The sequence below is a fragment of the Sphingomonas cellulosilytica genome (assembly GCF_052321755.1).
Lineage (GTDB): Bacteria > Pseudomonadota > Alphaproteobacteria > Sphingomonadales > Sphingomonadaceae > Sphingomonas.
Genome location: NZ_JBQRTT010000004.1, coordinates 330094 through 387764, shown reverse-complemented (window position 1 = coordinate 387764; position 57671 = coordinate 330094). Strand labels below are relative to the sequence as shown.

The 57671-nt window shown below is 68.5% G+C and carries 47 protein-coding genes, 1 tRNA gene and 1 pseudogene (2 of these 49 only partly in view); 28 read left to right on the top strand and 21 right to left on the bottom strand.

The features are described from left to right. From rpoC to ACTZQ5_RS09290, 5 genes are all read left to right on the top strand, one after another. Positions 1-1446 carry the final stretch of a DNA-directed RNA polymerase subunit beta' gene (rpoC, locus tag ACTZQ5_RS09310; protein WP_443584891.1) on the top strand. 2844 nt of this gene lie to the left of the window's left edge, so 1446 of the gene's 4290 nt are visible here — the last part of the coding sequence; the start codon falls outside the window, past its left edge; it ends in the stop codon at positions 1444-1446. A gap of 328 nt (positions 1447-1774) precedes the next feature. Further along, complete coding sequence (locus ACTZQ5_RS09305) at positions 1775-2299, top strand: DUF2975 domain-containing protein (RefSeq protein WP_443584890.1); 525 nt, start codon at positions 1775-1777, stop codon at positions 2297-2299. Continuing rightward, positions 2299-2517 (top strand): helix-turn-helix domain-containing protein, encoded by a 219-nt coding sequence (locus ACTZQ5_RS09300; protein WP_443584889.1) that lies wholly within the window; start codon positions 2299-2301, stop codon positions 2515-2517. Before ACTZQ5_RS09305 ends, ACTZQ5_RS09300 begins: the two co-directional genes overlap by 1 nt. Beyond that, positions 2514-3281, top strand: coding sequence for a hypothetical protein (locus tag ACTZQ5_RS09295; protein WP_443584888.1), 768 nt, complete (start codon positions 2514-2516; stop codon positions 3279-3281). Before ACTZQ5_RS09300 ends, ACTZQ5_RS09295 begins: the two co-directional genes overlap by 4 nt. Positions 3282-3325: 44 nt before the next feature. Beyond that, complete coding sequence (locus ACTZQ5_RS09290) at positions 3326-3541, top strand: hypothetical protein (protein WP_443584887.1); 216 nt, start codon at positions 3326-3328, stop codon at positions 3539-3541. 21 nt (positions 3542-3562) lie between these two features. Here ACTZQ5_RS09290 and ACTZQ5_RS09285 read toward each other — a convergent pair whose 3' ends face one another. Further along, complete coding sequence (locus ACTZQ5_RS09285; RefSeq protein WP_443584886.1) at positions 3563-4183, bottom strand: response regulator transcription factor; 621 nt, start codon at positions 4181-4183, stop codon at positions 3563-3565. A gap of 129 nt (positions 4184-4312) precedes the next feature. Then, positions 4313-5092, bottom strand: coding sequence for a metallophosphoesterase family protein (locus tag ACTZQ5_RS09280; protein ID WP_443584885.1), 780 nt, complete (start codon positions 5090-5092; stop codon positions 4313-4315). 306 nt (positions 5093-5398) lie between these two features. Here ACTZQ5_RS09280 and ACTZQ5_RS09275 point away from each other — a divergent pair, with 306 nt between their 5' ends. After that, a complete protein-coding gene (locus ACTZQ5_RS09275) occupies positions 5399-7543 on the top strand; it encodes a histidine kinase dimerization/phosphoacceptor domain -containing protein (RefSeq protein ID WP_443584884.1) in 2145 nt (714 codons plus the stop codon). A 22-nt stretch (positions 7544-7565) separates the two neighbouring features. Here the strand turns inward: ACTZQ5_RS09275 and ACTZQ5_RS09270 are convergent, their stop codons facing one another. Then, on the bottom strand, positions 7566-8462 hold the full coding sequence (locus tag ACTZQ5_RS09270) for a hypothetical protein (RefSeq protein WP_443584883.1): 897 nt from the start codon (positions 8460-8462) through the stop codon (positions 7566-7568). 64 nt (positions 8463-8526) lie between these two features. Further along, the gene (locus tag ACTZQ5_RS09265; RefSeq protein ID WP_443584882.1) at positions 8527-9021 is read right to left on the bottom strand and encodes a biliverdin-producing heme oxygenase; all 495 of its coding nucleotides are present in this window, start codon (positions 9019-9021) and stop codon (positions 8527-8529) included. 327 nt (positions 9022-9348) lie between these two features. Here ACTZQ5_RS09265 and ACTZQ5_RS09260 point away from each other — a divergent pair. The 3 genes and pseudogenes from ACTZQ5_RS09260 to ACTZQ5_RS09250 all read left to right on the top strand — a co-directional run. Further along, positions 9349-10005: pseudogene (locus ACTZQ5_RS09260) on the top strand (DUF47 domain-containing protein); the annotation flags it as partial. A gap of 3 nt (positions 10006-10008) precedes the next feature. Next, complete coding sequence (locus ACTZQ5_RS09255; RefSeq protein WP_443584881.1) at positions 10009-11010, top strand: inorganic phosphate transporter; 1002 nt, start codon at positions 10009-10011, stop codon at positions 11008-11010. A gap of 66 nt (positions 11011-11076) precedes the next feature. Then, on the top strand, positions 11077-11466 hold the full coding sequence (locus ACTZQ5_RS09250; protein WP_443584880.1) for an MAPEG family protein: 390 nt from the start codon (positions 11077-11079) through the stop codon (positions 11464-11466). 5 nt (positions 11467-11471) lie between these two features. Here ACTZQ5_RS09250 and ACTZQ5_RS09245 read toward each other — a convergent pair whose 3' ends face one another. The 9 genes from ACTZQ5_RS09245 to ACTZQ5_RS09205 all read right to left on the bottom strand — a co-directional run bounded on the left by ACTZQ5_RS09245 (position 11472) and on the right by ACTZQ5_RS09205 (position 23041). Next, on the bottom strand, positions 11472-11702 hold the full coding sequence (locus ACTZQ5_RS09245) for a hypothetical protein (RefSeq protein WP_443584879.1): 231 nt from the start codon (positions 11700-11702) through the stop codon (positions 11472-11474). 94 nt (positions 11703-11796) lie between these two features. Continuing rightward, a tRNA-Gly gene (locus ACTZQ5_RS09240) sits at positions 11797-11870 on the bottom strand. A 63-nt stretch (positions 11871-11933) separates the two neighbouring features. After that, positions 11934-13664, bottom strand: a complete 1731-nt coding sequence (nagE, locus tag ACTZQ5_RS09235; protein WP_443584878.1) for an N-acetylglucosamine-specific PTS transporter subunit IIBC — start codon at positions 13662-13664, stop codon at positions 11934-11936. Beyond that, positions 13661-16177, bottom strand: coding sequence for a phosphoenolpyruvate--protein phosphotransferase (gene ptsP / locus ACTZQ5_RS09230; RefSeq protein ID WP_443584877.1), 2517 nt, complete (start codon positions 16175-16177; stop codon positions 13661-13663). The genes nagE and ptsP overlap by 4 nt, the downstream gene beginning before the upstream one ends. A 191-nt stretch (positions 16178-16368) precedes the next feature. After that, positions 16369-19266, bottom strand: coding sequence for a beta-galactosidase GalA (gene galA / locus ACTZQ5_RS09225; protein ID WP_443584876.1), 2898 nt, complete (start codon positions 19264-19266; stop codon positions 16369-16371). Further along, a complete protein-coding gene (nagA, locus tag ACTZQ5_RS09220; protein WP_443584875.1) occupies positions 19263-20399 on the bottom strand; it encodes an N-acetylglucosamine-6-phosphate deacetylase in 1137 nt (378 codons plus the stop codon). The genes galA and nagA overlap by 4 nt, the downstream gene beginning before the upstream one ends. After that, positions 20396-21400 (bottom strand): SIS domain-containing protein, encoded by a 1005-nt coding sequence (locus tag ACTZQ5_RS09215; protein ID WP_443584928.1) that lies wholly within the window; start codon positions 21398-21400, stop codon positions 20396-20398. Before ACTZQ5_RS09215 ends, nagA begins: the two co-directional genes overlap by 4 nt. Positions 21401-21449: 49 nt before the next feature. Next, positions 21450-22187 carry a GntR family transcriptional regulator gene (locus ACTZQ5_RS09210; RefSeq protein ID WP_443584874.1) on the bottom strand — a complete coding sequence of 246 codons (738 nt, stop codon included), beginning with the start codon at positions 22185-22187 and terminating at the stop codon, positions 21450-21452. 86 nt (positions 22188-22273) lie between these two features. Then, the gene (locus ACTZQ5_RS09205; protein WP_443584873.1) at positions 22274-23041 is read right to left on the bottom strand and encodes a copper homeostasis protein CutC; all 768 of its coding nucleotides are present in this window, start codon (positions 23039-23041) and stop codon (positions 22274-22276) included. A gap of 262 nt (positions 23042-23303) precedes the next feature. On the opposite strand from ACTZQ5_RS09205, the gene ACTZQ5_RS09200 reads away from it, so the two are divergent. The 7 genes from ACTZQ5_RS09200 (at position 23304) to ACTZQ5_RS09170 (ending at position 39353) form a co-directional block, all read left to right on the top strand. Further along, entirely contained in the window at positions 23304-26078 is a 2775-nt protein-coding gene (locus tag ACTZQ5_RS09200) for a TonB-dependent receptor (protein WP_443584872.1), read from the top strand. A 155-nt stretch (positions 26079-26233) separates the two neighbouring features. Further along, positions 26234-28540: a beta-N-acetylhexosaminidase gene (locus ACTZQ5_RS09195; protein WP_443584871.1), complete on the top strand. Its 2307-nt coding sequence runs from the start codon at positions 26234-26236 to the stop codon at positions 28538-28540. Next, positions 28537-31074 carry a beta-mannosidase gene (locus ACTZQ5_RS09190; RefSeq protein WP_443584870.1) on the top strand — a complete coding sequence of 846 codons (2538 nt, stop codon included), beginning with the start codon at positions 28537-28539 and terminating at the stop codon, positions 31072-31074. The genes ACTZQ5_RS09195 and ACTZQ5_RS09190 overlap by 4 nt, the downstream gene beginning before the upstream one ends. Next, positions 31071-33617, top strand: coding sequence for a glycoside hydrolase family 3 C-terminal domain-containing protein (locus ACTZQ5_RS09185; RefSeq protein ID WP_443584869.1), 2547 nt, complete (start codon positions 31071-31073; stop codon positions 33615-33617). Before ACTZQ5_RS09190 ends, ACTZQ5_RS09185 begins: the two co-directional genes overlap by 4 nt. Further along, entirely contained in the window at positions 33614-35050 is a 1437-nt protein-coding gene (locus ACTZQ5_RS09180) for a glycoside hydrolase family 125 protein (protein ID WP_443584868.1), read from the top strand. The genes ACTZQ5_RS09185 and ACTZQ5_RS09180 overlap by 4 nt, the downstream gene beginning before the upstream one ends. Further along, positions 35047-37356: a GH92 family glycosyl hydrolase gene (locus ACTZQ5_RS09175; RefSeq protein ID WP_443584867.1), complete on the top strand. Its 2310-nt coding sequence runs from the start codon at positions 35047-35049 to the stop codon at positions 37354-37356. Before ACTZQ5_RS09180 ends, ACTZQ5_RS09175 begins: the two co-directional genes overlap by 4 nt. Before the next feature lie 86 nt (positions 37357-37442). Beyond that, positions 37443-39353 (top strand): alpha-L-fucosidase, encoded by a 1911-nt coding sequence (locus ACTZQ5_RS09170; protein ID WP_443584866.1) that lies wholly within the window; start codon positions 37443-37445, stop codon positions 39351-39353. An 87-nt stretch (positions 39354-39440) separates the two neighbouring features. Here ACTZQ5_RS09170 and ACTZQ5_RS09165 read toward each other — a convergent pair whose 3' ends face one another. After that, the gene (locus ACTZQ5_RS09165) at positions 39441-40199 is read right to left on the bottom strand and encodes a competence/damage-inducible protein A (RefSeq protein ID WP_443584865.1); all 759 of its coding nucleotides are present in this window, start codon (positions 40197-40199) and stop codon (positions 39441-39443) included. A 51-nt stretch (positions 40200-40250) separates the two neighbouring features. Here ACTZQ5_RS09165 and map point away from each other — a divergent pair, with 51 nt between their 5' ends. After that, the gene (map, locus tag ACTZQ5_RS09160; protein ID WP_443584864.1) at positions 40251-41078 is read left to right on the top strand and encodes a type I methionyl aminopeptidase; all 828 of its coding nucleotides are present in this window, start codon (positions 40251-40253) and stop codon (positions 41076-41078) included. 30 nt (positions 41079-41108) lie between these two features. On the opposite strand, the gene ACTZQ5_RS09155 is transcribed toward map, so the two are convergent. Further along, entirely contained in the window at positions 41109-41546 is a 438-nt protein-coding gene (locus tag ACTZQ5_RS09155) for a hypothetical protein (RefSeq protein WP_443584863.1), read from the bottom strand. 307 nt (positions 41547-41853) lie between these two features. Here ACTZQ5_RS09155 and ACTZQ5_RS09150 point away from each other — a divergent pair, with 307 nt between their 5' ends. Both ACTZQ5_RS09150 and ACTZQ5_RS09145 read left to right on the top strand, forming a co-directional pair. After that, on the top strand, positions 41854-42264 hold the full coding sequence (locus tag ACTZQ5_RS09150) for a hypothetical protein (protein WP_443584862.1): 411 nt from the start codon (positions 41854-41856) through the stop codon (positions 42262-42264). Between the two features lie 111 nt (positions 42265-42375). Beyond that, on the top strand, positions 42376-42528 hold the full coding sequence (locus ACTZQ5_RS09145; RefSeq protein ID WP_443584861.1) for a hypothetical protein: 153 nt from the start codon (positions 42376-42378) through the stop codon (positions 42526-42528). A gap of 453 nt (positions 42529-42981) precedes the next feature. Here the strand turns inward: ACTZQ5_RS09145 and ACTZQ5_RS09140 are convergent, their stop codons facing one another. After that, positions 42982-43302: an FtsB family cell division protein gene (locus tag ACTZQ5_RS09140; protein ID WP_443584860.1), complete on the bottom strand. Its 321-nt coding sequence runs from the start codon at positions 43300-43302 to the stop codon at positions 42982-42984. Between the two features lie 31 nt (positions 43303-43333). After that, positions 43334-44611 (bottom strand): phosphopyruvate hydratase, encoded by a 1278-nt coding sequence (eno, locus tag ACTZQ5_RS09135; RefSeq protein WP_443584859.1) that lies wholly within the window; start codon positions 44609-44611, stop codon positions 43334-43336. A gap of 138 nt (positions 44612-44749) precedes the next feature. On the opposite strand from eno, the gene ACTZQ5_RS09130 reads away from it, so the two are divergent. The 5 genes from ACTZQ5_RS09130 to ACTZQ5_RS09110 all read left to right on the top strand — a co-directional run bounded on the left by ACTZQ5_RS09130 (position 44750) and on the right by ACTZQ5_RS09110 (position 46755). Beyond that, the gene (locus ACTZQ5_RS09130; protein WP_443584858.1) at positions 44750-45304 is read left to right on the top strand and encodes a hypothetical protein; all 555 of its coding nucleotides are present in this window, start codon (positions 44750-44752) and stop codon (positions 45302-45304) included. 8 nt (positions 45305-45312) lie between these two features. After that, positions 45313-45663 (top strand): phage holin family protein, encoded by a 351-nt coding sequence (locus ACTZQ5_RS09125; RefSeq protein ID WP_443584857.1) that lies wholly within the window; start codon positions 45313-45315, stop codon positions 45661-45663. After that, positions 45660-45995, top strand: coding sequence for a DUF3618 domain-containing protein (locus tag ACTZQ5_RS09120; protein WP_443584856.1), 336 nt, complete (start codon positions 45660-45662; stop codon positions 45993-45995). The genes ACTZQ5_RS09125 and ACTZQ5_RS09120 overlap by 4 nt, the downstream gene beginning before the upstream one ends. 21 nt (positions 45996-46016) lie before the next feature. After that, positions 46017-46412: a hypothetical protein gene (locus tag ACTZQ5_RS09115; RefSeq protein WP_443584855.1), complete on the top strand. Its 396-nt coding sequence runs from the start codon at positions 46017-46019 to the stop codon at positions 46410-46412. A 112-nt stretch (positions 46413-46524) separates the two neighbouring features. Further along, positions 46525-46755 (top strand): DUF4170 domain-containing protein, encoded by a 231-nt coding sequence (locus tag ACTZQ5_RS09110; RefSeq protein ID WP_443584854.1) that lies wholly within the window; start codon positions 46525-46527, stop codon positions 46753-46755. A 158-nt stretch (positions 46756-46913) separates the two neighbouring features. Here the strand turns inward: ACTZQ5_RS09110 and greA are convergent, their stop codons facing one another. The 4 genes from greA to carA all read right to left on the bottom strand — a co-directional run bounded on the left by greA (position 46914) and on the right by carA (position 52333). Then, positions 46914-47390, bottom strand: coding sequence for a transcription elongation factor GreA (gene greA / locus ACTZQ5_RS09105; RefSeq protein WP_443584853.1), 477 nt, complete (start codon positions 47388-47390; stop codon positions 46914-46916). Positions 47391-47472: 82 nt separating this feature from the next. After that, positions 47473-50796 carry a carbamoyl-phosphate synthase large subunit gene (carB, locus tag ACTZQ5_RS09100; protein WP_443584852.1) on the bottom strand — a complete coding sequence of 1108 codons (3324 nt, stop codon included), beginning with the start codon at positions 50794-50796 and terminating at the stop codon, positions 47473-47475. After that, a complete protein-coding gene (locus ACTZQ5_RS09095; protein WP_443584851.1) occupies positions 50796-51062 on the bottom strand; it encodes a hypothetical protein in 267 nt (88 codons plus the stop codon). Before ACTZQ5_RS09095 ends, carB begins: the two co-directional genes overlap by 1 nt. Further along, positions 51059-52333 carry a glutamine-hydrolyzing carbamoyl-phosphate synthase small subunit gene (carA, locus tag ACTZQ5_RS09090; protein WP_443584850.1) on the bottom strand — a complete coding sequence of 425 codons (1275 nt, stop codon included), beginning with the start codon at positions 52331-52333 and terminating at the stop codon, positions 51059-51061. Before carA ends, ACTZQ5_RS09095 begins: the two co-directional genes overlap by 4 nt. Positions 52334-52479: 146 nt before the next feature. Between carA and ACTZQ5_RS09085 the strand changes: the two genes are divergently transcribed. The 4 genes from ACTZQ5_RS09085 to ACTZQ5_RS09070 all read left to right on the top strand — a co-directional run. After that, positions 52480-52932, top strand: a complete 453-nt coding sequence (locus ACTZQ5_RS09085; RefSeq protein ID WP_443584849.1) for a GatB/YqeY domain-containing protein — start codon at positions 52480-52482, stop codon at positions 52930-52932. Positions 52933-53285: 353 nt separating this feature from the next. After that, positions 53286-55166 (top strand): DNA primase, encoded by a 1881-nt coding sequence (dnaG, locus tag ACTZQ5_RS09080; protein WP_443584848.1) that lies wholly within the window; start codon positions 53286-53288, stop codon positions 55164-55166. Beyond that, positions 55166-57202: an RNA polymerase sigma factor RpoD gene (gene rpoD / locus ACTZQ5_RS09075; RefSeq protein WP_443584847.1), complete on the top strand. Its 2037-nt coding sequence runs from the start codon at positions 55166-55168 to the stop codon at positions 57200-57202. Before dnaG ends, rpoD begins: the two co-directional genes overlap by 1 nt. 277 nt (positions 57203-57479) lie before the next feature. Next, on the top strand, positions 57480-57671 hold the 5' portion of the coding sequence (locus ACTZQ5_RS09070; protein WP_443584846.1) for a ferritin-like domain-containing protein. It continues 792 nt past the right edge of the window; the window shows 192 of its 984 coding nt (coding positions 1-192); the start codon lies at positions 57480-57482; its stop codon lies off the right edge, out of view.

Sequence of the window (57671 nt, the reverse complement as noted above, 5' to 3'; positions counted from 1 at the left end):
GAGGCACCGGTCGACGGTACCGCCCAGTTCCGCGACCTGCGCCTGATCGTCGACCAGCGTGGCCGCCGCGTGACGCTGTCGCGCTCCGGCGAGATCGCGATCGTCGACATGGACGGTCGCGAGCTGTCGACGCACCGTATCCCGTACGGCGCTTATGTGATGTTCGACGATGGCCACATGCTGTCGAAGGGCGATCGCATGGCGGAGTGGGATCCGTTCACCATGCCCGTCATCACCGAGAATTCGGGTATCGTGAAGTATCAGGACCTCACCGAGGGCAAGACGCTGACCGAGCAGACCGACGAAGCGACGGGCATCGCCCAGCGCGTCGTCATCGAATACCGCACCTCGTCCAAGTCGAAGGAGGATCTGCGTCCGCGCCTGACCCTCACGACGTCGGAAGACGGAGAGGCCGCCCGCTACATGCTGGCGCCGGGTGCGGTGCTGTCGGTCGACGACAATGCGCAGGTCCAGGCCGGTGACGTTCTGGCCCGCGTGAGCCGCGAGTCCGCCAAGACCCGCGACATCACCGGCGGTCTGCCGCGCGTCGCCGAACTGTTCGAGGCGCGCGTGCCGAAGGAGGCGGCGATCATCGCCAAGGTGTCCGGCCGCGTCGTGTTCGGCAAGGATTACAAGGCGAAGCGCAAGATCGGCATCCAGCCCGAGGATGGCGGCGACGTCGTCGAATATCTGGTGCCGAAGTCGAAGGTGATCGACGTTCAGGAAGGCGACTACGTCAAGCGTGGCGACAACCTGATCGGCGGTTCGCCCAACCCGCACGACATCCTGGAGACGATGGGGATCGAGCCGCTGGCCGAATATCTCGTCAGCGAGATCCAGGAAGTCTATCGACTGCAGGGCGTGAAGATCAACGACAAGCACATCGAGACGATCGTTCGTCAGATGCTGCAGAAGGTCGAGATCACCGACGGCGGCGACACCACGCTGCTGAAGGGCGAGCAGGTCGATCGCGAGGAAATGGACGCAACCAACGACAAGCTGGGTGCGAACGAAACCCGCGCGCAGGGCAAGCCCGTGCTGCTCGGCATCACCAAGGCGTCGCTGCAGACCCGCAGCTTCATCTCGGCGGCGTCGTTCCAGGAGACCACCCGCGTCCTCACCGAGGCGGCGGTCCAGGGCAAGCAGGACACGCTGATGGGCCTCAAGGAGAACGTCATCGTCGGTCGCCTGATCCCGGCGGGCACCGGCGCGGGCATGAACCGCCTGCGCGTGGCGGCCTCCAGCCGCGACGCCGCGCTGCGCTCGCAGCAGCGCGCGTTGCAGGCGGCGATCGTCGCTCCCGCATCGGCCGCGGAACTGCGCGCCGCCGAGGCGCAGCGTTCGACCCGCGACGACACCGGCACGGGCTCCGACCCGCTCGCCGAGGTCGTCCCCTCGGGCGACGGCAGCGACGCGGCCGCCGGCGAGTATCTGAACCAGGAGTGATCCTGCGCTTCGGCTACGGCCTGATGTGAAGAACCGCCGTCCGGGATGCCGGGCGGCGGTTTTTCATTGTGAGGCGATGGACGTTTGATAGGCGGCAGGCCGGTGACCGGTGCTGCGTATGGGCATGCCTACGTTTGCCGACCAAAGCCGCGCCCGGGTAGAACGTCTGGCCAAACGTGGTGCTTGCCCCCCCCCACTCACGTGTGGTTCGGGACAAGCCTGAACGGTAGCTGTTCGGCACCGGTCCCACTCTTCAATTATCGATTTTCAATAATTTCATTGCCGTTTTTCGATATGCGTGCCATGCCTGCGTCCAAGGGGAACAGACATGGCCACATCCAACCACCTGCTTCGTCGAACCATGCTGCTGGTCCAGGGCCTGCGGATCGCCAATGGCGTGGCCGTGCTGTTCCTGCTGGCAGCGCTCGTCGCCACCCTGCCCGGCGCCGAACTGGTCGAGGCGGCACTGGTCCGGAAATATCACGGCACGGTCGATCCGGCGCTGGCGGTGACGTTCATGCAGATCACCATGCTGCTCAGCCTGCCGTTCGGCCTCGCGATCGAGCGGCTGCTGGTCGCGCTGCGGGCGATCCTGCGGACGGTGGAGACAGGCACCCCCTTCTCCAGCGGCAATGCCGCGCGGCTGCGCACGATCGGCTGGATGCTCCTGCTGGTGCAGATCGCCGATATCGGCTTCGGCATCGCGACGGTGTTCGCCCGGTCGCTGCGGATCGATTATCTCAACTGGCAGCCGAGCTTCACCGGCTGGGTCGCGGTGCTGGTCGCCTTCGTGCTGGCGCAGGTGTTCGAGCGCGGCACGGCCATGCAGGACGATCTGGACGGCACCGTCTGATGCCGGTCCGCGTCCACCTCGACGATCTGCTGCATGCCCGCCGCATGACGCTGACCCAGCTCAGCGAGCGCGTCGACATCACGCTCGCCAACCTGTCGATCCTCAAGACCGGCAAGGCGAAGGCGATCCGCTTCTCGACGCTGGAGGCGATCTGCACCGCGCTCGATTGCCAACCCGGCGACATACTCACCTTCGATCAGGAGGACGATGCACCATGACGTTCCTGCACGCCTATCGCGATGCCTATCGGGGCAGCATCGCCTTCCTCGTCGCCTGCCCTCTCCTCGCGCTGATCCCGGTGGCGTTCGAACTGCTCCAGCATGTCGCGGAGGTACGCATCGGCATGTACGACAGCATCGCCGCGGCCAAGGCGACGGAGCACCATCCGGTGCGCATGGCCTTCGGCATGGCGAAGGTGCTGTCGCTCATCCTCCCCGGCTATTGGGTCACCCGGTTCCTCGCCTTCGGTGATCGCCGGCGTGCGGCGGCTGCGGACAAGCCTGCGGTGCTGCTGTTCGCCGGCGTGATCGGCTTTCACCTTGTGGTAGCCGCGGTGCAACTCTTCGTCCTGCCACGCTCGATCGGAGTGACCCTGGCCGCTTTCGCGGTCGGCCAGGTCATCGGTTGCCTGCTGCCGGCATGGTCGGTCGCTGCCGCGCTCGGCAACCCACGGATCGGACCGTTGACGTCGAGCCGGATCATGGCGCGACAGCTGCCCTGGACCTTCGCCTTTCTGCTGCTGACCATCCTGCCGCTGATGGTGCCGCATTATGCCCTCGGCGCCGCGGCGTTGCTCGTCGGCCGGGCCTGGCTGTGGCCGGTGCTGGTCGCCGACGCGCTGCTGGTCGGATTGCTCAGCGCCGTGATGATCGCGGGCAGCTATGTCGCGGCGCTTCGCGCTGCCCGCCGCCATGGCCGCGATCTTCGGCCGGCCGGCGCCGCCGCCGTGTCGCCACCGCCATCCTCGGCCTACGGTATTTAACGTATATTATAGCATCCCCGTTCGCCTTACCTAAGTGCCAGAGGATGGGGGAAGGTGCGATGGGATCGTCGAAGCGACTGATCGACAACGCCAATGGCCGGCACGAAGCGGCGTCTTTGCAGACGATGGAGGCGCTGCTGGAGGAGGCGGTACATCTCGCCGACACCCTGCAACTCGACTTTGCCGCGATCCGCATCGAAGAAGCGCTGTCTCTGGTCCGCAGTCACGCCGCCGATAACGGGATCAGCGTTCGGAATTGACGCCGCGGCCGGTGGGCGCGATCACTCGTGCAGCGCCGGATTGATCATCGCGCACATGTGGGAAATGAAAGCGATCCGTAGCGCCTGCGACAGCGATTGCGCGTCCAGCTTCACCATCAGATTCGCGCGATGGACCTCCACGGTGCGAGCCGAAATCGCCATGTGGCGGGCGATTTCCTTGTTCGACCAGCCCCGCGTCAGCCCTTCCAGCACCTCCCGTTCGCGTCCGCTCAGCATGTCCAGCGCAGCGTTGACGCGCCGCATCGTCGCCTCGCGCCGCCGCGCGCGGGTCAGCCGCTGCGCACCGACGGCGATCGCCGCGAACAGACGATCGGGGTCGGCGGGCTTGGCGATGAAATCGATCGCCCCTGCCTGCATCGCTGCCACGGCGATCTCCACATCGCGACAGGCCGTCACGATCACGTTGGGCAAGGCGAGCCCGGGGGCAGCCAAGCGCCGCTGGATCTCCCCGGCATCGCCCCCTTCCTGATACGGATCGATGACCACGCAGCCGGGCGTCACATCGCCGACGGCGGCGATGAATTCGACGGCGGACGACCAGGTCTGCACCACATGTCCCCGCCCCTCGATCACCATCGCGAGCCGCCGACTGGCCGTCGGATCCGCATCGACGACATGCACCCGCACGGCGTCCCCCGTCATCAGCATCGTTGCTCCCCTAACGTAGCGTTAGGGATGTCGTAGCGTCATCCATTTCGGACCGAAACCCTGTACGATGACATCGCCGTACGATTGTGGGACGGGGTCCGATCAGGCGTGCGGGCGTGCGACCTCCTCGCTGATCGGACGGCGCGGCGCTGCATCCATCGTGCGTGCGATCGTTTCAAAGCGGCCATCGGCGATGCGGATCTCGTTGAACGCGGGCGGGGAGTTGCGCACGCGCTTCGATAGCGTCCCTGCCCCGATCATGCGCACGATGCGGCCGTCGCGATCCACCGGCACGTCGAAGGGATCGTGGACATGGCCGGACAGGACAGCATGCGCGCCCGCCGCGGCGAGAGCGGTCAACGCGCTGTCGCCGTGGCGCGTCTTCGCCGTGCCCTTGGTCCCGCCCTCGATCAGCGGGTGATGCGCGGCGACGAAGATCAGCCTGCCCTCGGGCGCCGCGGCGATCAGCGCCAGCGCCCGCCGCAACGATCCGGGACTGACCCGGCCCTTGGACCAGTTCCAGCGCCATTGCGCGCGCGCCGTCGTCTTGAGCGGCACGATCGTCACGCCGGCAAGGTCCAGCTCGCGCTCAATCATCCGCTCCACCGCGGCATAGCGTTGATAGGGGGCGAACAGGCGGCGGAACGGGTCCCAGTAATAGGGGATATCGTGGTTGCCGACCTCCAGCGTCACCGGCACGCCCAGGCTGCGCAACCAAGCGCCGCCGCGTTCGAATTCGCTGCGTGTCGCCCGCATGGTCAGGTCGCCGGTCATAATTACCGCGTCGGGCCGCTCTTCGCGGACGCGTTCGCTGAACCAGGCGATCGCCTGCGGATCCTCGGCACCGAAGTGCACATCGCTGACGTGAAAGAGTTTTACCATGGTCCCCCAGATGATTGCGATCGCCCGATCGTCGCTATCCCGCCCCAGGCCGATCCGGCAAGCCGGGCGGGCACGGCGCCGCACGCTGCTCCGTCAGATCGCCGGCGCATGACGCGATCTGTACCATCACGGGACGATTCCACGGATACCATGCCGCAACCCCTTGATGACACCGGGCAGAAAGCGTCCAACCCCCGGTCAGGGCGCACCGTTCCACATAGCGGAATTAACGTGGATCAACCCGCCATGGATTGTATAGCCGCACCGGCGCGCCCATGGTGGACCGACGCAGTATCAAGAGTGACCATGGCCATACCCCATCCGACCGAGCCGGCGCTCGATATCAGCGCATGCGATCGCGAGCCGATCCATATCCCCGGCGCCATCCAGCCGCATGGTCTGCTGCTGATCGCCGAGGGCGCGGGCGAGCATCGCACCCTTGCCGGCGCCGGCGATATCGAGGGGCGGCTCGCGGCCGAATGGCTCGACCGGCCGCTCGCCGAGCTGATCGGGCAGGATGTCGCCCACCTGCTCAACACCTTTCCCGGCGGCCCCAACGCGCGCACGCCCGCGCCTGTCGAAGGGACGGCCGAACGCTTCATCGCGACACTGCACCGCAGCGGCACGCATCTGCTGGTCGAGCTGGAACCGGCCGCCACCGATCCGCTGACGGCGGCGACGATGCTCGCCTGGCTCGATGCGGTGGCGAGCAGCTTCGAACGCGCCGGGGACAAGCAGACCTTGTATGCCCGCGCCGCTGCCGCGTTCCGGACGCTCACCGGCTTCGACCGGGTGATGATCTACCAGTTCCTCGACGATGATGCCGGGCGCGTGGTCGGCGAGGATCGCGTGCCCGAACTGCACAGCTTCCTCAACCATCACTTTCCGGCATCGGACATTCCGCAGCAGGCGCGGGCGCTGTACGTCCGCAACCGGACGCGTGCCATCCCGACGGTGGACTACGACCCTGCCCCCCTGCGGCCGGCGGGCTTTGCGGCCTGCGACCTCAGCGACGTGGCGGTGCGCCATGTCTCGCCGATCCACCTCCAGTATCTGCGCAACATGGGCGTGGGCGCGTCCGCATCGATCTCGATCGTCAAGGACGGGCTGCTGTGGGGGCTGATCGCCTGCCACCACAACAGCCCGCGCCTGCTGCCGCCCGATCTCCGCAACGCGGCGGCGACGCTGGCGAGCGGCCTCGCCCGGCAGATCCGCGCCAAGGAAGAGGCCGCCGCCTATCGCGAGCGGCTGGCGCTGCATGCGGCGCAGGATGCCATCGTGCCGCGGTTCGGCCATGAAGAGCCGTTGCGCCGCACGGTCGCCGCGGTGGCCGACGACCTGCGCGTCATGCTGGGCGCTGACGGCTTCGCCCTGGTGACCGGTCGCGATATCGAGGCGGTCGGTCATTGCCCGTCCGACGAGACGCTGCGCGAGATCGCACGCTGGGTGCGCAGCCGCGGCGGCGAGCCGGTGAGCACGCACGAACTGGGCGCGCTGCTGCCGACCGCGCGTGCGCAGGCGCAGCATGCCAGCGGTCTGATCGCGCTGCCGCTGTACGACGAGGATGCGATGCTGCTCTGGTTGCGCGCCGAGCGGATCGAGGAGATCGAATGGGCAGGCAATCCCCATAAGGCGGCGACCGGCCCCGGCGGCATGCTGACGCCGCGCGCGTCCTTCGCCAGCTTCACCGAAACGGTGCGTGGGCGTGCCCGGCGCTGGACGCTGGAGGAGGTGGAGGCCGCCCATCGCCTGCGCCGCCGCATCCAGGAGGAACGGCAGCATCGGCAGGTCCGCATGCTGAACCAGGAACTGGGCCGCACCCTGCTCGAAAAGGACGCCCTGCTCGCGCAGAAGGACGTCCTGATGAAGGAGGTGAACCATCGCGTGCAGAACAGCCTGCAGCTGGTCGCCTCGTTCCTGCGCCTTCAGGCCAAGAATACCGACAGCGGCATCGTCGCCGATCAGCTGGCGGAGGCGCAGGCGCGGCTTGCCGCGGTCGCGCTGGTGCATCGCCGGCTCTATCGCGAGGATCAGGTCGAAAGCATCGACCTGTCGCGCTATATCGAGGAACTCGTCGCCGACATGCGCACCTCGCTGGGCGCGGACTGGGCGAAGCACATCTCGCTGGAGCTCGCTCCCGTGCTGGTGCCGACCGATCGCGCGGTCAACATCGGCCTGGTGCTGACCGAACTGGTCATCAACGCCACCAAATATGCCTATGTCGACCGGGCGGGGCCGATCGCGATCGTGCTGGAGCGGCACGGCGGCAAGTTCCGCCTGATCGTCGCCGACGAAGGCCGCGGCAAGGATCCGAACGCCGAGGCGCAGGGCTCCGGCTTCGGCAGCCGGATGATGAGCGCGATGGTGCAGCGTCTGTCCGGCACGCTCGACTATGGCGACAACGGCCCCGGCCTGCGCGCCATCGTTACCGCCCCGATCAGCGAAGTCTGATCCGGGCCGCGGCCCCTGCGCGTCACGCGAAGGTATCCGCGGCCGGCGGCCCGTCCAGATAGGCACTCCTCGGATCGGCGATCGGAAATCCGTGCGCCGCGGCGTTGGTCACCACCAGCCGGATATGCGTGTAGGTGCGCTGGCTGGTCGCGCGCGCCTCGTCGCTCTCCAGCCATCGCTCCGACACCAGAAAGCCCTGCTGCAGGCGGAGCACGGGGCCGCCCGTGCTGGTCAGGCGGGTCAATCGCCGCCGCACGGTCGTATCCGGCAGGCTCAGCACGCGGGCAATCACGCCGGCGCGTACCGCATGCCTGGGGCTGAGCCCGCCGGCGTCCGGCATCTGCGCCCACCGCTGCATGTTGGCATGCAGGATGGTGGAAAACAGCACGAGGTCGAGCCAGTCGTGATGGATGGCGCGATCGCTGTCGACGGTGGCGAGCATCACGTCGATCGCCGCGGCGATGCCGACATGGCTGTCGTAGGCGCGCGCCGTGCCGGTGACGGCGGGTAGCTCGCCCAGGCGGACCAACCCGTCTGCCATGCGGACGAAGCTGTCGTGCGACAGGCGCATCAATGCGGCGACATCGGGCCGTTCGAGCACGTCGGCGCGGACCATCACGCCGCTCCGGCCGCGTACGCACAATCCCGCATCGGTCATCGCGATCACGTGGCGGCGCACGGTTTCGAACGACCGCGACAGCGAAATCGCCAGCGAATGCGTCGAGATCGCCTTGGCCAGTGCGTTGCGCTGCAAGGTTTCGCGGACGATCAGGGAAAAGATCGCGAACCGATCGACGTCGCCGCGAAAGCTCCGCATGCCCGCCGCGATGATGCTCGTCTGCATCTCCGCGAGCAATCGCGTCACTTCGCCGACGTTCGAACCCATGCGCGACATTGCCTCCTGCGAGGCGTAGCGCATGACAGGTCGGATGCGACTTGCGTAGGCGGTGCGCGTTCATTCCCGCCATAATGAGCAATTTGCGTCAGCGCCGGCGCGTCTCCGCACCGTGCGACACCTCGGCGGCCGCGCGAGCGTAGAGGGCGAAGGCCGCCCGCGCGCCGGACAGCGCCGCCTGATGCCATGCGGGGTCGGCCGCGGCTGCGCGCGCCTCGATCGCGGCCAGCAGCGTCCGCCATTCGCCGGGACGATGCCGGTCGGCAAGGTAGCCGGCCGGCCAGCCCGCAGGCACGCTGCGCGCGAGCAGCTGGCCGCCCAGCCGCGATCCCTCGATCACATAGAGGGCACCCCAGCGCTCTCCCCCGTCGGCGGTGAAGGGCAGCGGGACGGGCAGGTCTGCGCCCAGTGCGCCCAGGTCGCTTGCCAGCGCCTCCGTCCGCCGCCGCCAGGCCGGCAGCGCATCGTCCGTCGGGACATCCAGCGCCCGCTCGATCGCAGGCAAGGCCCGGCCGTGCGCCTCCAGGAAACGGCGATAATCGGCCCGATCGTCGAGTGCGAAGCCGCCGAACCTGTCGTCCACCGCCTGGTGATCGGCTTCGGTCGCGGTGCGGAGCTGTTGGATGAAGGACGCGGTCGCTGACGGGATCGGGGGCATCGCCGGCGCATGCCCTGCCCGCCGCCAAGTGTCGAGATCGGGCGGCATCGTTCGCCGGCACGGAATCGTGCCGCATGCGAATCGACAAACCGTCACGGGATTGTCATGCATGGCGGCCATGGAGACGGCATCCATCCCCGTCCGGTTCGGAACGGTGGCCACGCCATGGCCGACCCGTTCCGATACGGCGCCTGGGCCAGATTGGGCTTGCGCGCCGCCTCGCCCCGCTCCATGCGCGCCGCGCCATTACTCGAAAGGTTTCTTATGGTTGCCTGGTTCCAGGCGCTGATGCCGAAACAGGGTCGGTTCTTCGAGCAGTTCGAGGCGCATGCCGCCACGCTGGTCGCCGGTGCCGACGCCCTGCAACGGCTGTTCAGCGGCGATGGCGCGATCGCGCAGCACATCGCGGAGATCGTCGATCGCGAGCACGAGGCGGACGATATCACCCGCGACGTCCTGCAGGACGTGCGCCGCGTCTTCGTGACGCCGTTCGACCGGTCGGCGATCACCGACCTGATCGGCGTGATGGACGATTCGATCGACCAGATGAACCAGACCGCGACCACCATCGCGCTGTACGAGGTGACGGAATTCGCCCCCGACATGCGCGAGATGGTGAAGCTGGTCGTCGAGGCGGCGCGCGTCACCGCCGAGGCGATCCCGCTGCTCCGCAAGCTCGACGCCAACGCGACGCGCCTCCACGACCTCACCGCGCGGCTGGTGCAGCTGGAGGGGCAGGCCGACGAGCATCACGCCCGCGGCCTGAAGGCCCTCTTCAAGGCGTGCGGCAACGACCAGCCGATGAAGTTCATCGTCGAGCGCGAGATCTACAGCCACCTGGAGCGCATCGCCGACCGGTTCGAGGACATCGCGAACGAGATCCAGGGTCTCGTCATCGATCACGCCTGAGCCATGACCATTTCCTTCACGCTGCTGGTCGCGCTGATCGGCGTCGCTTTGCTGTTCGACTTCCTGAACGGCCTGCACGATGCCGCCAATTCCATCGCCACGGTGGTGTCCACTCGCGTCCTGAAGCCGCATCACGCGGTGCTCTGGGCAGCGTTTTTCAATTTCATTGCCTTCGCCGTCTTCGGCCTCCACGTCGCACAGACCGTCGGCAAGGGCATCGTCGATGCGCAAATCATTGATCCGCAGGTGATCTTTGGCGCGCTGATGGGCGCGATCGCGTGGAACGTCATCACCTGGCGCTACGGCATCCCGTCGAGCTCCAGCCATGCGCTGATCGGCGGCCTGCTGGGCGCCGGCATCTCCAAGGCCGGCTTTTCCAGCGTCGTCTGGGCCGGCGTCGGCAAGACGGTGGCGGCGATCTTCCTGTCGCCGACCGTCGGCCTGGTGCTGGCGCTGCTGCTGGTGCTGCTCGTCGCCTGGACCTCGCTGCGGCTGACGCCGATGGGCGTCGACCGGCGCTTCCGCAAGCTCCAGCTCGTCTCGGCCGCGCTCTACAGCCTCGGCCACGGCGGCAACGACGCGCAGAAGACGATGGGGATCATCGCGGTGCTGCTCTACTCGCAGGGCATGCTCGGCGGCGAGTTCCACGTCCCCTTCTGGGTCGTCCTTTCGTGTCAGGCGGCGATGGCACTCGGCACGATGTCGGGCGGGTGGAAGATCGTGCACACGATGGGATCGAAGATCACCCGCCTCACCCCGGCGCAGGGGTTCTGCGCCGAAACGGGCGGCGCGATCACGCTGTTCATGGCGACGATGGGCGGCATTCCGGTATCCTCCACCCACACCATCACCGGCGCGATCGTCGGCGTCGGCTCCGCACGCCGCCTGTCGGCGGTGCGCTGGAACGTCGCCAGCCGTATCGTCGTCGCCTGGGTCGTCACGCTGCCGGCGGCGGGGCTGATCGGCGCCGCCTTCTACGAACTGGCGCTGCTGCTGTCCGCCTGACCGGCACCACGAGGGAGCCGCAGTGCCGCTCCCTCGTTACCCCGTCGAACCGATGGGGAGCATCCGATGCCTACCGAAATGACGCTGCTCGGTGCGTCCGTCGTCCTGCTGGTGGTGCATATCATGCTGCAGGGGCAGACGGCGACGCGGGACCGCGGCCTCGACTGGAACGCCGGTCCACGCGATGGCGAGGCGACACCGCTCGGGCCCCTCGCCGGCCGCGCTGCGCGGGCGCTGGCCAATTACCAGGAAACCTATCCCGCCTTCGTCGCGCTCGCGCTGGGCCTCGCCATCACCGGCCAGACCGGCGGCATGGGGGCGATCGGCGCATGGCTGTGGTTCCTCGCGCGGGTGGTCTACATCCCGCTCTACCTGCTGGGCGTCCGCTACGTGCGCAGCCTTGCCTGGGTCGCGTCGATGCTCGGCCTGCTGCTGATGCTGCTGCGGTTCTTCTGACGCGGCTAGCGTTCGGAGCGTGCCGAAGCTGCCGCATCGTCCGGCCGGCGATAGGTGAGCTTGGGCTGGCTCGACCAGCGGCTCATCAGCACCCGGATCAGCCCGCCCTCATGGAAATAGCGGCGGTGCCAGCGTGCGGATCGCCGCGCCCGATGGCGAAGATAGACGCCCCGCACGATGGCACCGGCGGCGAGAGCGGCCACCAGCCCGATCACGATGATCGCAACGTCCCTCATGTCGACCATCATATCGCACGATGCGCCGGGGATCACCATCCCGCCGCCGGTGCGGCACGGCATAAATCGTCACAGCGGCAGGGGGTTGCGGCGTTGGAGCGGGTGAAGGGAATCGAACCCTCGTCGTAAGCTTGGGAAGCTTCTGCTCTACCATTGAGCTACACCCGCGTGCCACGGCGCTGCCCGATCGACTAACCGCAGCCGGCCGGGGATGCAAGCGCCGTTGCGCGGTCAGGCCGGCATCAACAGGTGCAGCGTATCGGCACGCACCCAGGCGACGGCGCGCACGCCGGCCGCCAGAGCCGCCGCATCGACCTTCCCGGCATCGGCGACCACGACGCGCAGCCGGGTTCCGTGACGACTCACCGCGTCGACGTTGCCCGCTCCGCCGAGCGCGGGCAGCAGCGCTGCGGGCAGCGTCCCAGGCTCCACCACCGCGGCGGGTGCTGCCGGCGCGGCCGCGGGCATGCCCTGCCCCGCCTCCACCGCGGCCCGCATCTCCATAGCGAGGCCGTCGGCGATGCCGCCGACGATCACCTGCACCGCGGTCGGCGACGGGCGCAGCACACCGCGGGCGCCGAGCTGGCGCAGCCGTGCTTCGTCGATCGCCTGGGCGTCGGCGACCGCTAGGCGCAGGCGCGTCGCGCAGGCGTCGATCGCGTGGAGGTTGGCCGCGCCACCCAGTGCGGCGACGAACGCCGCCGCCTTGGCATCCGCAGCCACGGCCGGCGCGGCGGGCACGCCTGCATCGAGCGGCTCGCGGCCCGGCGTCGGCAGGTCGAAGCGGGTGATCGCCCACCGGAACAAGGTGTAATAGAGCAGCGCATACACCGCACCGATCGGGATCAGCAGCAGCGGCTTGGTCGCCTTGCCATAGTTCAACACATAATCGAACAGCCCGGCGGAGAAGCCGTAACCGAGCCGGACGCCAAACGCATTCATGATCGCTTCCGACAGGCCGGTCAGCAGCGCGTGAATGCCGTAGAGCACCGGCGCCAGGAACATGAAGCTGAACTCGATCGGCTCGGTGACGCCGGTCAGGAACGAGGTGAGCGCAAGGCTGAACAGCATGCCGCCCACCGCCTTGCGCCGGTCGGGCGCGGCGGCATGGTACATGGCGAGGCAGGCGGCGGGCAGGCCGAACATCATGACCGGGAAGAAGCCGCTCATGAAGCCGCCGGCGGTCGGATCGCCCGCGAAGAAGCGGGTCAGGTCGCCCGTCTTGCCGTGATAATCGCCGACGACGAAATAGGCGACGTTGTTGAGGATGTGGTGAAGGCCGGTGACGAGCAGCAACCGGTTGAGCACGCCAAAGGCGAACAGGCCGAAGCCGCCGGCAGCGACCACCCCACGGCTCAGCGCGTCAACGCCGGCGCTGATCGCCGCATAGCTCGGCCCCAGCAGGGCGCCGATGACCAGCCCGACGATGCCGGCGAGGATCGGCACCAGCCGCCGTCCGCCGAAGAAGGCGAGATATTCCGGCAGCTTGACGGTCGAGAAGCGATTGTAGAGCACGCCGCCGATCAGCCCGGCAATGATGCCGATCGGCACCTGCAACTTGTCGATCGCCGCCGCCTTCCACGCGGTCGTCAGCGTCGCCGCGATCGCATCCGCGCTGCCCGGCGGCACGGTGGCCGGCGGCGGCACCAGGAACACCTGGGCGGTGTTGGCGATCACCAGATAGGCGACGACGCCGCCCATCACCGCGGCGCCATTGCCGTCACGCGCGAAACCGGTGGCGACACCGATCGCGAACAGCAGGCCGAGATGCGCGAAGATCGCATCCCCCGCCGCACTGAGGAAAGACAGATCGGCGCCGATCAGCGCGCCGATATCGGGCTGCCCCAGACGCAGCAGCAGCCCGGCGACGGGCAGCACCGCGATCGGCAGCATCAACGCACGGCCGAGCGGCTGGAGGAAGCTCATCACGGACGCGCGTCCGCCGCTGGAGGATGCACTCATCGGCCGGACTCCTCGGCAAAACGGCGGGCTAGCGCGCGGACCTGCGGCGCCCCCGAGGCCGCCAGCGCCTCGCTGGCAAGCCCTTGCGCGGCGGCGAGCGTGAGGCCGGCGACCAGCGCCTTGGTGGCGGGCACGCGTGCCGGCGGCACCGACAGGGTCCGCACCCCCAGCCCGATCAGGATCGGCGCGGCGAGCGGATCGGCGGCAAGGCCGCCGCAGACGCTGACCGGCACACCGCGCGTCGCCGCGCCCTCGCACGTCATCCGGATCAGCCGCAGCACGGCGGGATGAAGGCCGTCGATCCCGGCCGCGAGCGCCGGATTGCCGCGGTCCATCGCCAGCACATATTGGGTGAGGTCGTTGCTGCCGACCGACAGGAAATCCGCATGTGCGGCGATGAGATCGGCGGTGGCGGCGGCGGCAGGCGTCTCGATCATCGCACCCAGTTGCACCGGGCCGATGCCGAGTTCGTCGCGCAGCCGATCGAGCGCGGTGCGCGTCGCCGACATTTCGTCGGCACTTGCCACCATCGGCACCATGATGCGGCAGCGCTCGACATCAGGCACGGCAAGGATCGCGCGCAGCTGATCGTCGAGCACGTCCGGCCGGGCGAGCGCGACGCGAATGCCGCGCAGGCCCAGCGCCGGGTTCTCCTCGGCCGGTATCTCCAGATACGGTGCAGGCTTGTCCCCGCCGACGTCCAGCAAGCGGATCACCACCGGCCGACCTGGCAAGCCATCGACGACACCGCGATATTGCTCCGCCTGCTCGGCCACGTCCGGCGGCGTGGTGCGGTCGAGAAACAGGAACTCGGTACGCAGGAGGCCGCAGCCCTCCGCACCCGCTGCCGCCGCGGCCTGCGCATCGGCGACCGAGCCGAGGTTGGCGTAGACATGGATCGCCACGCCATCGGCAGTGGCCGCCGGGCGGTCGCCCGCCGCGCGCGCCGTCGCTTCCGCCGCCGCGCGCGCTGCGATCGTCGCCTTCGCCTGGACCAGGCGATCGGCGGCAGGATCGGGGATCAGGATCGCCGCATCCGCATCCAGGATCAACGGCGTGCCATCCGCGATCACGCGGATCGCCTCACGAAGCGCCACCACCATCGGCACGCCCATGCCGGCGGCCAGGATGGCGACGTGCGAGGTCGGCCCCCCGCCCGCCACGGCGAAGCCGCCGATGCCGGTTCCGGCCAAGGCCGCGAGTTGCGAGGGCAGCAGGTCGTCCGCCAGCACGATCGCGCCGGCCGGTACGGTCAGCGCGGCGGGCGCGGTGCCGAGGATCGCGTGCACGACACGCAGCGCCACGTCGCGGATATCGTCCGCGCGCTCGGCGATACGCGCGTTGCCGGAGGCTCGCAGCTGCGCCTCCTGCGCCTCGGCGGCGGTCATGATCGCGGCGGCGGCGGACATGCCGTTGAGGATCGCCGCATCGGCACGGGCACGCAGATCGGGATCGTCCAGGATCGCGCGATGGGCGCCGAGCACATGGCTCATCTGGCCGCCCTTCGCCGCCGCGGCATCGAGCGCGGTGGCGACTGTGGCGAGGCCTTCGACCAACCTCGCCTGTTCGGCAGCGACGCCCTCGCCCCCGGTCGGCAAGTCGGGCACCGCGGCGCGCAGCCACGCCGCCAGGCCGACCGCCAGTCCCGGGGCGGCCAATACGCCGGCGATCGCGCCGGGCTCGGCGACGCTGGCGGGTGCGGGTGCGGGTGCGGGTTGAACGGCCGCGGTAGTGGGCGCGGCCGGTGCCGCCTCGACCTCGGCGGTCAGCAGCGCTTCGACGGTATCGAGGACCGCCGCCGTGTCCCCGCCTCGCGCCTGCGCGGTTACGGTGCTGCCATGGGCGAGGCCGAGCGACAGCAACGCCACCGGGCTTGCCGCCGATGCGGAGCGCTCGCCGCTCAGCAGCGTCACCTCGGCACCGCTCGCCCGCACCGCGGCGACGATCCGCGCCGCGGGTCGCGCATGCAGGCCATGCGGCAGGTGGACCGTCATCTCACGGCTCACGCCTTCGTCGGTGTTCGCTGCGGCGATGGTGCCGCCCTGCCCCGCGACGATGCGCACCAGTGGCTCGCCGACGGCGATGAGCCGGTCGTGCGCGGGATCGACCAGCGTTACCTCGGCGCCTTCCACGACGATCACCGGCGTCACCGCCGCCGATGCACCCTGCACCACGGCGTCGAGATCGAAGCGGATCAGCGGATCGCCCGCGCGCACCCGATCGCCCACCGCCACCAGCGGCGTGAAGCCCCGCCCGGCCATCGCCACGGTGTCGATGCCGACGTGCATCAGCAGCGTGACGCCCGCCGCCGGCGCGCCGACCTGCAACGTCACTGCGTGCCCCGCGGCGTGCAGCGTCGCGACGGTGGCATCGCACGGTGCATGCAGCGTGTCACCGATGGGATCGATGGCGAGGCCCGGCCCCATCATGCCTTCGGCGAAGACCGGGTCGGGAACGGCGGCCAGCGGCAGGACCCATCCGGCGAGTGGCGCCACCAGCTGCAAGTCGGTCATCTACGCCTCATACCCCGTAACCCGTCGTGCAGTGTATCCTACGCCGCTGCACTGACAATACCTATTGCATACCATTGCGTGACAATCGTGCGACGGTCAAACCGATCGAACGACACGCTTTTTTGTCGGCAGCGTGTCGCAAGGTGCATGCGCCTTGCTCTGCGGCGCAAGCCACGCAGGACATTCGACGATCATCGCCCGATCGCGACCGGCCCCAGAATACCCGAAGGCTGGCCGGGCTGAGGCCGGACGATCAGGACGATGATCCGCTCGCCCGAGCCCGGCGGCAGCACCGCCTCGATCGCTCCGGGCGCAGCCTGCGTCTTGGTGGCGAGCTTGCGGCCGTCGACCCACAGGTCCGCCGCGCCGGCAACGCTGGCGAAGGCGATCGCGCCGCCGTTCGCCGCAACGGCGCGGACCGGCCTCACCTTGGCACGGTACACGTGCCAGCCGCCCTGCGGCTCCGCGGGCGTCGGCGTGCCGCTGCGGACGAACGCCCAGCTGTTGTTGTCGCCATCCGCCGGTGCGAGCGACGCGTCGGGCCGCGCCGCCAGCAACGGCGATCGCCGCCAGGCATCGATGGTGCGCGCCGCCTTGGTCGGGGCGAGTTGCGGCGGCGGGGTGGCGGCGAGCCGGTCGATCGACAGCGACGCCGGCTTCATGCCCGGCCCGGTCGCCCGCATGACGATCCGCCCGCGCGGCGCCGCATCCGCCTCGACGATCACCTGCGCCAGCCCGTTGAACAGCGATCGCGCATCGCCCTTCTCGGGCTCATGGCTGTTGGGATCGCCATTGCCCAGGCCGATGATCGTCGCGCCCTGCACGGCGAAGCGGACCGGCAGATTGGCGGTCGGCACGTGGCGGCCACGCGCGTCGATCGCATCGACGGTGATCGGCTGCACGTCGACGCCGTCGCCGGCCATCACGCGCCGCGCGGGCGTCAGCCGCAGCGCGACCGGCGGCCCCGCCGTCTCATGCCCGGCGCGCGCCACCTCGCGGCCGCCGCGGAAGGCGATCACCTCCAGCGTGCCGGGCGCATAGGCTATGGTGAAGCTGTTGCCCATCAGCCGGTCGACCGCGGCCTCACCCACGGTGCGGCCGTTGAGCTTCAGCACGATCCGCTCGGCGTTGGACAGCACGAGCACCGGCACCGGCTGTCCCTCCCGTCCCGGCCACGTCCAGTGCGGCGCCAGGCCGACGACGGGGGCATCGTCGACCCAGCCGGCGCGATGGATGTCAAAGGCGGTCTTGCGGAATCCGCAGAGGTCGAGGATGCCAAAGAAGCTGGATACCGTCGGCCAGGCATAGGGCGTCGGCTCGCCATGATAGTCGAACCCGGTCCACACGAAGCCACCGGCGACGAACGGCCGCCGCGCGATCTCCGCCCAAGCCTGCCGATGGGTCGCGCCCCAGGATGTCGCCTCCTCGTCCATCGACGAGATGACGTGCGCCTTGGGATCGCTGACGAACGCGCCGCGCGTCTCATAGGCGCTGGTGTCTTCCGAGCTGGTGATCGGCTTGGCCGGGTTCAGCTGGTGGAAGCGGTCGTAATCGCCCTGATAATAGTTGAAGCCGACCACATCGACCACGCTCGACACGTTTTCGGGATCGAAGAACGATCCGTTCATCGCCGCGGTCACCGGGCGACTGTCGTCGAGGCGGCGCACCGCCGCGGCCATCCGCCGGACCATCTCGACGCCGGCATGCGTGCCCTGCATCGGCTCCTCGTTGAAGACCGACCACAGGATGACGCTGGGATGGTTGCGGTCGCGCCGCACCAGCCATTCCAGCTGCGCGATATAGTCTGGCGACGGATTGAAGTTGCGGTTCTCGTCCATGACGAGGAAGCCCATCCGGTCGGTGAGCGCCAGGAACTCGGCGGCAGGCGCATTGTGCGAACAGCGGATCGCGTTGCAGCCCAGCTCCTTCAGCCGTTCCAGCCGCCACATCAGCAGCGTGTCCGGGACCGCAACACCGACGCCGGCATGGTCGAGGTGCAGGCACACGCCCTTCAGCTTGACGGACTGGTCGTTGACGAACAGCCCCTTGTCGGCATCGAACCGGATGGTGCGGAAACCGACCTCGACGCGGCGCGCGTCCACCGCGCGGCCGTCACGCTCCAGCGAGACCGCGACGGTATACAGCGTCGGCGTCTCCACCGACCACAATCGCGGCGCCGGCACGGTCAGGCTGGCGTGCAGCGCCGCGCTGTCGAGCGGGGGCACCGCGACCGGGTCGGACCGCACGGTGGCGATCGTCCGCCCGTCCGGATCGATCAGGCTGGCGACCGCGCGCACGCTGGCCGGTGCCGCCTCCGTCGAGCGGGCGGTCACCGTCACCGGCACGTGCCAGCCGCCATCGCCGTGCCGCGGATCGCAATGCACGCCGTCGGTTTCGATCGACACCGGCGCGCGCGTCGCCAGCCAGGCATGGCGGTAGAGGCCGGCGCCTTCGTACCACCAGCCCTCCATCGCATCGGCATCGACGCGGATCGCGACGACGTTGACCTGGTCGCCATAGCGCGCGAACGGCGTGATATCGGCGTAGATGCTGTTGTAGCCGGACCAGTTGCGATCGACGACGCTGCCGTTGATCCAGATCGCGGCATTGGTGGCGATGCCGTCGAACTGCAGTTCCAGGTACTGGCCGCGCGCCGCCGGATCGAGGCGGAAGGTGCGCCGGTACCAGCCGATGCCGCGCGGGCGATAGCCCTGCGACGGATTGGCGCTTTTTACGAACGGCTGGAACGACGCCCAGTCGTGCGGCAGCGTCACCGCCCGCCAGTCGCTGTCGTCATAGTCCATCGCCGCCGCGCCGACCGCGTTGCCGGCCTTCGACCGGCGATAGGTTTCCTCATGCGTCGTCGCCGGCGGCACCAGGATATCACCCTCGTGGAACAGCCAGCCCTGGTCGAAGCTGACGCGCGACGGATCGCCGACCGGCACCGGCCGCGGCAGCGTGTCGCCGGGCAGCGGCATCGGCAGCGCGCCGTAGCGCGTCCGCGGCGCGGCGGCAGAAGCGATGCCCGGCATGCCCAGCGTCAGACCGGCACCGGCGGTTCCCAGAAGCTGCCGCCGGTCGATCGTCATGCCTGCACCCCTCCGATATAGGTCGCCACCGGGGCCATCGCGCCGGTCAGTTGCACCCAGTCCGCCCTCAGACCGACGGCGAGCGTTCCCCGCTCCGCCTCCAGCCCCAGGAAGGCGGCGGGATTGCCCGCCGCAAGGCGCGCGGCCACCGCCGGCTCCAGCCCGAGCATGCCCATGGCGTTGGCGACCGCCGCCGCCATGTCGAGATCCGATCCGGCGAGCGTCCCGTCCTCATAGGAGCAGATGCCGTCGCGCACGCGGATCTGCCGCCCCTGCAACACGAAGTCCTTGGTCTCCGCGCCCACCGACGACATGGCGTCCGTGACCAGCATCATCCGCTCGTGCCCGCGCGCCTTCAGGGCGATGCGCAGCACCGCCGGCGCGACATGGACGCCATCGACGATCAGGCCGCACCACGGCCGCGGATCGTCGAGCGCCGCGCCGACCAGTCCGGGGGTGCGCTGCACCATCGGCGGCATCGCGTTGAACAGGTGCGTGATGCCGCTCAGCCCCGCATCGAACGCGGCGAGCGCGGCGTCATAGGGCACCTCCGTATGGCCCGCGCATACCCGCACGCCGGCATCGGCCAGCCGGGCGATATCGTCGCGGTGCGCGAGTTCCGGCGCCAGCGTCACGATCACCTTGCCCCGCCGCGGCCGCGACAGCAGCTCCACCATTGCGGCATCGAGCAGGCGGAAGCGCGAGGGATCGTGGATGCCCTTGCGCGCGACGTTGAGGAACGGCCCCTCGATATGCACGCCGACGACGCCGGGCACCTCCGCCTCGATCGCCGCATCCACCGCGTCCAGCGCCATGGCGATGCGATCGGGCGAATCGCTGATGAGCGTCGGCAGCAGCGCGGTGGTGCCGTAGCGCGCATGCGCCTCGGCGATCGCACGCACGCCGGCAACGCTCGTCTCGTCGTTGAACAGCACGCCGCCGCCGCCGTTCACCTGCGTGTCGATGAAGCCGGGCATCACCCAGCCGCCGTCCAGGTCGATCGCGTCCTGCGCATCGCCGTCGAGCGGCCGGATGGCGGCGATGCGCGTGCCGGTGACGACGATCTCGGCACCACGCCAGACCTCTCCGGCCACGACGACATGGCCGTTGGCGAACCGATGTGCCGCGCTCATAGCGTCCGCGTCACCTTCGCGAGGTGCGGCGGCTGATCGGGATCGAGCCCGCGGCGGCGCGACAGCGCCTCGGCCAGGCCATAGAAGCTCGCGAGCATCAGGATCGGCTGCACCGCCGGATGCGCCTGGAGCGCCGGCAGCGTCGCCTGCGCATCGCCGGCATGCGCCGCCAGCACGGTCGCGCCACGCCCGGCGAACGTCTCCGCCACCGCCATCACATCATCGCCCGCCGCATCGGAGGTGGCGAGCGCCAGCACCGGGAAGCCGTCGCCGACGATCGCCATCGGCCCGTGCCGCACTTCGGCGGCGCTGAACGGTTCGGCCTGCATCTGGCAGGTTTCCTTCAACTTCAGCGCGCATTCCTGCGCGACGCCGAAGCCATAGCCGCGCCCGATCACGAACATCTGTCGCGCATCGGCCAGCGGCTCGACCCCCGCGCTCCAGTCCAGCGCCACGGCCTGGCGCAGCTGCTCGGGCAACTGCCCGACCGCCGCCTGCAAGGCCTCGTCACCGGACCAGGCGGCAACCAGCGCGGCCAGCCCCGCCATCGCCGCAATGCAGGATTTGGTCGCCGCCACCGACCGCTCCGGCCCCGCGCTCAGCGCGAGCAGCGTGTCGGCCATCCCGGCGAGCGGCGAGCCTTCGTCGTTGACGAGGGCGACGACCTGCGCACCCGCCTTCGCATGTGCCTCGACGGTGGCGAGCAGGTCGGGGCTGCGCCCGGATTGCGAGATCGCGATGCACAGGGCGCGGCGCGTCGCCACCGGCGCGTCGAACAACGACACCACCGAAGGCGCGGCCGAGGCGACGGGCGTGCCGATCATCGTCTCGATCAGATACTTGCCGTACATCGCCGCATGGTCCGACGATCCGCGCGCGCAGGTGACGACCACATCGGGCGCCTCGCCGCGCAACCGTCCGCCTAGCGCCGCAAAAGCCGCGGCGTTGCGCTCCAGCAGCCGCGCGACGGTATCGCCCGCCTCCAGCGTCTCGGCCCGCATCAGCGTGGCGGTGGTTGCGTCGATCGTCACTGAACCCCCTTGGCAATCATCAGGTATCGGCGAGCTCGGCCACGAAATCGTAGCTGTCGCCGCGGTAATAGGATCGGGTGAACTCCACCGCCCGCCCGTCGCGCAGGAAGCCGCGACGTTCGATCAGCAACCCGGGCGATCCCGGATCGACGCCGAGCATGCGGGCATGATCGCCGCCGAACGGCACCGCGCGCAGGCGCTGCAAGGCCCGCACCGGGCGATGCCCGGCATCGGTCAGCGCCGCATAGAGCGAGGTGTCGACCGCATCGACGGAGGGCAGGCAGAACCCCGCGATCGTCGACAATTCCAGCGCCATCGGCACCTCGTCGGCAAAGCGCAGGCGCTGGAAGCGATACACCGGCGCGCTCGGCGACAGGGCCAGCGCCATGGATTCCTCCGGGCTGACGGTGCCGACCGCGCGCGAGATCCAGGCGCTGCTCGGCTCACGGCCGCGCGCGATCATGTCTTCGGTGAAGGAGGACAGCTTGCTGAAATTCTTCTCGACGCGGCCCGCGACGAAGGTGCCGGCACCGCGGCGGCGGGTCAGCAGCCCCTCCTCCACCAAGCCCTCGATCGCCTTGCGCACGGTGATGCGCGACACGCCGTAATCAACCGCCAGATCGCGTTCGGCGGGGATGGCGTCGCCACGCGTGATGACCTCGCCGCCGATCGCGTCGCGGATCAGCTGCTGCAATTGCAGATAGAGCGGCGAGGGATTGTCGGTGCGGAATCGCCCCACCCTGCTCACGAAACTCATCCTCGACTCCCTCTTCTGCCTACCGTGGTGCTAACCGGTGCCACGGCTGACAGAACAGCGCCAGTAGCGCCCCCTGACGCCAGACCCTACAATTGTCCTAGATTGGACTTGTCGTCAATCGGTTCCCGCAGACCGCGCACCAGTGAAACGCTGGTTGTGCGCGGGTGCGGACCGAAACCGAAACGGTCGTTTTCGATCACCGTGACCGCCTCGCTCGCCGAACCGTGCACCGCGGCGACGCCGGTCGCGGCCACCAGCGCCGCGACATTGCCGGGCGCGACGCCCGCACCGGCCATGATCGTGCAGCGCCCCGCCGCCCGCTCCACCATGCGCGCGATCGTCGCCGCCCCCTCGGGTGCGCTGCGCGCGCCTCCAGAGGTCAGGATATGATCGAAGCCGAGCGCCACGGCGACGTCCACCGCCGCGACCGGATCCGCCACCACGTCGATCGCCCGGTGCAGGGTCAGCGGCACCTCCGCTCCCAACCCCGCACACCACTCCTGCAACGCGGCCGTCGCCAACGCGCCCCCGTCCGTCGCCCCGAAGACGAGGCCCTGCACGCCCGCCGCGATCAACGCCCGCGCCTCCCGTGCAGCGAGTGCCAGATCCGCGGCATCGTAAGCGAAATCGCCCGGCCGCGGCCGCACCATCGCCCGCACCGGCACGCCCGCCGGCACCGCCACCTCCAGCACCCCCGCGACCAGCCCCGCCGACGGCGTCAGCCCGCCGAGCGCCAGCGCGCTGCACAATTCGATCCGATCACACCCGCCCGCGATCGCCGCCATCGCGCCCGCGACGGATTCGACGCAGATTTCCAGGGCGACCGCGCCAGTGCGCCGCGCGCTACCCACCATAGTTCACCTTTCCTTCGCCACATGGGTACCAACGCGCGCCACCGTTTCACGGCTCACCTCGCAATCCAACCGTTTAGCCTCCGCGCACGCAATTATAGAAAATTTATTTATGGCTTTTGGTCTGGATTGGTTACAAAGGTCCGCATCGGTGCCAGCGCAAACGTCTCAAAAAGAGGCAGGCGGCATCGACCTGCTGCCGGCTTTCAGCAGAACGGGATCGGGGGGGCATGCAGCCGGGCGTGTTCCGTAAAGGGAGCAACGCATGCGACTTCGCCACCTCATCCTCGTCACCACCGCACTCGCCGGCTGCGCCGGCATCGCGCAAGCCCAGGATGCACCCACCGCCTCGCCCGCGGGCAGCGGCGCGCCGCAGGCCACCGATGCCGCGGATGAAGGCGACATCGTCGTCACCGGCTATCGCGGCAGCCTGCGCGAGGCGATCAACGTCAAGCGCAACGCCAATGCCGTCGTCGACGTCATCACGGCAGAGGATGTCGGCAAGTTCCCCGACCGCAACGTCGCGGAATCGCTGTCGCACATCCCGGGCGTCAGCATCGACCGCCGCTTCGGCGAGGGCGAGAAGGTCGCGATCCTCGGCACCGACCCCGCGCTCAACCGCATGCTGCTCGACGGCCACGCCCTCGCATCGGCCGACTGGGGCGGCAACGACAACGATCCGTCCAGCCGTACCTTCAACTATTCGCTGCTCGCCCCCGAACTCGTCGACCGGCTGGAGGTCTACAAGTCGCCCGAGCCACGTATCGAGGAAGGCAGCCTGGGCGGCACCGTGATCGTGCGCACCCGCCGCCCGCTCGACCTCAAGGCCAATGCCATCTTCGCCTCGGGCGGCTATTCGTACAACGACCGTTCCGACAAGGGGAACGTGCGTGCATCGGGGCTCTACAGCTGGAAGAACGCGGACGAGACGTTCGGCGTCCTCGTCGCGGCGACCTACGACAAGCAGAACCTGACCCGCGCCGGCGTCGAATTCTTCGGCTACGACAATGTCGCGCCCAATGCCGACGGCACCTACAACAGCCCGTTCGTCAACCGCGCCGCCAACGGCACGCTGAGCCTCAAGAGCCCCGGCGCGACCATCACCGGCGGCACCATCGCCGACCTCTACAAGGCGGCGTCGCCGTTCGGCATCAACTACGCCTATTTCCAGCAGCAGCGGCAGCGCGCCAGCGTGACCGGCACCGTCCAGTACCGTCCGCGCCCCGACCTCACCTTCACCCTCAACGGCCTGCACATCGACGGCAATTACAACAATTACAGCCAGTCGATGTACACGATCCCCGGCGCATGGACCGGCAGCGTGCTGCAATCGGCAACGGTCAGCAACGGCGTCGTCACCGCGGCCAGCTTCGGCGCTGCGCCCAGCCAGAGCGCACAGCTCGACACGCTCGTCCGCCGCACCAAGCTGAAGACCGACAACATCAACCTGTTCGCCGATTGGGAAGGCGACAACGGCGCCAAGGTCGCCTTTTCGGGCGGCTGGTCGAAGGCGACCGGCGGCCGCAATCCCGAATATCTCTTCAACGTGCAGACCAAGCTGCCCTTCAGCTATGCCTTCACGCCCAATTCGGCGACGGTGAACTTCACCGGCGACCTGACCAACCCGGCGAACTATTTCACCAACCCCAACAACAATCCGGCCCAGATCGAAGGGCGGCCGGTCATCATCAACGGCACGCAGCTCAACGCCGCGCAGATCGGCGGGCTGGACTACAGCGTCACCACCGACCGCGATATCTTCGGCGGGTATGACGCGACGGTGCCGGTCGGCTGGGGACCGTTCAACCAGATCCTGCTCGGCAGCCGCGTCACCGACCACGTCAATCGCGTGGATGCGCGCGGCATCAACACCTATCTCACCACGTCCCGCACCGCCAACCAGCTGGGCGTTCCGACGCTGACCACGCCCGACGGCACGTTCAGCGGCAGCGGCGGCATGGGCAATGCCACCAAATATCTCAACCTGCCCGATCAGGCGGTGATCGACATCCTGGCGAATGCGATCAACAGCCCGCTGGTGACGAAGGTCGGCGCCTCGACCAAGGTGCGCGAGACGGTGATCGCCAGCTACGTCCAGGCGAACTTCGATCAGGGGCCGGTCCGCGGCAACCTCGGCGGGCGGCTCGTCTACACCCGCGACGTGTCGAACTTCGCGACGACGCCGAGCGCGGTCGCCAACCCGCAGCCGGTCCCGACCCGCGTCGCGACCGATTATCTCAAGCTGCTGCCGAGCTTCAACATCGCTTATTCGATCTCGCCCAAGGTCATCGTCCGCGGCGCGGTGGCAAAGGTGATCGCGCGTCCCCGCTATCAGGATCTCGCCGCGGCGACCTCGCTCAACGACATCACGCTGGATGGCGGCGGCGGCAACCCGAACCTCAAGCCCTATGAATCGTGGAACTACGAGCTGACCGCCGAATGGTATCCGCGTGCCGGCACGCTGCTCGCGGTCGAGCTGTTCCGCCGCGACATCCGCAACTACATCATCGCCTTCCGCCAGAACGTCGATTACTTCAACGCGCTGCAGAACCGCATCACCACCTACAACGTCAGCCAGCCGATCAATGGCGCCAAGGCGACCGTCAACGGCGTGCTGGTGTCGGGTCAGGCGGAAATCTGGGGCGGGTTCGGCCTCCAGGCGAACTATACCTATCAGGACAGCGACACCTCGTCGGTCGACGTGACCGGCACGGTGCTCAACCTGCCGTACCTGTCGAAGCACACCGTGAACGTGATCCCCTATTTCGAGAAGGGGCCGTTCCAGGCGCGGGTCAGCTATAACTACCGCACCGCCTATTTCCGCACGATCGGCCGCCTCGGCTCGCGCGAGATGGTCGCACCGTACAACCAGCTGGATGCGTCGGCGTCGCTCAACCTGCTCGACGGCGTGGTCCTGAGCGTCAACGCGCAGAACCTGCTCGACGAAACCTACCTCCAGTACAATGCCACGCCCGACCGCCCGACCGCTTTCTACAAGAACGGGCGGACCTTCTCCGCGGCATTGTCGTTCCGCATGTAACCTTTCCCCGAGCGGGCGCGCGTCCCCTCGCGCGCTCCGGCCTCCCCGGCTGCCGTATCACGCGGCGGCCGGGGATTTTTTTGCGCTCGGGTGTGGACCTGGGCCGGAACCTCCTTCAAGATACCTTCAATACCAAAACATAACCAAGGATCGGCATGAAGCAGAGGGTGTCCATCGCGACCATCATCGGGGGAGCAGCCATCGGGCTGTTCGCCACCGCCGACGCCGCCGCACAGACACCCCTCCGCCTGCTGCCCATGCCGCAATCCGTCGTCCGCGGCAGCGGCAGCTTCACCGTGCGCGGCGGCACCGGCATCGTCGCGGCGGATGAGGCTGCCCGGCCCGCCGCCCGCCTGCTCGCCGAACACGTCGCCACCGAACGCGGCATCGCCCTCGTCCCCGGCACGAACGGCGCGATCCGCTTCGTTCGCGACGCCGCCGTCACCGGCGAGGCCTATCGCCTGACGGTCGATCCGCAGGGCATCACGATCGGCGCCTCCGCCGCCCCGGGCTTCGTGCACGGCGCGATGACGCTGGCGCAGTTGCTCAGTCCCGATGCGGCCCGCGGCAAACCCGTCGCGGTGCCCGCGCTCACCATCGCCGATGCACCGCGCTTCGCCTGGCGCGGGCTGATGATCGATCCCGTGCGGCACTTCCTCCCCATGCCTGCGCTGCACGGGATCGTCGACCAGATGGCCTCGGTGAAGCTCAACACGCTCCACCTGCATCTGACCGACGATCAGGGTTGGCGGGTCGAGATCCGCAAATATCCGAAGCTCACCAGCGTCGGCGGCTGGCGCACCCCGCCCTCGGCCGGCGGTACGACACCGACGGACAAGGTCGGCGGATTCTATACGCAGGCCGAACTCAAGGGCCTCGTCGCCTATGCCGCCGCCCGCGGCATCACCATCGTGCCGGAAATCGACCTGCCCGGCCACGCCCAGGCTCTGGTCGCCGCCTATCCGGAACTCGGCATCCTCGGCGACCGGCCGGAGGTGAGCAATCAATGGGGCATCATGCCCTATCTGTTCAATCCGGGGCCGAAGGGCATCGCCTTCGTCAAGGACGTGCTCGACGAGCTGATGGCGATCTTCCCCGGCACCTACATCCATTTGGGCGGAGACGAGGCGGTAAAGGACCAGTGGCAGCGCAGCCCGGTGGTGCAGGCGCAGATCCGGGCGCTCGGCCTCAAGGACGAAAACGCGCTGCAAAGCTGGATGATCGACCAGTTCGGCACCTATCTGCAATCCAGGGGGCGGCGCCTGATCGGCTGGGACGAAATCCTGGAGGGCGGCCTGCCCGCGTCCGCCTCGGTCATGTCGTGGCGCGGCGAGGAGGGCGCGGTCGCCGCGGCCAACATGGGCCACGACGTGGTGCTGACCCCCGGTCTGCCGCTCTACCTCAACAACCTCCAGAGCACGCGCAGCGACGAGCCGCCCGGCCGCTTCGACGCGATCGTCACGCTCGACAAGGTCTATGCCTATGATCCGATGCCGGCCGGCATCGCCGCGGACAAGGCGCACCACGTGCTCGGCGCGCAGGGCAATCTGTGGAGCGAATATATCATCACGCCCTACCAGTTGCAGCACCTCGCCTTCCCGCGGGCCGGCGCGCTGGCCGAGATCGCGTGGTCACCGGCGGGCAAGCGGGACTTCAAGGGCTTCCTCGACCGCCTCCAGCCGCAGATCGCCCGCTGGCGCGCCGCCGGCATGGAGGTCGCCGACAGCGCCTTCGCCGTCGACTATGCGCTGCAAGGCAGCCGCGGCGATGCGCTGCGTGCGAACCGCGTCACCGTGGCGCTGACGACGCAGGCGAACTACGGCACGATTCGCTATACCACCGACGGCAGCACGCCGACCGCCCGGTCGAAGGCCTATGCCGCGCCGCTGACCGTGACACCCGGCACGCCGATCCGCGCCGCCGCCTTCACCACCCATGGCGCCACCGCCGCCGCCCGCAGCTTCGCGACGGATCGCGCCAGCCTGCTCGCGCGCTCGACCAGCGATCTCACCGCCTGCCCCGGCGGCAAGCTCGGCCTGCGCGTGCCGTTGACCGCGGATGCGACCGCCAACGCACCGGTCTACAATGTCGATATCTTCGACACCTGCACCCTCTATCCGGCCGCGCCGCTCGACGTCGCGACCGGCTTCGCGATCGAGGTCGCGCGCCTGCCGCGCCCCTATGGCCTCGCGCACGATTTCACCAAGGTCCGCCGCTACTACAACGTGACGCCTCATGGCGAACTCGTCGTCAGTGCCGGCTGCCCGACCGATACGACCAGGACCCCCGTGATCGCCACCTTCCCCCTGCCCGACCCGGCCACCGCCCCCAACCGCTTCCGCTTCGCCGGTGCGCTGCCCCGCATGGCCGGTGACACCGACCTGTGCCTGCAATTCACCGCGCCGACATCGGGGCCCTATTATGCGGTCGAGGCCATGCAGCTGACGGAGAACAGCCAATGAGGATCGCCCTCGCCGCGGCGCTGCTGCTCACCACCTCGGCTGTCGCGGCGCGCGACACCGTGCCGCTCGACGGCGCCTGGCAGGTCCGCATCGACCCCGCCGACGGCGCCGCGGCCAAGGCACATCCCAAGGCGGCGCGCTGGTTCCCGGCGCGCGTGCCGGGCAGCGTGCAGGAGGATCTGATCCGCAGCCGCCAGGTGCCCGATCCCTTCGTCGGCACCAACGAAGGCGCGATCCAATGGGCGGGCCTGACGGACTGGCAGTTCCGCAAGGAGCTGACCGTGACGCCGGCGATGCTCGCCCACCGCCACCTCGACCTCGTGTTCGACGGGCTCGACACCTTCGCCAAAGTGAGCGTCAACGGCCAGCCGCTGCTTGCCGCGGACAACGCCCACCGCCGCTGGCGGGCGGACGCCAAGGCGCTGCTGCGCGAGGGGAAGAACGAGATCCTCGTCAGCATCGCCTCGCCGATCAGGACGCTCCAGCCGATGGTGCTGAAGGAAAAGCACCCGCTGCCCGGCGAATATGACAGCGCCTATGGCGACGAGCCCAAGGGCGTGCAGACCAGCCCCTATATCCGCAAGCCCAAATACCAATATGGCTGGGACTGGGGGCCGCGCATCGTCGATATCGGCATCTGGCGTTCCGTTCGGCTGGAGGCATGGGACGATGCCCGCCTCGATCACGTCCGCATCGCGCAGGACGCCCTGAACGATGCCGAGGCGCGGCTGACGGCGCACGCGACCGTCGTCGCCGATGCAGCGAAGACGGTGACGCTGTCCGCCACCGTCACCGCACCCGACGGCACCCGCCAGCAGGTGGCGCGGACGGTGACGCTCGCGCCGGGCAGCAATCCGGTCACCATCCCGCTGACCGTGGCCAACCCGCAGCGCTGGCAGCCGGTCGGCTATGGCGCGCAGCCGCTCTACACCGTCGCGACGACGCTGGGCGACGACACGCGGTCGCGCACCGTCGGGCTGCGCACCGTGGCGCTCGATCGCAAGGGCGGCGCATTCGGCTTCGTCGTCAACGGTACGCCGATCTTCGCCAAGGGCGCCAACATCATCCCGTTCGACAGCTTCCCCGCGCGCGTCGATCCGGCCGAGCCCGCCGGCCTGCTCAAGGCGGCGCGCGATGCCAACATGAACATGGTCCGCATCTGGGGCGGCGGCTATTACCCCGACGATGCCTTTTACGATGCCGCCGACCGGCTCGGCATCATGGTGTGGCAGGACTTCATGTTCGGCGGCTCGGTGACGCCCCCCGATGCCGATTTCCGCGCCAGCGTCGCCGCCGAGGCGGACGAACAGGTCGCGCGGATCGGCGATCACGCCTCGGTGGTGATGTGGGCCGGCAACAACGAGGTGCTGTCGGGCTGGGAAAACTGGTCGGATCGCAAGGCGTTCAAGAAGGCCGTCGGCCCCGACGAGCAGGAGCGGATCGGCACCGGCATGGCGGTGCTGTTCGACCGCGTGCTGCGCGAGGCGGTGACCCGCAACGCACCCGGCATCCCCTATATGCCAGGGTCCCCCTCGACCGATTACGAAGGGCCGGTCGACACCGATGCGAACGGCGACCGCCATTTCTGGGACGTGTGGTCGGGCAGCAAGCCGGTCGAAAACTATCTCGATTCCTGCCCGCGCTTCATGAGCGAATATGGCTTCCAGTCGATGCCGACGATGGCCACGATCCGCGCCTTTGCCGGAAAGGGCAAGCTCGATCCGGACAGCCCGGTGATGAAGGCGCACCAGAAGTTCCTGGCCGGCGAAGGCAATGCGCGCCTGCGCCTCTACCTCGACCAGCGGCTGCGGCCGGCGAAGGATTTCGCCGACTTCGTCTATCTGACGCAGGTCAACCAGGCGCAGGCGATCGGCCTCGCCGCGCGTCATCACCGCGCCTGCCGGCCGGTGACGATGGGTTCGCTCTTCTGGCAGCTGAACGATGTATGGCCCTCGATCAGCTGGGCGAGCATCGACCATCTCGGCTATTGGAAGCTGCTGCAATATGAATCGCGGCGCATGTTCGCGCCCCAGGCGATCGTCGCCGAGCACAGGAACGATGCCACCCTGCTCACCCTCGTGTCCGACGCGACGGCGCCGGTCCCAGCGCATTGGCGCATCAGCGTACGCGACATGGCCGGCAGGACGCTGACGGTGCGCGAAGGCGATGCGACGCTCGCGCCGCTGTCGGCGACGCCGATCTCCGGCCTCGACGATCGCGACCTGTTCGCCGGCACCGATCCCGCGAAAAGCTATGCCGTCGCCGAACTGCTGGTCGGCGGCAGGACGGTCAGCCGCAGCATCGTCGAACGGCTGGTGCCGAAGGACATGGCCTATCCCGATCCCAGCCTGACGCTGAAGCGCGACGGCAACCGGCTGACCGTGACGGCGCGCAATCTCGCCCGCGCGGTGATGCTCGACTTCGGCGACGCTGGCGGCACGGCGTCCGACAACGGCTTCGACCTGCTGCCCGGCGAAAGCGTGACGGTGACCGTCACCGGCAAGACCCCCATTGCAAGGACGCTCGCGCGATGATCCCCGCCCTCCTGCTGCTCGCCCAGGTGGCCGATCCGGTATCCGCCGCGATCGCCGCGATGACGCCCGAACAGAAGGCGGCCCAGCTGCAAAGCACCGCGCCCGCCGATGCCGCCGCGGGCCTGCCCGCCTACGACTGGTGGGGCGAAGGGCTGCACGGCCTCGCCCGCAATGGCGTCGCCACCGTCTTTCCGCAGGCGATCGGCCTTGCCGCGACCTGGGACGTCGACCTGATGGAGCGCGTCGGCACCGTCGTCAGCACGGAGGCGCGCGCCAAGTTCAACGCGCAAGCGCCCTCGGCCAACCGCCGCATCTACGAAGGGCTGACCATCTGGTCGCCCAACATCAACATCTTCCGCGATCCGCGATGGGGCCGGGGGCAGGAAACCTATGGCGAGGACCCGTATCTGACGGGCAAGCTCGGCGTCGCCTTCATCCACGGCCTGCAAGGGCCGGACGCCGCGCACCCCCGCGTCATCGCCACACCCAAGCATCTCGCCGTCCACAGCGGCCCTGAGGCCGGGCGCGACGGCTTCGACGTCGATCCCTCGCCGCGCGACCTGGAGGCGACCTACCTGCCCGCCTTCCGCCGCGCGATCACGGAGGGCAAGGCGCAATCGCTGATGTGCGCCTACAACAGCCTGCACGGCGTGCCCGCCTGCGCCGCGGGCTGGCTGATGAACGACCGGCTGCGCCGCGACTGGGGCTTCACCGGCTTCACCGTGTCCGATTGCGACGCGGTGTCCAACATCCACAGCTTCCACCATTATCGCCTCGACGCCGCAGGTGCGGCGGCGGCGGCGGTGAAGGGCGGCACCGATCTCAACTGCGGCACCGCCTATGCCGCCTTGCCGCAGGCGCTGGCGCAGGGCCTCGTCAGCCAGGGCGAGGTCGACACCGCGCTCGCCCGCGCATTGCGCGCCCGCCAGGCGCTCGGCATCGCCTTCGGCGCGAAGAGCCCGTGGAGCCGGATCAAGCCGACCGAGGTCGGCACGCCCGCCCATCACGCCGCCGCGCTGGAGGCGGCGCGCAAGTCGATCGTCCTGCTCCAGAACACCGGCGACCGCCTGCCGCTCAAGCCCGGCGCCCGCATCGCGGTGATCGGCGCCGATGCCGACGACCTCGGCGTGTTGCAGGGCAATTACCACGGCACCGCCGCTGCTCCGGTGACGCCGCTGCAAGGCATCCGCACTCGCTTCGGCGCGGCCAACGTCGCCTATGCGCAAGGATCGATCCTCGCCGAGGGCGCCGCCGTCGTCGTGCCGGAAACGGCGCTGCGATCGAACGGCAAGCCCGGCCTCGCCGGCACCTATGCCGCGACCGGCACATCCGTCACCCGCCAGGATGGCCGCATCGACCTCGACATCACCCGGCGCGCGCCCGCCGCGGGGCTGCCGGTCACCGGCTATGTCGCGCGTTGGACGGGCGAGTTCGTGCCGCCCGGCCCCGGCCGCTACCGGCTGATCCTCGATCAGGCGCAATGCTGGAAGGATTGCTCGACGCACGACACCGCGCGGCTGGTGCTCGGCGGTCGCACGCTGCACGATGGCGCGCTTCCCAAAGGGCGCGTCGAGCTGACGATCGACAGCGACGGCACCGCCCAGCCGATCGACCTGACGCTCGACCACCGGTCGGAGGACGAAAGCTTCCGCCTGCTCTGGATCCCGCCGGCCGAACCCCTGCTCGCGCAGGCGGTGGCGGCGGCCAAGGCGGCGGACGTCGCGGTCGTCGTCGCCGGCCTGTCGCCCGATCTGGAGGGCGAGGCGCTGTCGGTGCAGGTCCCCGGCTTCGTCGGCGGCGACCGCACCGACATCGCCCTTCCCCTCCCGCAGCAGCGCCTGCTCGATGCGCTGAAGGCGACCGGCACGCCGATCGTCCTCGTCTTGTCGAGCGGCAGCGCGGTGGCGGTCGATCCCGCCTCCGCCGACGCGATCCTCGCCAATTGGTATGCGGGAGAGGCGGGCGGCACCGCGCTCGCCGAGGTGCTGGCCGGCATCACCAATCCCGCCGGCCGCCTGCCGGTGACGCTGTACCGCCACACCGGCGATCTGCCGGCCTTCGTCGATTACGGCATGAAGGAGCGGACCTACCGCTACTTCACCGGCACGCCGCTATGGGGCTTCGGCCACGGCCTCAGCTACACGCGCTTCGCCTACGACGCGCCGCGCGGGGCCACGAGCGTCGCGGCAGGCAGCGACCTGACCGTGGAGACGGCGGTCACCAACGCCGGCACGCGCGACGGCGACGAGGTGGTTCAGGCCTATCTCGTCCCCCCCGCCCCCGCCGGCCGACCGGGCTTCACCGACCCCGTGCTCCAGCGCCAGCTCGTCGCCTTTCGCCGCGTGGCCGTGAAGCGCGGGCAGACGCAACGGGTCGCCTTCACGCTCGATCCGCGCGCGATGAGCATCGTCGAGCGCGACGGCCGCCGCCACGTCGCCCCCGGCGCCTACCGCCTCTACGTCGGCGGCGGCCAGCCCGGCGACGGTGCGGGCCAGTGGTTCGACTTCACCGTGACCGGCAGCGATACGGAGGTGGCGAAGTGAGCGACTGCACGACCCTCCACCGCCGACATTTTCTCGCCGCCTCCGCCGCGACGCTCGCCAGCCCGACCTTCGCCGCCACCACGCCGCAGCTGCCGTCGAAGCGCCCCGCCCCGGCGGAGCGCCGCTTCACCAGCCCGGCGGTGGAGCGCGAACTCGCCCGCGTCGCCGCGCAGATCGGCGACCCGAAGCTGCGCTGGATGTTCGGCAATTGCTACCCGAACACGCTCGACACCACCGTGCGGATGAGCACGGTGGACGGACGACCCGATGCCTTCGTCATCACCGGCGACATCCCCTGCCTGTGGCTGCGCGATTCCTCGGCGCAGGTGAAGCCCTACCTCCACCTCGCCGCCAGGGCGCCCGAACTGCGCCGCCTGTTCCACGGGCTCATCGCCCGCCAGGCACGCTGCATCCTGATCGATCCCTATGCCAACGCCTTCATGGAAGATCCGACGGCAAAATCGAACCTCGAATGGTCGACGCACGACGAGACGGTGATGAAGCCGGGCGTCGCCGAACGGAAGTGGGAGGTGGATTCGCTCTGCTACCCGATGCGGCTCGCCCACGGCTATTGGCAGGCGACACAGGACAGGACGCCGTTCGACGCGACCTGGGCGGAGGCCGCCCGCGCCAGCATCCGCACCTTCCGCGAACAGCAGCGCAAAGACGGCAACGGCCCCTACAGCTTCCGCCGCTCGGCGCCGCAGCCGACCGAGACGCTGCTGTGGGGCTACGGCAATCCGATCCGGCCGATCGGGCTGATCGCCTCCGGCTTCCGCCCCTCGGACGATGCCTGCCTCTACCCCTTCCTCATCCCCAGCAATCTGTTCGCGGTCACCGCCCTGCGCGAGCTGGCGGTGGTCGCCGCCGCGGCGCGCGGCGACACGGCGCTCGCCGCGGACGCCACCGCGCTGGCGGCCGAGGTGGAGGGCGCGCTGCGTCAATACGGCACGATGCGGCTGCGCAACGGGCCTGAGGTCTGGGCCTATGAGGTCGACGGCTACGGCAATGCCGTCTTCATGGACGATGCCAACGTGCCGAGCCTCTCCGGCCTCGCCTATCTCGGCTGCGTCGATCCCGCCGACCCGCTGTGGCAGCGCACCCGCGACGCCTGCTGGAGCGATGCCAACCCGTGGTTCTTCAAGGGCACGGCCGGCGAAGGCATCGGCGGCCCGCATGTCGGCGCCGGCCAGATCTGGCCGATGTCGCTCATCATCCGCGCGCTGTCGGCTGGCGACGATGCCACGGTCCGCGCCTGCCTCCGCACGCTGCGCGACACCGATGGCGGCACCGGCTTCATCCACGAAAGCTTCGACCGCAACGATCCCGCGAAGTTCACCCGCAGCTGGTTCGCCTGGGCCAATGGCCTGTTCGGCGAGCTCATCGTCCATCTCGCCGCCACCCGGCCCGCGCTGCTGAAGGCTCCCCTATGATTACGCGCCGTACCCTGCTGGCGAGCACCGCCGCCGCCGGTCTGCCGCTCCCGGCGTTCGCCGCCGCGCCGGCTGCCGCCGCGCCGAACCTGTTCGTCGGCACCGGCGGCCATGGCCACACCTATCCCGGCGCGACGCTGCCCTTCGGCATGGTGCAGCTGAGCCCGGACACCGACGTCGAGCGCTGGGATGCCTGCTCGGGCTATCATCGCGACGATACGTCGATCATGGGGTTCAGCCACACCCATCTGTCGGGCACCGGCATCGGCGACATGCTCGACGTGCTGGTGGTGCCGACACGCGGTCCGGTGCAGCTGATGCCCGGCCCGCTCGACGCCCCCGACAAGGGCTATCGCCAGCGCTTCTCCGCCGAACATGCCGAGCCCGGCTATTACCGCGTCGCACTGGAAAGCGGCGTCCGCGCCGAGCTGACCGTCACGCCGCGCACCGGCTATCATCGCTACACCTTCCCCGCAGGGCCGGCGCATATCCTGGTCGACCTGTCGCACCTCGTGCTCGACAAGAGCGATCACGCGCCGCTCATCACCGATGCCAGCCTCGCGCTGGATGCGGATGGCACGCTCACCGGCAGCCGCACCGTCAATCGCTGGGCGAAGGGGCGGCGCATCCATTTCGCGATGCAGCTGTCCCGCCGGCCGAGCCGCGTCACCTTCTACGGCGACAAGGATGCCGAACAGCCCGCCGGCACCCGCGCGGTGCAGGGCAACCGGCTGAAGGTCGTGTTCCACTATGACGATGCCGGCTCCGCCCCCGTCGTGATCCGCTGCGGCATCTCCGGCGTCGATGTCGCCGGCGCCCGCGCCAATCTCGCCGCCGAGGCGAAGACGTGGGACTTCGACGCCGTCCGCCGCGCCGCGCAGGCACGCTGGACGCGCGAACTGGATGCGATCACCGTCGAAGGCGGCACCGCCGATCAGCGCGCGATCCTCTCCTCCGCGCTCTACCATGCCCTGCTCGCGCCGACGCTCTTTTCCGATGTCGACGGCCGCTACGTCGGGCTCGACCGGCAGGTGCACACTGTCCCGCGCGGCGATGCCGCCTACAGCACCTTTTCGCTGTGGGACACGTATCGCGCGCTGCACCCGCTGCTGACCATCGTCGCGCCGGACAGGGCGCAGAGCCTCGTCGCCGATCTCATCCGCCAGACGCAGCAGAGCCCCTACGGCCCGCCGGTGTGGCCGCTGCAGGGCGTCGAAACCGGCACGATGATCGGCTGGCATGCGGTATCGGTCCTCGCCGAGGCGCAGGCCAAGGGGATCAAGGCCGATTACGCCGCCGCCTGGCCGGGCATCGCCAGGCGCAGCTTCGACTTCACCGCCCCCGACCTCGACAACAGCAAGGGCCGCGACCTCTACGACCGGATGGGCTACGTTCCCGCCGACAAGTGGTTCGAGAGCGTCAGCCGCACGCAGGAATATGCCTATGACGACTGGGCATCCTCGCACCTCGCCCGCGCAGCCGGCAAGACGGCGGAGGCCGACCGGCTGCTCAAGCGCTCGCGCAACTGGCGCAACGTCATCGACGGCGCGATCGGCTTCGCCCGCCCGCGCTTTGCCGACGGCAGCTGGTGGACGCCCTATGACCCGATCCAGCTCGGCCACATGCCCAAGCCCTGGTGGCGCGACTATACCGAGGCGAACGGCTGGCAGGCGACCTTCCTCAACCAGCACGATATCTACGGCCTGATCGCCCACATGGGCGGCGAGGCAAAGTTCGAGGCGAAGCTCGACGCCCTCTTCACCGCGCCCTCGACGCTGCCCGCCAATGCGCCGCCCGACATCGCCGGCCTCGTCGGGCAGTACGCGCACGGCAACGAGCCCGACCAGCACGCGGCCTATCTCTACGCCTACACCGGCGCTCCGTGGAAGACGCAGGCGATGGTCCGCCGCCTGTGCACGGAGATGTACAAGAACGATCCCGACGGCGTCATCGGCAACGACGATTGCGGTCAGATGAGCGCATGGTTCGTGCTGTCCTCGCTCGGCTTCTACCCGGTCGATCCGGTCGAGGCGGTGTACGTCTTCGGCTCGCCGCTGTTCGAACGCGCGACGATCGCGCTGCCCGCCGGCAAGCGCCTCGTCATCGAGGCGCCGGGCAACACCGCCGGCACGCCCTATGTCCGTTCGATCACCTTCAACGGCCGCCCCTGGACGAAGAGCTGGATCAGCCATGCCGACCTGATGAAGGGCGGCCGCCTCGTCTTCACCATGAGCGCCACGCCGGTGAAGGGCTTCGGCCAGGCCAAGGCCGATCGCCCTCCATCGAACGGACGGGGGGCGGCATGACGCCCTCCCTGTCCGTCATTGCGAGCGCAGCGAAGCAATGACGTCCACTTTGCCAGATTTCCTTACTCCTTGAGCGGAGCGACCCGATGACCGACCTTTCCCGCCGCACCCTCATCGCCAGCGGCCTCGCCGCGAGCGCCGCCACCGCCACGCCTGCCTTCGCCGCAGCGCCCGCCGCGCCCAGGCCCTGGGGCGCCACCCCTTCGCCGCGCCAGCTCGCCTGGCACGCGCGCGAGCGCTACGCCTTCATCCACTTGTCGATCAACACCTTCACCGATCGCGAATGGGGCTATGGCGATGAAAGCCCCAAGCTGTTCAACCCGACCGACTTTTCCGCCGACCAGATCGTCGCCGCGGCCAAGGCGGGCGGCATGCGCGGCATCATCCTCACCGCCAAGCATCACGACGGCTTCTGCCTGTGGCCGACGATGCTGACCGAGCATTGCATCCGCAACAGCCCCTACAAGAACGGCAAGGGCGACATCGTCCGCGAGATGGAGCAGGCGACGCGCCGCGCCGGCCTCGCCTTCGGCCTCTACCTCTCGCCCTGGGATCGCAATCACCCCGAATACGGCCGGCCCGCCTATATCGATTACTACCGCAAGCAGGTGGTCGAGCTCTGCACGCGCTACGGCGAGCTGTTCGAATTCTGGTTCGACGGCGCGAACGGCGGCGACGGCTATTACGGCGGCGCCCGCGAAACGCGGAAGATCGACGCGCCGAAATACTACAACTGGCCCTCGATCATCGCGCTGGTGCACCAGCATCAGCCGATGGCCTGCACCTTCGATCCGCTCGGCGCGGACATCCGCTGGGTCGGCAACGAGGACGGCGTCGCCGGCGATCCGTGCTGGCCGACGATGCCGAACCACCCATACGTCCAGGCGGAGGGCAACAGCGGCGTGCGCGGCGCGCCCTTGTGGTGGCCGGCCGAGACCGACGTGTCGATCCGCCCCGGCTGGTTCTACCACGCCGACGAGGATGCCAAGGTGAAGAGCCCGGCGCGACTGATCCGCCTGATCGACGAATCGGTCGGTCGCGGCACCAATCTCAATCTCAACCTGCCGCCCGACCGCCGCGGCCGCATCCCCGACCACGACGTCGCGGTCCTCAAGAGCTTCGGCGACGCCCTCGCCGCCAGCTTCGCCACCGATCTCGCGCAAGGCGCGGTGGCCAGCGCCAGCGCCACGCGTGCCGCCGCCTTCGCCCCGGCCAAGGTGCTCGACAACGATCGCGACACCTATTGGTCGACGCCGGACGGCGTCACCACCCCGACCCTCACGCTCGACCTGCCGCCCGGCCGCCGCTTCGACCTCATCCGCCTGCGCGAATTCCTGCCGCTCGGCGTCCGCGTCACCCGCTTCGCCGTCGAGGCGGAGGTCGGCGGCCAATGGCAGCGGCTCGCCACGCACGAATGTATCGGCGCGCAGCGGATCATCCGCCTGGGCGCGCCGATCGCCGCCCGCCGCCTCCGGCTGGTGATCCTGGAGGCCCCCGCCTGCCCGGCGATCAGCGAGGTGGCGCTGTTCCTCAGCGTTGCGCCGGTGCCCGTCGCCGCGCCGCGCGTGACCGACGCCGCGAACCTCTCCAAGCAGGGCTGGACGATCGCCGCCGCCTCGGCCCCCGGTGCGGAGGCGGTCATCGACGGCGAGGCTGCCACCGTCTGGAGCCAGCCCGCACCCACCACGACGCCGGCCAGCGTGACGATCGACCTCGGCAAGGCGCAGACCGTCGCCGGCTTCAGCCTCACCCCCTGGCGCCATCCGGACAAGGTCAGCAGCCCGCCGCGCGGCTATCGCGCCGAAACCAGCGTCGACGGCAAGACCTGGTCGGCGGGCGCGGAGGGCGAGTTCCAGAACATCGCCTATGCGCTCTCCACCCAGCGCATCTCCTTCACCGCGCCGCGCGAGGTCCGCTACCTGCGGCTGACGTTCGCGGCGACCGCGGTGCCGGCGCAGACACTGGCGATCGCCGACATCGGCGCCTTCGCGCGGTAGAGCAGACGTTTACATGATGCCCGTCATCTCCGCGCAGGCGGGGATGACGGTCCTGCCGGATAGGACGGCCGCCTTACCGCGGACGCCTCAAATCCCCTCGGCGAACACCTCGCGCCCGGTCGCTTCCAACTCGCGCGTCAGATCGGCAAGGCACGCCGCCACCAGCGCCGCGTCCGGACTGCGCACCACGAAATTCGCCCCCGTCCGCCCTTCGCGAAAGAAGGGGTAGGAGCCGATCGACACCCCCTCGTGGCTCTTCTCCGCCGCACGCAGCAGGTCGGCGACCTCGCTTTCCGCCACCCAGCAGCCGATCGTGCCCGACACCACCGGGCGGCCGCCCTCCAGCGTGCCGGTCAAGGCATCGAGCATGCCGGCCGTGATGTGCGGCACACCCGCCATGATGAAGATGTTGCCGATCCGGATGCCCGGCGCGCCCGACACCCGGTTGGGGATCAGCCCGGCGCCCGCCGGCACCCGCGCCATCCGGGCCCGCGCCTCGGTCAGGCCGCCGCGCGTCGCGTAATACCGTTCCAGCACCGCCAGCGCCTCGGGATGATGCTCCACTCCGACGCCCAGCGCCGCCGCGATCGCGTCGACCGTGATGTCGTCATGGGTCGGGCCGATGCCGCCGGTGGTGAACAGATAATCGTTGCGCGCGCGCAGCGTATTGACCGCCTCGACGATCGCTTCGGTGCGATCGGGCACCACCCGCACCTCGACCAGCCGGATGCCCTGGACGTTGAGCCAGCTCGCCAGCTGCGCGATGTTGCGGTCCTGCGTGCGGCCCGACAGGATCTCGTCACCGATGACGACGAGCGCGGCGGTCCAGATGCGTTCCTGCTCCATCCGTTCGCCATAGCCTCGCAAAAGCGCGGCCGTCACGCTATATCGGCTGCCATGACCGATTACGTCACCGTCACCTCCGACGCACCCGAAGGCCGCACCGGCGCCATCAAGCTGCACGGCCCCGCCGCCTTCGCCGGCATGCACAAGGCCGGACGCCTGGCTGCCGAGACGCTCGACATGCTCGTGCCGCACATGGTGCCGGGCGTCACCACCGCAGAGCTCGACCGGCTGATCTACGATTTCGTGCTGGCGGGCGGCGGCGTGCCCGCGACGCTCGGCTATCGCGGCTATACGCATTCGACCTGCATCTCGATCAACCACGTCGTCTGCCATGGCATCCCGTCGGAAAAGACGCTGAAGTCGGGTGATATCGTCAATGTCGACGTGACGCCGATCGTCGATGGCTGGCACGGCGATACCAGCCGCATGTACCTGATCGGCGACGTGCCGCTGAAGGCGCGCCGATTGGTCGAGGTGACATACGAATGCCTGATGCTCGGCATCGAGCAGGCGCGGCCCGGCAACCACATGGGCGACGTGGCGCATGCCATCCAGCGCCATGCCGAGAAGCATCGCTACGGCGTCGTCCGCGATTTCTGTGGCCATGGCGTCGGCCGGCTGTTCCATGACGCGCCGGAGGTCGTCCATGTCGGCAAGCCCGGCACCGGCCCCGAATTGAAGCCCGGAATGATCTTCACCATCGAACCGATGATCAACATCGGTCGCCCCGACGTGAAGCTGCTCGATGATGGCTGGACGGCGGTGACGCGGGATCGCTCGCTCTCGGCGCAGTTCGAACATTCGATCGGCATCACCGACACGGGATGCGAGATCTTCACGGTGTCGCCGGCGGGGCGTCATCAGCCGCCGTACGCCTGACGCCCCGCGCAAAGTTCGGCTAGAGGAGCGTCAGCGCCGCGCGCGGCGGCTGTCCGCCTGACGCGCGGAAGCGATCGTGTCGACCACCAGTTCGTAGAAGGCCGGCGAATAGCCCGCCGCGACGAACGCCTTCACCTCGGCCGACGCGATGGCATAGCCCCGCCGCCAGCTGAGCACGGCGATGCGACGGAGTGCCTCCAGCTTCGGATCGGCAAGCTGCGGGCTGATCCGTACGCCGAACAGCAAGCCCAGCCAGCGCGACAGCCGACCCGGCTGGCGCAGGGTCGACAGGCCGTCGCGCCGCGCGATGCCGATCACCGAACGTTCCAGCTCCGTCAGCATCGGGCGCTCCTCGGCGTGGACTAGCTTGGGAAATGCGGGTGCCAGCGTCGGCAGGTGCGCGACCGGAGCCGCGCTCGCACGGGCATAGCCGGCGTTGCCGGGCTCGGCGAAAGCAAGAAAGGCCATGGCGTCACTCCCTTTTCGATAGCGGCAGACAGCACCGCATCGGTGGCGATGCAGCCTGGTAGCGCGCGTGTGTTGCGACCGGTTGTCCGCCGATCGACCGACGTGCGTCCGGATACTGTCCGAAGCCTGCCGGCTCCCGTGCCGCCCAGCTTCTATACCGATTGGTATAGAAGCGCGTTCAGCGTGCGTCAATCGTTTTATACCGCTCGGTAGCGAAATCTCGCCGCGGTGTCGCGGCGCCCCATCGGAACCGGTGGATACACCGGCCGGCAGCTTCGTTTTCCCCCTCGCACGACAGGAGGATCGCATGTCAGACCCGTCAAAGCCGGACCCCGCGGTCGATCCCGGCCGGCAGCGCCACAGTCAGCCGTTCGATGCCGACGATGGCCTCTACGGCCAGGAATATCACCGCGACCGCGAGGCCGCGCAGGGCCGCGACCTGCCCAGCGGCACCGTCGCCGCAAAGCCCGGCGCGCCGGCACGCACCGCGTCCGGCATCGATACCGACGCCGACATTCCGCCCGACAACGGCCGCCGCGCCTCGTTCGACCCCAGGACCGGCGCCGTCCACGGCAGCGGCAGCGGTGCCGGCGGCGGCAATCCCGGCGAGGATTTCGCCAGCGACGCCGCGGGCGGCGACGGCTATCCGATCACCGGCGCAGAAGGAACCCCGGACGGCGCACCCGACGACCTCGGGCCGCCGCACTTCAAGCAATAGGCCGCGGCACCAAATGGCCGTACCACAAGGCGGAACTACGGCCACAGCTGGTGCGGGCCAACATCAACCCAATCCGTTCGTGCTGAGCCTGTCGAAGCAAGGTTGAGTCTCATGCCCTTCGACAAGCTCAGGGCAAACGGTGAGCGCGTGCGGAGTTCCCGTTTCAAACACTTGAGCGTCGAGCGTTACATCAACCCGTTCGCCCTGAGTTTGTCGAAGGGCACCGTGCCGCAAGCAAACCGCATCTATAGCGCGATGCGCTAAGCCAGGACCCATCGACCTTCAATCCTCCCCCGCAAGGGGGAGGTGGCAGGCGCAGCCTGACGGAGGGGGAGGTAAGCGACGCATGTCGTGCTTGGGGAGACGCCCCCTCCATCGCCTTCGGCGCCCCCCGCCAGGTCAGGGCTATCGCATATGGCGATGATAGCTCCCGGCTGCGGGGAAGGGGCATGCCATCCCAACATCCTTCGTCACCCCGGACTCGTTCCGGGGTCCACCGTGCCGCAAAGCCAATAGCCTATTGTTGTGCGGCACGGTGGATGCCGGACCGAGTCCGGCATGACGGAGGATTAAAGAACACCGCCGCGGATCAGGCACCTCATGTCCGATAGCCCTGCCCTGCCGGGGAAGGATGAAGAGAACCCCTCATCTTGAATGCCGATCAGCCCTAATACACGACCCGATACCCGGCCCGAACCCGCACCCGGCACACCCCGCTCACTTGAGCGGCACGATCACCTCATCCGGATGCGCGACGTTCAGCTCCTTGCGCACCATCTCGTCCACCATATCCGGATTGGCATGGTCGGGATCGAGCAGCGCGACGCGGTTCTTCAGCACCGCGCGCTTCTGATCGAGCAGCGCGAACTGCTTCTCGCGGCGCGCCAGCTGCTTCTTGTAATCGCCATAGGCCAGCATGCCGTTCGGCCCCAACACCGCATAGGCGCCGAAGAACGCCATGATGGTAAGGCCCAGCGCGGGCAAGGCGGCACGGCGCATCGTCCTGCGAAACGCCGAAGTCCTGATTGCCCGTGCCATGCCGCTATCCTTGCCTGCCCGCGTGTCCGGATCAAGCCTTCAGAACGTCGCGACCCGCATAACGTGCCGCATCGCCCAGCTCTTCCTCAATGCGGATCAGCTGGTTGTACTTGGCAAGCCGGTCCGACCGGGCGAGCGAGCCCGTCTTGATCTGCCCGCAGTTGGTGGCGACGGCGAGGTCGGCGATCGTCGCATCCTCGGTCTCGCCCGACCGGTGGCTCATCACCGCGGTGTAGCGCGCGCGCTGCGCCATGGTCACCGCTTCCAGCGTCTCGGTCAGCGTACCGATCTGATTGACCTTCACCAGCAGCGAATTGGCATAGCCGCCCTCGATGCCGCGCTTCAGCCGCTTGGGGTTGGTGACGAACAGGTCGTCGCCGACCAGCTGGACCTTGTCGCCGACGAGGTCGGTGAGCGCCTTCCAGCCCTCCCAGTCGTCCTCGCTCATCCCGTCCTCGATCGAGAAGATCGGGTAGCGGCGGGTGAGGTCGGCGAGATATTCCGCCATCGCGCCGCTTTCCAGCACCTTGCCCTCGCCGGCGATATGGTAGCGGCCGTCCTTGTAGAATTCGGTCGCCGCGCAATCGAGCGCCAGCATCACGTCGTCACCCGGCGTGTAGCCCGCCTTCTCGATGCTGGCCATGATGAAGCCCAGCGCCTCTTCGGTGCTGGCGATATTGGGGGCGAAGCCGCCCTCATCGCCGACGCCGGTCGCCAGCCCCTTGTCGTGCAGCGCCTTCTTGAGCGTGTGGAAGATTTCCGAGCCGCAGCGCACCGCCTCGACGATATTCTCCGCGCCGACCGGCACGATCATGAATTCCTGGAAATCGATCGGATTGTCGGCATGTTCGCCGCCGTTGATGATGTTCATCATCGGCACCGGCAGCACATGCGCCGATACGCCGCCGACATACTTGTAGAGCGGCATGCCGCGCGCCTCGGCGGCGGCCTTCGCCGCGGCGAGGCTGACGCCGAGGATCGCGTTCGCGCCCAGCCGCCCCTTGTTCTCGGTGCCGTCGAGCTCGATCATGGTGCGATCGAGGTCGGCCTGGTCCTCGGCATCCAGGCCGATCAGTGCCTCGACCAGTTCGCCGTTCACCGCCTCGATCGCGTCGTCGACGCCCTTGCCGCCCCAGCGGCTCTTGTCGCCGTCGCGCTTCTCGACCGCCTCGTGCGCGCCGGTCGACGCGCCCGACGGCACGGCGGCGCGGCCGAAGCTGCCGTCCTCCAGCAACACGTCGACTTCCACGGTGGGGTTGCCCCGGCTGTCGAGGATCTGGCGGCCATGGATGTCGATGATTGCGGTCACGTAATGATGCTCCTACCTCGGGCGGGTCACGCGGCGGCCTCTACCCTGCCCGGTGCGGTGCGGCAATCTCCTCCACCGCGAGGGAACCGTGCCGGATGGGCCGGGTTGAGGGTGTCGAACCATTCGAAAGGGCGCGTCATGGCCGATTCTGACTTGAAACCGCAGGGCGACAGCGACTTCAACCCACCCCCCCCCACCACCGACTTCACCCCGGCCGAGCCGCTGAAGACCAGCGGTGTGGCATTCGATGCCGATTCCTCTCCCTCAGGCGACGCCGGATCGGACGCCGGCGGCAGCAAGACCGAACAGGCCAAGCAGACCGTAAAGGACTATTCGTCCAAATACGGCGCGCAGGCGACCGACAAGATCCGCACCCTCGCCGACACCGGCAAGGAACGCGCGGTCGGCGGCCTCGACCAGCTGTCGCAGATGATCAACGACGCTGCCGCTCAGGTCGATGAGAAGCTCGGCGGTCAATATGGCGAATATGCCCGTTCGGCGGCAGGTGCGGTGTCCAACTTCTCCGAACAGATCAAGGGGAAGGATGTGGACGAGCTGCTGGAGGATGCGCGCGGCTTCGTGCGCAAGAGCCCCGGCGTGGCGATCGGCGTCGCCGCCGCCCTCGGCTTCGCGCTCGCCCGTATCATCCAGTCGGGGATCGACGGCGACGGCCCCACCGGCGGCAAGGCCTGATCCGGCCGATGGCGACGACCGAGCCCCTGCCCGGCCTGATCGAGGACGAAGGCATCGCCACGCTCGTCGGCCAGCTGGTCGACGATGCGCGTGGCTTGGCGAGCGCGGAGGTGGCGCTGGTCAAGGCGCGCATCGGCGAGCGGACCAGCGCCTATAAGAACGCGGCGATCTACTTCGTTGCCGCAGGCGTTCTCGCCCTTGCCGCGCTCATCGCCTTGCTTGTCGGGCTGATCCTCAGCCTGGCGACGCTGATCGGCCCCGGCCTCGCTACGGCGGCCGTGGTGCTCGCGGTGTGCGCGATTGCGGGCGTGCTCGCCATCATCGGCAAGGGCCGGCTCGCACCGGGGAGGCCGCAATGAGCGCGCCTGAACCCGCCCTCCGCCTGGCGCAGGCAGAGGCCGACGCAGCCGCCGCACGCGAGCGGCTGTCGTCGACCCTCGGCAAGTTGCAGGTGAAGCTCAACCCGCGCGATCTCGCGCGTCAGGTCGGTCGCGACGTGGCGGACAAAAGCGCCGCTGCGGCGCAGGCGAGCCTCAACACCGCGGTGCGCAATCCCGGTGCCGTCGCCGGCGCCACCGCGGCGGCGGGGCTTTTCCTCGCCCGCCATCGCATCATCGCCCTGTTCCGCCGCAAACCCAAGCACAAGCCCGGTCATCGGGAGCGCGAACCCGGCCTCGGCCCGCAGGACTGATCTTTCGAAAGGATAAGACCCATGCCCAATACGCACGCGCATGACCACGACACCCACGGCCGCATCGACGATGCCAAGCATGCCGCCGCCGACGCCGCCCGCCGCACGGCCGACGCGATCGACACCAACCCGCTCGCGCTGGTCGCAGGCGGCGTCGCCATCGGCGCGCTGGCCGGCGCGCTGATCCCGCGGTCGGCCAAGGAAAAGGAACTGCTCGCCCCGCTCGGCCGGACGTTGGCCGATCGCGCCCGCGGCGCCGTGCAGGCGGCACGTGAGGCAGGCACCAACGAGTTGCACGACGCGGGCCTCTCCCGCGACGCTGCCAAGGATCAGGTCAAGTCGCTGTTCCAGGGCATCGCCAAGGCGGCGACCAGCGCCGGCAGCGCCGCCGCCAAGACCGCCGCGAACAAGGGCTGACGAATGGGGCACCCCGCACGCCGGGGTGCCCGTTCCGTCCGCTCGGGGGGTTCAATATTGCAGCGCAGCACGCTAGGAGCCTGCGCTTGAACCTCTCACCCGGGATGTATCGATGAGTAAGCTTCACCTCGTCTTCGGCGGCCGCGTCAAGGACCCCCGTACCCTCGAATTCGCTGATCCGTCGGCACTCGAAGTCGTCGGCATCTTCCCCGACTATGCCAGCGCCGAAAAGGCATGGCGCGCCAATGCGCAGCGTACGGTCGACGATGCCGAAATGAAGTTCGTGGTGGTCCACCTCCACCGCCTGCTCGAGCCGGACTTGCTGGCGTCGCCGGAGGCGTAAGGGCGTACCCTCTATCGTCATCCCGGCGAACGCCGGGATCCATGCAGGGATAAGCGGCAACGGGGGCGCATCATCGCTGATGGCGCCTCGCCCATGGGTCCCGGCGTTCACCGGGACGACGTGGCCGACATGACGACGTGCGGGTTACTCTCCCGCCGTCAGATGAACTCGACCTTCGACACCACGTAATAACGGTCGCCCGCGGGCACCGAAACCTCGACCTCGTCATCCACCTTGCGACCGATCAGCGCCCGGCCAAGCGGCGAATTATAGCTGATCCGGCCTGTCTTAGCATTCGCCTCGGTCTGCCCAACGATCTGGTACTTGACCGGCTTGTCGTCGTCGTCGAGCAGCGTCACAGTCGCGCCGAACACCACCTTGTCGCCGGACAGGTCGCGCGGATCGATGATCTGGGCGCGGCTGAGCTTGTCCTCGATATCGGCGATCGATGCCTCGATCTGGCCCTGCCGCTCCTTGGCGGCATGATATTCGGCGTTTTCCGACAGATCGCCATGCGCGCGCGCTTCCTCGATCGCGTCGACGATCTGGGGACGCTCCGTTTTCAGACGCTTCAGGTCCGCGGTGAGCGTGTCATAGCCCTCCTGGAGCATCGGCATCTTTTCGACGGTCGCCATAGTCTCGTCCCCAATTCACTCATTCCCCGCGGCGGCCGTCCGATCGGAAGGCCGCCCCGCACATCACGTCATTATGTCGGGATCAGTTGTGCGACTGCGAATAGTAGGATTGCAGCGGCCTGACTTCAAGGGATGCCGTCCCGATTGCGGACGCCGCCTGCACGCTGGCCGGTGCGGTGGTGAAATACGGGATCTTCTGCGCCAACGCCGCCTGGCGGATCGGCTTGGAATCCTTGAGCGACTGCCAGCCCTCGGTGGTGTTGAAGATCAGCGTCACCTCACCATCCATGATCCGGTCGAGGATGTGCGGCCGCCCTTGCGCGACCTTGTTGACCTTCTCCACCGCCAGTCCGACGGTTTCGAGGTAATCCGCCGTCCCGCCGGTCGCCAGCACCTGGAAACCGCGCGCCAGCAGCGCCTTCACCGCCGGCACGATGTGCGGCTTGTCGCCATCCTTGACGCTGACGAAGGCGGTGCCGCCAGTCGGCAGCACGGTGCCGGCGCCCAGCTGCGACTTCATGAAAGCGGTGGTGAAATCGGGATCGATCCCCATGACTTCGCCGGTGCTCTTCATCTCCGGTGACAACACGGGATCGATGCCCGGGAAGCGGTTGAACGGGAAGACGGCTTCCTTCACCGCGTAATAATCGATGTGGCGGTCGATCGGCGGCAGGTCGCGCAGCATCTCGCCCGCCATGACGCGGCTGGCGATCTTGGCGATCGGCACGCCGATCGCCTTGGCGACGAACGGCACGGTGCGCGACGCACGCGGGTTCACCTCGATCAGGTACACCTCGCCGTCCTTGACCGCGAACTGGATGTTCATCAGCCCCTTGACGGACAAGGCGTGCGCCAGCGCGATGGTCTGCCGCTCGATCTCCGCGATCGTCTCGGCGGACAGCGAATGCGGTGGGATCGAACAGGCGCTGTCGCCGGAATGAACGCCAGCCTCCTCGATGTGCTGGAGCAGGCCGGCGACCACCACGTCCTCGCCGTCGCAGATCGCGTCCACATCCACCTCGATCGCGTCGCGCAGATATTGGTCGATCAGCACCGGGCTCTCGCCCGACACCTGCACCGCGGTCTGGATATAATCGTCGAGCTGCTGGAGCGAATCGACGATCTCCATCGCCCGCCCGCCGAGCACATAGCTCGGCCGCATCAGCACCGGATAGCCGATCCGCTCGGCCGCCGCGACCGCCTCGTCGCGGCTGCGCGCCAGGCCGTTGGCCGGCTGCTTGAGGCGCAGCTTGTTGACCAGCGCCGCAAACCGCTCGCGATCCTCGGCAAGGTCGATGGCGTCGGGCGAGGTGCCGAGGATCGGGATCCCCGCCTTCTCCAGCGCGCGCGCGAGATTGAGCGGCGTCTGTCCGCCGAACTGCACGATCACGCCGACCAGCTCGCCACGGCTCTGCTCGACATGCAGGATCTCCAGCACGTCCTCGGCAGTCAGCGGCTCGAAATACAGCCGGTCCGATGTGTCATAGTCGGTGCTGACCGTTTCCGGATTGCAATTGACCATGATCGTCTCGAACCCGGCATCCGACAGCGCGAAGCAGGCATGGCAGCAGCAATAATCGAACTCGATGCCCTGTCCGATCCGGTTCGGGCCACCGCCCAGGATCACCACCTTGCGCCGCTCGGACGGCATGCTCTCGTCCTCGGGCTCGCCGAACGACGGCGCCTCATAGGTCGAATACATATAGGGCGTCTTGGCATCGAATTCGGCGGCGCAGGTGTCGATCCGCTTGAAGACGGGACGCACGCCGAGCCGGTGGCGAAGGGCACGCACCTCGTCCTCGGTCACGCCGCCGGTCATCGCGACCACCGCCTCGTGGATCAGGCCGCTGCCACGCGCGATGCCGCGTTCCATGCCGCGCAGGTTCGCCGACTTGAGCGCCAGATAGGCGAGCCGCTTGTCGCTGAACCCCATCGCCTTCAGCCGCCGCAGCCCGGCGGCCTCGATCGGCAGGCCGTTGCGGCACACCTCTTCCTCGGCCGCGACGATCTCGGCGAGCCGTTCGAGGAACCAGGGATCGAACTTGGCGATGCCGTGGATCTCGGCGACGGTGAAGCCCTCGCGCAGCGCCTGCGCAGCGACCAGCAGCCGGTCGGGCGAAGCGACCGCGAGCGCCGCCTCGACCTCCGCCCGTGGGGCGCCGACCAGCCGGTCGACGGCGTTGAAGCCGCTCAGCCCCGTCTCCAGCCCGCGCAGCGCCTTCTGCATGCTCTCCTGGATATTGCGCCCGATCGCCATGACTTCACCGACGCTCTTCATCGCCGTGCCGAGCACGGCCTCGGCGCCCTTGAACTTCTCGAAGGCGAAGCGCGGGATCTTGGTGACGACGTAATCGATCGTCGGTTCGAACGACGCCGGGGTCGCGCCGGTGATGTCGTTGTCGATCTCGTCCAGCGTATAGCCGACCGCCAGCTTGGCTGCGACCTTGGCGATCGGGAAGCCGGTCGCCTTGGAGGCGAGCGCGCTGCTGCGCGACACGCGCGGGTTCATCTCGATGACGACGAGGCGGCCGTCCTTCGGATTGACCGCGAACTGGACGTTGGAACCACCGGTTTCGACGCCGATTTCCCGCAATACCGCGATCGATGCGTTGCGCATGATCTGATATTCCTTGTCGGTCAGCGTCAGCGCCGGCGCGACGGTGATCGAATCGCCGGTGTGGACGCCCATCGGATCGACATTCTCGATCGAGCAGATGATGATGGCGTTGTCGTTGCGGTCCCGCACGACCTCCATCTCATATTCCTTCCAGCCGAGCAGCGATTCCTCGATCAGCACCTCGGTGGTCGGCGAGGCGTCGAGCCCCTTGCGGACCATGTCGACGAATTCGGACCGGTTGTAGACGATGCCGCCGCCCGAGCCGCCCATGGTGAAGCTCGGCCGGATGATCGCCGGCAGCCCGGTGATCTCCAGGCCGGCGAGCGCCTCCTCGACGGTATGCGCGATGGCGGAGCGGGCGCTTTCCAGCCCGATCGTGTCCATCGCCGCCTTGAACTTCTGGCGGTCCTCGGCCTTGTCGATCGCCTCGGCATCGGCGCCGATCATCTGGACGCCGAACTTCTCCAGCGTGCCGTCATGGAACAGCGCCAGCGCGGTGTTGAGCGCGGTCTGTCCGCCCATCGTCGGCAGGACGGCGTCGGGCCGCTCCTTCTCGATGATCTTGGCAACGACGGCGGGCGTGATCGGCTCGACATAGGTCGCATCGGCCAATTCGGGATCGGTCATGATCGTCGCCGGGTTCGAATTCACGAGGACGATGCGATAGCCCTCTTCCTTCAACGCCTTGATCGCCTGCGTGCCCGAATAATCGAACTCGCACGCCTGCCCGATGACGATCGGCCCCGCGCCGATGACGAGGATGGAGGAGATGTCGGTGCGTTTTGGCATTATCTGTCTTTCACAACCTGTGCGGCGGCAGGCCCTTGGTTCGCCGCGTCCAATGCCGCACTCATCTTCTTCAGCACACATGCGAGCTTGACCGGATCGCCATCCGGCGGACCGCGGAAGACGACTTGCGGCCCTCTCAGCGTCAGCCACTTACGCGGTGCGCGGCATGCGTCGGCCATGGCGTTCAGGCTCGCTCGGCTCACCTTACGGACCGATGCCGACGGTTGAACCGCGGCCTGCAGGGCCAATGCGAGCAGCGCACTCATTGCTCGCTCGGTCCCAACGACCCCACGAACTTTTCGAACAGATACAGGCTATCCTGCGGCCCCGGACTCGCCTCCGGGTGGTACTGCACCGAAAACGCCGGCCGGTCGGTCAACTCCAGCCCCGCATTGCTCCCGTCGAACAGCGACACATGCGTCTCGCGCACGTTCGCCGGCAGCGACTCCCGCTCCACCGCGAAGCCGTGGTTCATGCTGGTGATCTCGACCGCGCCATCGGACAGGCGCTTGACCGGATGGTTGGCGCCGCGATGCCCCTGGAACATCTTGCTGGTCGTCGCGCCGACCGCGAGCCCCAGCAGTTGGTGGCCGAGGCAGATGCCGAACAGCGGCTTACCCGTGTCGAGCAGCTGCCGGATCACCGGCACCGCATACTCACCCGTCGCGGCGGGATCGCCGGGGCCGTTGGACAGGAAGATGCCGTCAGGGGACAAGGCCATGACGTCCTCGAACGTCGCCTGCGCGGGCAGCACCGTCACCTTTGCGCCGGCCTTTACCAGGTTGCGGAAGATGTTGTGCTTGCTGCCGTAATCGATCGCGACGACGTGCGGGCGGTCCTTCGCCACCTGCCCTTCGACAGGCTCAGGGCGAACGGCCGTGGATGCCGCACCCTCTTCTCCCGTTCGTGCTGAGCCTGTCGAAGCACCCTCGCCACCATAGCCGAAGCCCAGCCGCCAGATATCGCCCTCGCGCGCTTCGCCCCAGGCGTAGTGCGTCTCGGTCGATACCGTCCTGGCAAGGTCCATGCCCTCCAGCCCCGGCCAGCCGCGCGCCATCGCCAGCAGCGCATCGAGGTCGAACACGCCATCGGCCGAATGCGCCACCACCCCATTGGGCGCGCCGCCCGAACGGATGCGCCGGGTCAGCGCACGCGTGTCGATGCCGGCAAGGCCGATGCGGGCGTGCCGCTTCATCCAGCCATCCAGCCGCTCGACCGCGCGGAAGTTCGACGGCTGCGTCACATCCTCGCGCACGATCATGCCGAGCGCATGCGGCGCATCCGCCTCGATATCGTCGGGGTTGGCGCCGACGTTGCCGATGTGCGGAAAGGTGAAGGTGATGATCTGCCCCGCGAACGAGGGATCGGTCATGATCTCCTGGTACCCGGTCATCGCGGTGTGGAAGCACACCTCGCCGACCGCCGCGCCTTCCGCGCCGAAGCCGCGGCCCCAGGCCACCTCGCCGTTCGCAAGGACCAGGACACCCGTCGCGCCGTCGGGCTTTTCGGGCATGGCTATGGGCTTGGCGTCGGCCATGGCTTGGCGGGCACTCCTACAGGTTTCATCAGCGATGTCGCTAAGTGGCGCCCGCTAGCCCCCCGCCCCCGCGAGGTCAACCGGTTCACGGCGGACACGCATTCCGCTAGGGTCACCGGCTTTCCGGTCCAGCCACGAGATTTCCCATGATTCGCGACGACATCAAGGCCGCCCAGGTCACCGCCATGAAGACCGGCGACAAGGAAGGCCGCGCCGCGATCGGCCTGATCCAGGCGGCGATCAAGAACCGCGACATCGAGCTGCGCACCGCCGCCGCCCCGGCGGACGACGACGCCGTGGTGATCGAGGTGCTGCAGAAGATGGTCAAGCAGCGCCGCGAATCGATCCAGATGTACGAAACCGGCGGCCGCCAGGAACTCGCCGACGCCGAGCGTGCCGAGGTGGCGGTGATCGAACGCTTCCTGCCCGCCCAGATGAGCGAGGACGACACCCGCGCCGCGATCGAGGCGATCAAGGCGGAGCTCGGCGCGACCGGCATGAAGGACATGGGCCGGGTGATGGCCGAACTGAAGGCGCGCCATGCCGCGAGCCTCGACATGAGCAAGGCGAGCGGCCTGGTGAAGGCGGCGCTGTCGTAAGCCGCCCGTCCTTCGTCATCCCGGCGCACGCCGGGATCCATGGATACGAGAAGCCCGTCGCTGCGCGCCACATCAGCGACGCGCGTCCATGGATCCCGGCCTTCGCCGGGATGACGAATGAAAGGTCCGCGCTGTCCTACACGGCTCGAATCGGGCATGGCATCGTCATGCTCGCTGGCATCGTCCACTCTCGCCTGCATCCGACGCCGACGGCCGCTGCCGGATGACAACGCGCCAGCACGTCGGGAGCGTTTTTGGGCGCGACGTAGTGTCAACTTCGTCAACTTCCGCGCGTCATCGGCGCCGCCTGCATTGCCTAACCGCCCCGCCTCGGGCATGATAGAATCGCGCGTATGAGCCTGTCACCGCAGTTCCTCGACGAGCTCCGCGCCCGCACCTCGCTGTCGGCGCTCATCGGCAAGACGACCAAGCTGACCAAGGCGGGCCGCGAGATGCGCGGCTGCTGCCCGTTCCACAACGAGAAGACGCCGTCCTTCTACGTCAACGACGACAAGGGCTTCTACCATTGCTTCGGCTGTTCCGCGCATGGCGATGCGATCCGCTGGATGACCGACCAGCGCGGCCTCCCCTTCATCGATGCGGTGAAGGAACTGGCGCAGGCCGCCGGGCTGGAGATGCCGGCGCAGGACAGGCGCGCCGCCGCCAAGGCCGAACGTGCCAGGGGCCTGCATGATGCGATGGCGGATGCCGCCGCCTGGTTCACCGAGCAGCTGAACGGCCTGCCCGGCGCCGACGCCCGCGCCGTGCTGGCGAAGCGCGGCATCCGGCCGGAGACGGCGCGCACCTTCGGCATGGGCTTCGCTCCCGACAGCCGCGGCAAGCTGAAGGCGGCGCTCAAGGACTATGGCGACCCTGCGCTCGTCGAATGCGGCCTGCTGATCCAGGTCGAGGGCAAGGATCCCTACGACCGCTTCCGCGGCCGCCTGATGATCCCGATCCGCGACGCCCGCGGCCGGACGATCGCGTTCGGCGGCCGCGTCATCGGCGAGGGCGAGCCCAAATACCTCAATTCCCCCGACACGCCGCTGTTCGACAAAGGGCGCACGCTCTACAATCTCGACCGCGCCGCCCCCGCCGCCCGCAAGGCGAACCGCGTGCTGGTGGTTGAAGGCTATATGGACGTGATCGCGCTGTCGCAGGCGGGGATCGACGAGGCGGTCGCCCCGCTCGGCACCGCGCTCACCGAGGCCCAGCTCGAACGCTTGTGGCGGATGGTCGACGTGCCGGTCCTCTGCTTCGACGGCGATGGCGCCGGGCAGAAGGCGGCGCTGCGCGCGGCGAGCAGGGCGCTGCCGATGCTGGCGCCCGGCCGCAGCCTCGCCTTCGTCACGCTGCCGCAGGGGCAGGACCCCGACGATCTGGTCAAGGCCGGCGGCGCCGGGGCGATGGAGGCGCTGCTCGAAACACCGCAGCCGCTGGTCGACCGCCTGTGGCAGAGCGAGGTCGCCGCCGGCCCGTTCGATACGCCCGAACAGCGTGCCGGCCTGAAGCAACGCCTGGCCGACCTCGCCGCAACGATCGCCGATGCCTCGGTGCGCAAGGAATATGAAAGCGACTTCCGCAATCGCTTCTACGAACATTTCGCGCCCAAGCGCCGCGCCTTCCCCCCCCCCCCGCCGCGCGCACAGGGCAAGCGCGGTGCCGACGGCCAGTGGAAACAGCCGCCCGCGCCGCCGACCGAGGATGTGAAGGCCTTCCACGCCGCCGGCATCGACCGCGTGCTGGCGAAGGCGGTGCTCGCCGGCCTGATCCGCCACCCGGTGGAGATCGCGCGCCACATGGAGGTCCTGGGCAGCCTCACCGGCATCGACGGCGCGCTCGGCCGGTTGTTCGAAGCGGTGGTCGACGTCGCGCTGGAGGACCGGGCGCTTGATAGCACGCGTCTGCGCACCATATTGGCACGCAGCGGTTTCGATTCAGTCGCAAGCGACCTGCTGAGAGCCGATACGATGCCCTATTCGTTCACGCAAAGCGGTGGAGATCCGGACCGCGCCAGAGCAGACCTCGACGAAGCGATCGCCATCATGGTGGCGCGACCGGAGGTCGATCAGGCGTTGGGACAGGCGACCGCCGCGATGCAGACGCACTTCACCGAAGACGCGTTCGAACGGCAGGTGGCATTGGTGAAAGAGAAACAGGCGTTGGAGCTTCGACTTGCAAATCTGGTGCAGTCGAACGAAGACGCCCGAGCGTTTGGATCCGAGGGCAATTGATGGCGAAGGTTAACGGTAGCGGTGGTGACGAGGGTGGCGACGTGACCGACGCGCCGCTGATCGACCTCAATGACGCCGATATCAAGAAGCTGATCGCCCGCGCCAAGAAGCGCGGCTACATCACCTACGACCAGCTCAACGAGGCGCTGCCGCAGGACCAGATGTCCTCCGACCAGCTCGAGGACATCATGTCCGCGCTCAACGAGATGGGCGTCAACATCGTCGAGAACGAAGAAGCCGGCGAAGACGGCGACGGCGAAGAGGCGCAGGCCGACGACGAGGCGGAGGTCGCCGAGGTCGATGGCGACGGCTCCGCCGCGCCCGCGCTGGAGACCAAGAAGAAGGAGACCGTGGATCGCACCGACGATCCGGTCCGCATGTACCTGCGCGAGATGGGCGCGGTCGAACTCCTGAGCCGCGAGGGCGAGATCGCCATCGCCAAGCGGATCGAGGCGGGTCGCGACACGATGATCCTCGGCCTGTGCGAATCGCCGATCACCTTCAACGCGATCATCGACTGGTCGACCCAGCTCAACGAAGGCACGATGCAGCTGCGCGAGATCCTCGATCTCGACGCGATGCTCTCCAAGGGGCCGTCGGCCGAGCAGGTCGAGGGTGCCGAGGACGACGACGGCGCCGAGATCAGCGAAAAGACCGCCGGTGCGAGCTTCAAGGACGAGCCCGAACCCGAGGAAGCATCGGCCGATGAGGACGATGAGTCCGGCGAGCCGCGCGCGCCCCGCCCTTCGGACGACGAGGACGAGGACAATACGCTCAGCCTCGCGCAGATGGAGGAAACGCTCAAGCCACAGGCACTGGAGCGGTTCGCCAACATCACCGCGCTCTACAAGAAGTTCAGCAAGATCCAGCAGCAGCGCCTCGATGCGATGCAGGCGGGCGGCGAGCTGTCGGCGGCCGACGAGCGCAAGTATCAGAAGCTGCGCGAGGACCTGACCGCGGAGGTGGAGAGCGTCCAGTTCCACAACGCGAAGATCGAATATCTCGTCGACCAGCTCTATGCCTTCAACCGGCGCCTGACCGCGCTGGGCGGCCAGATGCTGCGCCTCGCCGAACGCCACAAGGTCAGCCGCAAGGACTTCCTCGATCGCTACGTCGGCCATGAGACGGACGACACCTGGCTGCAGTCGGTGGCCAAGCTCGACAAGAAATGGGGCAATTTCGCCGCCAACGAAGCGGCGGCGGTTGACCGCATCCGCGGCGAGATCAGCGAGATCAGCCAGCAGACCGGCATGGCGCTCACCGAGTTCCGCCGCATCGTCAACATGGTGCAGAAGGCGGAGCGCGAGGCGCGGATCGCCAAGAAGGAGATGGTCGAGGCCAATTTGCGGCTCGTGATCTCGATCGCCAAGAAGTACACGAACCGGGGGCTGCAGTTCCTCGACCTGATCCAGGAAGGCAACATCGGCCTGATGAAGGCGGTGGACAAGTTCGAGTATCGCCGCGGCTACAAGTTCTCGACCTATGCGACCTGGTGGATCCGCCAGGCGATCACCCGTTCGATCGCCGACCAGGCGCGCACGATCCGCATCCCGGTCCATATGATCGAGACGATCAACAAGCTGGTCCGGACCAGCCGCCAGTTCCTCCACGAGCAGGGCCGCGAGCCGACCCCTGAGGAAATGGCGGAGCGCCTCTCCATGCCCTTGGAGAAGGTGCGCAAGGTGATGAAGATCGCCAAGGAGCCGATCAGCCTCGAGACGCCGATCGGCGACGAGGAGGATTCGCACCTCGGCGACTTCATCGAGGACAAGAACGCGGTCATCCCGGTCGATGCCGCGATCCAGGCGAACCTCAAGGAAACCGTCACCCGCGTCCTCGCCAGCCTCACCCCGCGCGAGGAGCGGGTGCTGCGCATGCGCTTCGGCATCGGCATGAACACCGATCATACCTTGGAAGAGGTCGGCCAGCAGTTCAGCGTCACCCGCGAACGCATCCGCCAGATCGAGGCCAAGGCGCTGCGCAAGCTCAAGCACCCGAGCCGCAGCCGCAAGATGCGCTCGTTCCTGGATCAGTAGGACGGGCGGCGGCACGGCCGAAAACGACACTGCCCCGGCGAAAGCCGGGGCTTTGTTGTTTCAGAAGCCGCGTCCGCCAGCGACTGATCCCCGGGCCATGCTGACCTGCATCAACAACATCCTGACATCGCATCCGTAACAGACTGCTTTTAAACGCTTTTCCTGGCAAAGAGCGCATCCTTTGCCGCTGGCGAACGTAACGTTCCTTGCGATTCGAAGGCCCGGCGCATCCGGCGTCGGCTGCGGGTCTGCACGACCCGCAGGGAGGTTACCGACGATGACGACTCCGTCCGAATCCATGATCGAGGTGTTCGACGCCCGCAGCCGGCGACGCGAGGATCGCCGCGCCTTCTTCAAGGCGGCGATCGGCGCCGCTGCCGTCGGCACCGCGCTCGGCGCTGCCGGTGGAGCCAGCGCACAGGCAGCGCCATCCGATGCCGACATCCTCAACTTCGCGCTCAATCTCGAA

Coding starts and splice junctions, on each gene's coding strand:
- ACTZQ5_RS09305 (WP_443584890.1), top strand. CDS start 1,775: ATGGCCACATCCAACCACCTGCTTCGTCGAACCATGCTGCTGGTCCAG.
- ACTZQ5_RS09300 (WP_443584889.1), top strand. CDS start 2,299: ATGCCGGTCCGCGTCCACCTCGACGATCTGCTGCATGCCCGCCGCATG.
- ACTZQ5_RS09295 (WP_443584888.1), top strand. CDS start 2,514: ATGACGTTCCTGCACGCCTATCGCGATGCCTATCGGGGCAGCATCGCC.
- ACTZQ5_RS09290 (WP_443584887.1), top strand. CDS start 3,326: ATGGGGGAAGGTGCGATGGGATCGTCGAAGCGACTGATCGACAACGCC.
- ACTZQ5_RS09280 (WP_443584885.1), bottom strand. CDS start 5,092: ATGGTAAAACTCTTTCACGTCAGCGATGTGCACTTCGGTGCCGAGGAT.
- ACTZQ5_RS09275 (WP_443584884.1), top strand. CDS start 5,399: ATGGCCATACCCCATCCGACCGAGCCGGCGCTCGATATCAGCGCATGC.
- ACTZQ5_RS09270 (WP_443584883.1), bottom strand. CDS start 8,462: ATGCGCTACGCCTCGCAGGAGGCAATGTCGCGCATGGGTTCGAACGTC.
- ACTZQ5_RS09255 (WP_443584881.1), top strand. CDS start 10,009: ATGACCATTTCCTTCACGCTGCTGGTCGCGCTGATCGGCGTCGCTTTG.
- ACTZQ5_RS09250 (WP_443584880.1), top strand. CDS start 11,077: ATGCCTACCGAAATGACGCTGCTCGGTGCGTCCGTCGTCCTGCTGGTG.
- ACTZQ5_RS09245 (WP_443584879.1), bottom strand. CDS start 11,702: ATGAGGGACGTTGCGATCATCGTGATCGGGCTGGTGGCCGCTCTCGCC.
- nagE (WP_443584878.1), bottom strand. CDS start 13,664: ATGAGTGCATCCTCCAGCGGCGGACGCGCGTCCGTGATGAGCTTCCTC.
- ptsP (WP_443584877.1), bottom strand. CDS start 16,177: ATGACCGACTTGCAGCTGGTGGCGCCACTCGCCGGATGGGTCCTGCCG.
- galA (WP_443584876.1), bottom strand. CDS start 19,266: ATGACGATCGACCGGCGGCAGCTTCTGGGAACCGCCGGTGCCGGTCTG.
- nagA (WP_443584875.1), bottom strand. CDS start 20,399: ATGAGCGCGGCACATCGGTTCGCCAACGGCCATGTCGTCGTGGCCGGA.
- ACTZQ5_RS09215 (WP_443584928.1), bottom strand. CDS start 21,400: ATGCGGGCCGAGACGCTGGAGGCGGGCGATACCGTCGCGCGGCTGCTG.
- ACTZQ5_RS09210 (WP_443584874.1), bottom strand. CDS start 22,187: ATGAGTTTCGTGAGCAGGGTGGGGCGATTCCGCACCGACAATCCCTCG.
- ACTZQ5_RS09205 (WP_443584873.1), bottom strand. CDS start 23,041: ATGGTGGGTAGCGCGCGGCGCACTGGCGCGGTCGCCCTGGAAATCTGC.
- ACTZQ5_RS09200 (WP_443584872.1), top strand. CDS start 23,304: ATGCGACTTCGCCACCTCATCCTCGTCACCACCGCACTCGCCGGCTGC.
- ACTZQ5_RS09195 (WP_443584871.1), top strand. CDS start 26,234: ATGAAGCAGAGGGTGTCCATCGCGACCATCATCGGGGGAGCAGCCATC.
- ACTZQ5_RS09190 (WP_443584870.1), top strand. CDS start 28,537: ATGAGGATCGCCCTCGCCGCGGCGCTGCTGCTCACCACCTCGGCTGTC.
- ACTZQ5_RS09185 (WP_443584869.1), top strand. CDS start 31,071: ATGATCCCCGCCCTCCTGCTGCTCGCCCAGGTGGCCGATCCGGTATCC.
- ACTZQ5_RS09175 (WP_443584867.1), top strand. CDS start 35,047: ATGATTACGCGCCGTACCCTGCTGGCGAGCACCGCCGCCGCCGGTCTG.
- ACTZQ5_RS09170 (WP_443584866.1), top strand. CDS start 37,443: ATGACCGACCTTTCCCGCCGCACCCTCATCGCCAGCGGCCTCGCCGCG.
- ACTZQ5_RS09165 (WP_443584865.1), bottom strand. CDS start 40,199: ATGGAGCAGGAACGCATCTGGACCGCCGCGCTCGTCGTCATCGGTGAC.
- map (WP_443584864.1), top strand. CDS start 40,251: ATGACCGATTACGTCACCGTCACCTCCGACGCACCCGAAGGCCGCACC.
- ACTZQ5_RS09155 (WP_443584863.1), bottom strand. CDS start 41,546: ATGGCCTTTCTTGCTTTCGCCGAGCCCGGCAACGCCGGCTATGCCCGT.
- ACTZQ5_RS09150 (WP_443584862.1), top strand. CDS start 41,854: ATGTCAGACCCGTCAAAGCCGGACCCCGCGGTCGATCCCGGCCGGCAG.
- ACTZQ5_RS09145 (WP_443584861.1), top strand. CDS start 42,376: ATGCCCTTCGACAAGCTCAGGGCAAACGGTGAGCGCGTGCGGAGTTCC.
- ACTZQ5_RS09140 (WP_443584860.1), bottom strand. CDS start 43,302: ATGGCACGGGCAATCAGGACTTCGGCGTTTCGCAGGACGATGCGCCGT.
- ACTZQ5_RS09130 (WP_443584858.1), top strand. CDS start 44,750: ATGGCCGATTCTGACTTGAAACCGCAGGGCGACAGCGACTTCAACCCA.
- ACTZQ5_RS09125 (WP_443584857.1), top strand. CDS start 45,313: ATGGCGACGACCGAGCCCCTGCCCGGCCTGATCGAGGACGAAGGCATC.
- ACTZQ5_RS09120 (WP_443584856.1), top strand. CDS start 45,660: ATGAGCGCGCCTGAACCCGCCCTCCGCCTGGCGCAGGCAGAGGCCGAC.
- ACTZQ5_RS09115 (WP_443584855.1), top strand. CDS start 46,017: ATGCCCAATACGCACGCGCATGACCACGACACCCACGGCCGCATCGAC.
- ACTZQ5_RS09110 (WP_443584854.1), top strand. CDS start 46,525: ATGAGTAAGCTTCACCTCGTCTTCGGCGGCCGCGTCAAGGACCCCCGT.
- greA (WP_443584853.1), bottom strand. CDS start 47,390: ATGGCGACCGTCGAAAAGATGCCGATGCTCCAGGAGGGCTATGACACG.
- carB (WP_443584852.1), bottom strand. CDS start 50,796: ATGCCAAAACGCACCGACATCTCCTCCATCCTCGTCATCGGCGCGGGG.
- ACTZQ5_RS09095 (WP_443584851.1), bottom strand. CDS start 51,062: ATGAGTGCGCTGCTCGCATTGGCCCTGCAGGCCGCGGTTCAACCGTCG.
- carA (WP_443584850.1), bottom strand. CDS start 52,333: ATGGCCGACGCCAAGCCCATAGCCATGCCCGAAAAGCCCGACGGCGCG.
- ACTZQ5_RS09085 (WP_443584849.1), top strand. CDS start 52,480: ATGATTCGCGACGACATCAAGGCCGCCCAGGTCACCGCCATGAAGACC.
- dnaG (WP_443584848.1), top strand. CDS start 53,286: ATGAGCCTGTCACCGCAGTTCCTCGACGAGCTCCGCGCCCGCACCTCG.
- rpoD (WP_443584847.1), top strand. CDS start 55,166: ATGGCGAAGGTTAACGGTAGCGGTGGTGACGAGGGTGGCGACGTGACC.